Origin of the sequence: Fusobacterium ulcerans ATCC 49185, assembly GCF_900683735.1 — a bacterium.
In the GTDB taxonomy this organism is placed as follows: Bacteria; Fusobacteriota; Fusobacteriia; order Fusobacteriales; family Fusobacteriaceae; genus Fusobacterium_A; species Fusobacterium_A ulcerans_A.
In genome coordinates this window covers 2,998,920-3,056,590 of sequence record NZ_LR215979.1, presented here as the reverse complement: position 1 = coordinate 3,056,590, position 57,671 = coordinate 2,998,920, and the positions used below count along the sequence as shown (strand labels likewise).

General features: G+C 31.1%; 48 protein-coding genes, 1 tRNA gene, 3 rRNA genes, 1 pseudogene and 1 other annotated feature (2 of these 54 cut by a window edge). Of the genes and pseudogenes, 43 read left to right on the top strand and 10 right to left on the bottom strand.

Annotation, left to right across the window (positions count from 1 at the left end):
- The 7 genes from pflB to E0E45_RS13665 form a co-directional block, all read left to right on the top strand.
- On the top strand, positions 1-2,051 hold the 3' portion of the coding sequence (gene pflB / locus E0E45_RS13695; protein ID WP_130891678.1) for a formate C-acetyltransferase. The gene continues 178 nt to the left of window position 1, outside the view; the window shows 2,051 of its 2,229 coding nt (coding positions 179-2,229); the start codon falls outside the window, past its left edge; it ends in the stop codon at positions 2,049-2,051.
- 145 nt (positions 2,052-2,196) lie between these two features.
- Positions 2,197-2,928, top strand: coding sequence for a pyruvate formate-lyase-activating protein (gene pflA, locus E0E45_RS13690; RefSeq protein WP_130891677.1), 732 nt, complete (start codon positions 2,197-2,199; stop codon positions 2,926-2,928).
- A gap of 72 nt (positions 2,929-3,000) precedes the next feature.
- Positions 3,001-4,023, top strand: a complete 1,023-nt coding sequence (tsaD, locus tag E0E45_RS13685) for a tRNA (adenosine(37)-N6)-threonylcarbamoyltransferase complex transferase subunit TsaD (protein ID WP_130891676.1) — start codon at positions 3,001-3,003, stop codon at positions 4,021-4,023.
- A gap of 190 nt (positions 4,024-4,213) precedes the next feature.
- The gene (locus tag E0E45_RS13680; protein ID WP_130891675.1) at positions 4,214-5,059 is read left to right on the top strand and encodes a MurR/RpiR family transcriptional regulator; all 846 of its coding nucleotides are present in this window, start codon (positions 4,214-4,216) and stop codon (positions 5,057-5,059) included.
- A 33-nt stretch (positions 5,060-5,092) separates the two neighbouring features.
- Positions 5,093-6,400, top strand: a complete 1,308-nt coding sequence (locus E0E45_RS13675; protein WP_130891674.1) for a citrate transporter — start codon at positions 5,093-5,095, stop codon at positions 6,398-6,400.
- Positions 6,401-6,492: 92 nt separating this feature from the next.
- Positions 6,493-7,320 carry a carbon-nitrogen family hydrolase gene (locus E0E45_RS13670; protein ID WP_130891673.1) on the top strand — a complete coding sequence of 276 codons (828 nt, stop codon included), beginning with the start codon at positions 6,493-6,495 and terminating at the stop codon, positions 7,318-7,320.
- 105 nt (positions 7,321-7,425) lie between these two features.
- Positions 7,426-8,616 (top strand): amidohydrolase, encoded by a 1,191-nt coding sequence (locus tag E0E45_RS13665; protein WP_130891672.1) that lies wholly within the window; start codon positions 7,426-7,428, stop codon positions 8,614-8,616.
- Between the two features lie 56 nt (positions 8,617-8,672).
- Here the strand turns inward: E0E45_RS13665 and E0E45_RS13660 are convergent, their stop codons facing one another.
- The 5 genes from E0E45_RS13660 to E0E45_RS13640 all read right to left on the bottom strand — a co-directional run bounded on the left by E0E45_RS13660 (position 8,673) and on the right by E0E45_RS13640 (position 13,234).
- Positions 8,673-9,359, bottom strand: a complete 687-nt coding sequence (locus E0E45_RS13660; protein WP_130891671.1) for a DUF975 family protein — start codon at positions 9,357-9,359, stop codon at positions 8,673-8,675.
- A 233-nt stretch (positions 9,360-9,592) separates the two neighbouring features.
- Positions 9,593-9,832 carry a hypothetical protein gene (locus tag E0E45_RS13655; RefSeq protein ID WP_232044122.1) on the bottom strand — a complete coding sequence of 80 codons (240 nt, stop codon included), beginning with the start codon at positions 9,830-9,832 and terminating at the stop codon, positions 9,593-9,595.
- Positions 9,825-10,907, bottom strand: coding sequence for a glycosyltransferase family 9 protein (locus tag E0E45_RS13650; RefSeq protein ID WP_130891670.1), 1,083 nt, complete (start codon positions 10,905-10,907; stop codon positions 9,825-9,827). Before E0E45_RS13650 ends, E0E45_RS13655 begins: the two co-directional genes overlap by 8 nt.
- Before the next feature lie 69 nt (positions 10,908-10,976).
- A complete protein-coding gene (locus E0E45_RS13645; RefSeq protein WP_130891669.1) occupies positions 10,977-12,584 on the bottom strand; it encodes a sensor histidine kinase in 1,608 nt (535 codons plus the stop codon).
- Between the two features lie 2 nt (positions 12,585-12,586).
- Entirely contained in the window at positions 12,587-13,234 is a 648-nt protein-coding gene (locus tag E0E45_RS13640) for a response regulator transcription factor (protein ID WP_130891668.1), read from the bottom strand.
- A gap of 386 nt (positions 13,235-13,620) precedes the next feature.
- On the opposite strand from E0E45_RS13640, the gene E0E45_RS13635 reads away from it, so the two are divergent.
- The 5 genes from E0E45_RS13635 (at position 13,621) to E0E45_RS13615 (ending at position 18,988) form a co-directional block, all read left to right on the top strand.
- Positions 13,621-15,177, top strand: coding sequence for a nitrite/sulfite reductase (locus E0E45_RS13635; RefSeq protein ID WP_130891667.1), 1,557 nt, complete (start codon positions 13,621-13,623; stop codon positions 15,175-15,177).
- Positions 15,178-15,443: 266 nt separating this feature from the next.
- Positions 15,444-16,850, top strand: a complete 1,407-nt coding sequence (locus E0E45_RS13630) for a glucose/sorbosone family PQQ-dependent dehydrogenase (RefSeq protein WP_130891666.1) — start codon at positions 15,444-15,446, stop codon at positions 16,848-16,850.
- 213 nt (positions 16,851-17,063) lie between these two features.
- Positions 17,064-17,423 carry a hypothetical protein gene (locus E0E45_RS13625; protein ID WP_130891665.1) on the top strand — a complete coding sequence of 120 codons (360 nt, stop codon included), beginning with the start codon at positions 17,064-17,066 and terminating at the stop codon, positions 17,421-17,423.
- A gap of 72 nt (positions 17,424-17,495) precedes the next feature.
- Complete coding sequence (locus tag E0E45_RS13620) at positions 17,496-18,296, top strand: DUF4846 domain-containing protein (protein WP_130891664.1); 801 nt, start codon at positions 17,496-17,498, stop codon at positions 18,294-18,296.
- An 80-nt stretch (positions 18,297-18,376) separates the two neighbouring features.
- Positions 18,377-18,988, top strand: coding sequence for a LysE/ArgO family amino acid transporter (locus E0E45_RS13615; RefSeq protein WP_130891663.1), 612 nt, complete (start codon positions 18,377-18,379; stop codon positions 18,986-18,988).
- Positions 18,989-19,043: 55 nt separating this feature from the next.
- On the opposite strand, the gene E0E45_RS13610 is transcribed toward E0E45_RS13615, so the two are convergent.
- Both E0E45_RS13610 and E0E45_RS13605 read right to left on the bottom strand, forming a co-directional pair.
- Positions 19,044-19,895 (bottom strand): NAD(P)H-dependent oxidoreductase, encoded by an 852-nt coding sequence (locus E0E45_RS13610; protein ID WP_130891662.1) that lies wholly within the window; start codon positions 19,893-19,895, stop codon positions 19,044-19,046.
- Positions 19,896-20,071: 176 nt separating this feature from the next.
- Positions 20,072-21,118 carry a carboxypeptidase-like regulatory domain-containing protein gene (locus E0E45_RS13605; RefSeq protein ID WP_130891661.1) on the bottom strand — a complete coding sequence of 349 codons (1,047 nt, stop codon included), beginning with the start codon at positions 21,116-21,118 and terminating at the stop codon, positions 20,072-20,074.
- 207 nt (positions 21,119-21,325) lie between these two features.
- On the opposite strand from E0E45_RS13605, the gene E0E45_RS13600 reads away from it, so the two are divergent.
- The 25 genes from E0E45_RS13600 (at position 21,326) to E0E45_RS13480 (ending at position 50,637) form a co-directional block, all read left to right on the top strand.
- Entirely contained in the window at positions 21,326-21,889 is a 564-nt protein-coding gene (locus E0E45_RS13600) for a DUF1694 domain-containing protein (protein ID WP_130891660.1), read from the top strand.
- Between the two features lie 4 nt (positions 21,890-21,893).
- Positions 21,894-23,162 carry a UDP-N-acetylglucosamine 1-carboxyvinyltransferase gene (murA, locus tag E0E45_RS13595; protein WP_130891659.1) on the top strand — a complete coding sequence of 423 codons (1,269 nt, stop codon included), beginning with the start codon at positions 21,894-21,896 and terminating at the stop codon, positions 23,160-23,162.
- Between the two features lie 17 nt (positions 23,163-23,179).
- On the top strand, positions 23,180-23,887 hold the full coding sequence (gene rlmB / locus E0E45_RS13590) for a 23S rRNA (guanosine(2251)-2'-O)-methyltransferase RlmB (RefSeq protein ID WP_130891658.1): 708 nt from the start codon (positions 23,180-23,182) through the stop codon (positions 23,885-23,887).
- A gap of 26 nt (positions 23,888-23,913) precedes the next feature.
- Positions 23,914-24,528, top strand: coding sequence for a sigma-70 family RNA polymerase sigma factor (locus E0E45_RS13585; protein WP_130891657.1), 615 nt, complete (start codon positions 23,914-23,916; stop codon positions 24,526-24,528).
- 81 nt (positions 24,529-24,609) lie between these two features.
- A complete protein-coding gene (gene leuS, locus E0E45_RS13580; protein ID WP_130891656.1) occupies positions 24,610-27,219 on the top strand; it encodes a leucine--tRNA ligase in 2,610 nt (869 codons plus the stop codon).
- 1,289 nt (positions 27,220-28,508) lie between these two features.
- Positions 28,509-30,016, top strand: a 16S ribosomal RNA gene (locus E0E45_RS13575).
- A gap of 173 nt (positions 30,017-30,189) precedes the next feature.
- Positions 30,190-33,100, top strand: a 23S ribosomal RNA gene (locus tag E0E45_RS13570).
- Positions 33,101-33,170: 70 nt separating this feature from the next.
- A 5S ribosomal RNA gene (rrf, locus tag E0E45_RS13565) occupies positions 33,171-33,287 on the top strand.
- The 16S, 23S and 5S rRNA genes sit together here, the layout of an rRNA operon.
- Before the next feature lie 183 nt (positions 33,288-33,470).
- A complete protein-coding gene (gene rpmG / locus E0E45_RS13560; RefSeq protein ID WP_035960606.1) occupies positions 33,471-33,623 on the top strand; it encodes a 50S ribosomal protein L33 in 153 nt (50 codons plus the stop codon).
- Positions 33,624-33,649: 26 nt separating this feature from the next.
- A tRNA-Trp gene (locus tag E0E45_RS13555) sits at positions 33,650-33,725 on the top strand.
- 34 nt (positions 33,726-33,759) lie between these two features.
- Positions 33,760-33,942: a preprotein translocase subunit SecE gene (gene secE, locus E0E45_RS13550; protein ID WP_081462973.1), complete on the top strand. Its 183-nt coding sequence runs from the start codon at positions 33,760-33,762 to the stop codon at positions 33,940-33,942.
- A 4-nt stretch (positions 33,943-33,946) separates the two neighbouring features.
- Positions 33,947-34,546, top strand: coding sequence for a transcription termination/antitermination protein NusG (gene nusG, locus E0E45_RS13545; protein ID WP_005979687.1), 600 nt, complete (start codon positions 33,947-33,949; stop codon positions 34,544-34,546).
- A gap of 71 nt (positions 34,547-34,617) precedes the next feature.
- Entirely contained in the window at positions 34,618-35,043 is a 426-nt protein-coding gene (gene rplK, locus E0E45_RS13540) for a 50S ribosomal protein L11 (RefSeq protein WP_005979684.1), read from the top strand.
- A 105-nt stretch (positions 35,044-35,148) separates the two neighbouring features.
- Positions 35,149-35,856 carry a 50S ribosomal protein L1 gene (rplA, locus tag E0E45_RS13535; protein ID WP_130891655.1) on the top strand — a complete coding sequence of 236 codons (708 nt, stop codon included), beginning with the start codon at positions 35,149-35,151 and terminating at the stop codon, positions 35,854-35,856.
- A gap of 3 nt (positions 35,857-35,859) precedes the next feature.
- Positions 35,860-36,001: a sequence feature (ribosomal protein L10 leader region), on the top strand.
- 17 nt (positions 36,002-36,018) lie between these two features.
- Positions 36,019-36,531, top strand: coding sequence for a 50S ribosomal protein L10 (gene rplJ, locus E0E45_RS13530; protein ID WP_130891654.1), 513 nt, complete (start codon positions 36,019-36,021; stop codon positions 36,529-36,531).
- A 92-nt stretch (positions 36,532-36,623) separates the two neighbouring features.
- Positions 36,624-36,989, top strand: coding sequence for a 50S ribosomal protein L7/L12 (gene rplL / locus E0E45_RS13525; protein WP_005979679.1), 366 nt, complete (start codon positions 36,624-36,626; stop codon positions 36,987-36,989).
- 240 nt (positions 36,990-37,229) lie between these two features.
- Positions 37,230-40,730 carry a DNA-directed RNA polymerase subunit beta gene (rpoB, locus tag E0E45_RS13520; RefSeq protein ID WP_130891653.1) on the top strand — a complete coding sequence of 1,167 codons (3,501 nt, stop codon included), beginning with the start codon at positions 37,230-37,232 and terminating at the stop codon, positions 40,728-40,730.
- Positions 40,731-40,852: 122 nt separating this feature from the next.
- Complete coding sequence (gene rpoC, locus E0E45_RS13515) at positions 40,853-44,821, top strand: DNA-directed RNA polymerase subunit beta' (protein ID WP_130891652.1); 3,969 nt, start codon at positions 40,853-40,855, stop codon at positions 44,819-44,821.
- Positions 44,822-44,889: 68 nt separating this feature from the next.
- Positions 44,890-45,768 carry a YicC/YloC family endoribonuclease gene (locus tag E0E45_RS13510; RefSeq protein ID WP_130891651.1) on the top strand — a complete coding sequence of 293 codons (879 nt, stop codon included), beginning with the start codon at positions 44,890-44,892 and terminating at the stop codon, positions 45,766-45,768.
- 8 nt (positions 45,769-45,776) lie between these two features.
- Complete coding sequence (locus tag E0E45_RS13505; RefSeq protein WP_096401405.1) at positions 45,777-46,016, top strand: extracellular matrix/biofilm biosynthesis regulator RemA family protein; 240 nt, start codon at positions 45,777-45,779, stop codon at positions 46,014-46,016.
- Between the two features lies 1 nt (position 46,017).
- Complete coding sequence (gmk, locus tag E0E45_RS13500; protein ID WP_130891650.1) at positions 46,018-46,572, top strand: guanylate kinase; 555 nt, start codon at positions 46,018-46,020, stop codon at positions 46,570-46,572.
- A 10-nt stretch (positions 46,573-46,582) separates the two neighbouring features.
- A complete protein-coding gene (rpoZ, locus tag E0E45_RS13495) occupies positions 46,583-46,798 on the top strand; it encodes a DNA-directed RNA polymerase subunit omega (RefSeq protein WP_005979666.1) in 216 nt (71 codons plus the stop codon).
- Positions 46,767-47,786, top strand: coding sequence for an FAD:protein FMN transferase (locus E0E45_RS13490; protein ID WP_130891649.1), 1,020 nt, complete (start codon positions 46,767-46,769; stop codon positions 47,784-47,786). The genes rpoZ and E0E45_RS13490 overlap by 32 nt, the downstream gene beginning before the upstream one ends.
- Positions 47,787-47,876: 90 nt before the next feature.
- On the top strand, positions 47,877-49,895 hold the full coding sequence (locus tag E0E45_RS13485; RefSeq protein ID WP_130891648.1) for a sodium-translocating pyrophosphatase: 2,019 nt from the start codon (positions 47,877-47,879) through the stop codon (positions 49,893-49,895).
- Between the two features lie 148 nt (positions 49,896-50,043).
- The gene (locus E0E45_RS13480) at positions 50,044-50,637 is read left to right on the top strand and encodes a ComF family protein (RefSeq protein WP_130891647.1); all 594 of its coding nucleotides are present in this window, start codon (positions 50,044-50,046) and stop codon (positions 50,635-50,637) included.
- Positions 50,638-50,806: 169 nt separating this feature from the next.
- Here E0E45_RS13480 and E0E45_RS13475 read toward each other — a convergent pair.
- The 3 genes and pseudogenes from E0E45_RS13475 to E0E45_RS13465 all read right to left on the bottom strand — a co-directional run.
- Positions 50,807-51,757: pseudogene (locus E0E45_RS13475) on the bottom strand (IS91 family transposase); the annotation flags it as partial.
- A gap of 15 nt (positions 51,758-51,772) precedes the next feature.
- A complete protein-coding gene (locus E0E45_RS13470; protein WP_130889724.1) occupies positions 51,773-52,015 on the bottom strand; it encodes a transposase zinc-binding domain-containing protein in 243 nt (80 codons plus the stop codon).
- Between the two features lie 277 nt (positions 52,016-52,292).
- Positions 52,293-52,625, bottom strand: a complete 333-nt coding sequence (locus tag E0E45_RS13465) for a hypothetical protein (protein ID WP_130891646.1) — start codon at positions 52,623-52,625, stop codon at positions 52,293-52,295.
- Between the two features lie 409 nt (positions 52,626-53,034).
- Between E0E45_RS13465 and E0E45_RS17725 the strand changes: the two genes are divergently transcribed.
- From E0E45_RS17725 to E0E45_RS13440, 6 genes are all read left to right on the top strand, one after another.
- Positions 53,035-53,172: a hypothetical protein gene (locus tag E0E45_RS17725; RefSeq protein WP_172604199.1), complete on the top strand. Its 138-nt coding sequence runs from the start codon at positions 53,035-53,037 to the stop codon at positions 53,170-53,172.
- Positions 53,173-53,216: 44 nt separating this feature from the next.
- Positions 53,217-54,113, top strand: coding sequence for a DMT family transporter (locus E0E45_RS13460; protein ID WP_130891645.1), 897 nt, complete (start codon positions 53,217-53,219; stop codon positions 54,111-54,113).
- A gap of 35 nt (positions 54,114-54,148) precedes the next feature.
- Positions 54,149-55,285 carry a cyclically-permuted mutarotase family protein gene (locus E0E45_RS13455; protein WP_130891644.1) on the top strand — a complete coding sequence of 379 codons (1,137 nt, stop codon included), beginning with the start codon at positions 54,149-54,151 and terminating at the stop codon, positions 55,283-55,285.
- A 305-nt stretch (positions 55,286-55,590) separates the two neighbouring features.
- Positions 55,591-56,595, top strand: coding sequence for a LacI family DNA-binding transcriptional regulator (locus E0E45_RS13450; protein WP_130891643.1), 1,005 nt, complete (start codon positions 55,591-55,593; stop codon positions 56,593-56,595).
- Positions 56,596-56,638: 43 nt separating this feature from the next.
- Positions 56,639-57,631 carry a sialic acid TRAP transporter substrate-binding protein SiaP gene (locus E0E45_RS13445; protein ID WP_130891642.1) on the top strand — a complete coding sequence of 331 codons (993 nt, stop codon included), beginning with the start codon at positions 56,639-56,641 and terminating at the stop codon, positions 57,629-57,631.
- Positions 57,632-57,664: 33 nt separating this feature from the next.
- Positions 57,665-57,671, top strand: partial view of a TRAP transporter large permease subunit gene (locus E0E45_RS13440; RefSeq protein ID WP_130891641.1) — the 5' end (the start) only. The gene runs 1,847 nt beyond the window's last position; 7 of the gene's 1,854 nt are visible here — the first part of the coding sequence; the start codon lies at positions 57,665-57,667; the stop codon falls past the right edge of the window.

Here is a 57,671-nt window from a genome sequence, read left to right as displayed (position 1 = left end):
AAGGTATCTACGATGCTGAAACTAAAAAACCTCAAGCAATTGATGCTTATGGACCTGGATATATTGAAAAAGATGCTGAAGCTATTGTTGGACTTCAAACTGATGCTCCTCTAAAAAGAGGAATCTACCCAAAAGGTGGACTTAGAATGGTAAAAAATTCTCTGGAAGCTTTTGGATATAAAATTGATCCAATGACAGAGGAAATATTTACAAGATATAGAAAGACTCATAATGAAGGAGTTTTCTCAGCATATACTGATGAGATGAAGGCAGCAAGAAAGTATGGTATAATAACTGGACTTCCTGATGCTTATGGAAGAGGAAGAATAATAGGGGACTACAGAAGAGTGGCTCTTTATGGAATAGATAGATTAATAGAAGATAAAAAAAATCAAATGAAAATATTAGAAATTCCTGAAATGGATGATGAAACTATCAGAAGAAGAGAAGAAACTCATGAACAAATTCAAGCATTAAAAAGATTTGTAAAGATGTGTGCTTCTTATGGATTTGATGTTTCAAGACCAGCGGAAAATGCAAAAGAAGCTGTACAATTTGTATATTTTGGATATCTTGCAGCAACTAAAGATCAAGATGGTGCTGCTATGTCATTAGGAAGAACTTCAACTTTCTTAGATATCTATATTCAAAGAGATATTGAAGCTGGACTTATAACTGAAGAAGAAGCTCAGGAACTGATAGATCAATTTATAATTAAATTAAGAATAATCAGATTCCTAAGAACACCAGAATATGATGCCCTATTCTCAGGAGATCCTACATGGACTACTGAATCATTAGGGGGACAAGGAGTAGATGGAAGAACACTTGTAACTAAGACATCTTTCAGATATCTTCATACTTTATATAATTTAGGACCAGCTCCAGAACCAAACTTAACAGTTCTTTGGTCAGTAAATTCTCCAGAAAACTGGAAAAATTATTGTGCAAAAGTTTCAATAGATACATCTTCTATTCAATATGAAAATGATGATCTTATGAGACCAGAATTTGGAGATGACTATGGAATAGCTTGTTGTGTATCCCCTATGAAAATAGGAAAAGGGATGCAGTTCTTTGGAGCTAGAGCAAATCTTGCTAAAACTCTTCTTTATGCACTTAATGGTGGAAAAGATGAGAAAACTGGAGTTCAAGTGGCACCTAAATTTGAGCCAGTAACTGGAGATTATTTAGAATTTAATGAAGTAGTAGAAAAATTTGAACAAATGATGAAATGGCTTGCAGGAGTATATGTAAATGCTCTAAAAATAATTCACTATATGCATGATAAATATGCATATGAAGCATTTGAAATGGGATTACATGACCTTGATATTGAAAGAACTCAAGCTACAGGAATAGCAGGACTTTCGATAGTGGCTGACTCACTTGCAGCTATAAGAGATACAAAAGTAAAAGTAATAAGAAATGAAGAAGGATTAATTATTGATTTTGAAAGAGAAGGAGATTATATTCCTTTTGGAAATAATGAAGATTCTACAGATGAAATTGCTGTAAAAGTTACTGAAAAATTCATGAACTATTTAAGAACTCATGAAACTTACAGAAATTCAAGAGCAACTCAATCTATCCTTACTATAACATCAAATGTTGTATATGGTAAGAAAACAGGAAATACTCCAGATGGAAGAAGAGCTGGAACTCCATTTGCACCAGGAGCAAACCCAATGAATGGAAGAGATACTAGAGGAGCAATAGCTTCCCTTGCATCAGTTGCAAAATTACCTTTCCACCATTCAAATGATGGAATATCTTATACATTTGCAATAGCACCAGGGGCGTTAGGAAAAACTCAAGAAGACAGAATAGAAAATCTTGTTTCTATGATGGATGGATACTTTACTCCAGAGGGAGGGCAACATCTTAATGTCAATGTATTCGACAGAGAATTATTAGAAGATGCAATGGAAAATCCTGAAAAATATCCACAGCTTACAATCAGAGTATCTGGATATGCAGTAAACTTTGTAAGATTAACAAGAGAACAACAGTTAGATGTATTATCTAGAACAATCAATGGAAGAATGTAATTTGAAATAATATAAACTAAATCAAAGAGGCTGATTCAAACTTGGGAAGTGACTTTCAATTTTGAATCAGTCTTTTCTTTGAATATATGATATACTAAAATAAAAATTGAGAGATAATCAAATATCTCTCAAAGGAGATGGAAATATGAACAGGATTGGGAATATACATTCATATGAGAGTTTTGGGACAGTAGATGGACCTGGAATAAGATTTGTACTTTTTCTTCAAGGATGTCCATTGAGATGTAAGTTTTGTCATAATCCTGATACATGGAATATGTCAGAAGAAAAAATTAAAGAGGAAGTAAAAGAAACTTTTGAAAAAGTAAGAAAATATAAGGGATATTTTGGAAAAAAGGGAGGACTTACTGTAACAGGAGGAGAGCCTCTTCTTCAAGCTGATTTTGTTCTTGAACTTTTTAAATTATGTAAAGAAGATGGGATAAATACAGTCGTTGACACCTCAGGATATATATTTAATGAAAAAGTAAAAGAGGTATTGGAATATACAGATCTTGTACTTTTAGATATAAAAGCTATAGATGAAAAAGTATATAAAGAACTTACAGGTGTAGAACTGGAAAATACATTGAAATTTGCCCAGTATTTGAAGGAAAAAGGGAAAAAAGTTTGGATAAGACATGTAATTGTTCCTGGAATTACAGATGATGATGAACTTTTAAATAGATTAGCCGAATATGTATCTGCTCTAGGTAATGTAGAAAAAGTAGAACTGCTTCCATACCATAGACTTGGAGAATTTAAATACAAAGAACTGGGAATGAAGTATGCTCTGGAAGGGGTAGAAGAACTTTCTAAAGAAAGGTTGGAAAATGCTGTTTCTATCTTTAAAAAATATAATTTAAAAGTTAATTAGGAAAAAACTGCTTTTTTCTTGTAAAAGTGATATAATAATCAGTAGATGAAAGAAGAAAAAAGGAGGAACTAAATGATAATTTTAGGAATAGAGAGTTCTTGTGACGAAACTTCGATAGCTATATTAAAAGATGAAAAAGATATATTGACTAATAAGATATCTTCTCAAATAGAGATACATAAAGAATATGGAGGGGTGGTACCTGAAATAGCTTCAAGACAGCATATAAAAAATATTGCTGCTATATTAGATGAAGCCTTAGAAGAAGCTAAAATAACTCTTGATGATGTTGATTATATAGCAGTAACTTATGCACCAGGATTGATAGGGGCCCTTTTAGTAGGAGTATCTTTTGCAAAGGGGCTTTCTTATGCTCATAATATACCAATAATACCAGTACACCATATAAAAGGACATATGTATGCTAACTTTTTAGAGCATGATATAGAACTTCCATGTATAGCTCTTGTTGTATCTGGAGGACATACTAATATTGTATATATGGATGAAAATCATAAGTTTACAAATATGGGAGGAACTCTTGATGATGCAGTGGGAGAAAGCTGTGATAAGGTGGCAAGGGTACTAGGATTAGGGTATCCTGGTGGACCAATTGTAGATAAGATGTATTATTTGGGAGATAGGAATTTTCTGCAAATAACAGAACCAAGAGTTGGAGAATATGATTTCAGTTTTTCAGGGGTAAAAACTGCTGTTATTAACTTTGTAAATAAAATGAATATGAAAAATGAAGAATTTAAAAAAGAAGATCTTGCAGCTTCATTTTTAGGAAAGGTAGTGGATATTCTCTGCAAAAAAACTTTAAAAGCAGCTAAGGATAAAAATGTAAAAACTATAATACTTGCAGGAGGAGTTGCAGCAAATTCGCTGTTGAGAAGTCAGCTTACTGAACAGGGAGCAAAACTTGGAATAAAAGTACATTATCCATCAATGAAACTTTGCACAGATAATGCAGCTATGATAGCAGAGGCAGCATATTTTAAACTTAAATGTGCAGAGAAGGAAGAAGACTGCTTTGCAGGACTTGAATTAAATGGAATAGCAACATTAGATGTAACTAAAGATTTATATTAAAGAATAAAAAAAGGTCAAAAGCTCCATAAGGAAAAACTTTTGGCTTTTTTTTATGAAAAAAATTAAAAATTTTATTTGTTTTAAAGTAATTAAAATTACATTTTTTATTTAAAATGTAAAAAAAATTACAAAAACTATTGCATTTTTTTTATGAATAAGGTATAATCAATTAAAATTGAGAGGTGATTGTATGGAAATATATATTATTAATACAATAAAAGAACAATATAGCGAATTAACGAAAAGTTTTAAAGTGATGGCAGATTTTATTTTTGAGAATATTACTCAAATTCCATTTTTATCAATAAAGGAAATATCAGAAATTACAGGATTAAGTTCAGCTACTATTATAAGATTTACACAGTATTTTAAATTTAAAGGATATCCAGAATTTCAAAAAAATATTCAAGAAATATTGAAAAAAGAAATAACTCCAATGAAAGAATTTAAAGAATCTATTTTACAAATTGGGGAAGAAGAAACATTGTTAGATGATGTAATCTTACAAAATATAGAGATTTTAAAAAAACTTCCAAATGAAAATTTAAAAGAAAATTTTAAAAAAGCATTAGAAATTATAGAAAGTTCTGGCAAAATTTATATAGTTTCAAGTAGATCTTCGTATTCTTTAGGATATTATTTTTACTTTATGTTAAAAGAATTTAAAGAGAATGTTGAAATAATAATTTCTGGAACTGAAGATTATACACATAAGTTACTTTATTTAAAAGAAAATGATGTATTATTTACAATTTCATTTCATGCTTATACTGATTTTACTTATAAAATAGCTCAATTTTTTAAGAAAAGAAATAATAAAATAATTTGTCTAACAGACACTTTAACTTCACCATTTGCATTGATTTCTGATTGTGCTCTTTTGAGTAAAAATGGAGAAAAAACATATTCTTTTGTAGGAGCAATGACAATTTTAAATGCTCTTTGTATAAAATTAGCTAAATTAAATAAAGAAAACACTTTAGAAAGTTTAGAAAAATTAAAGGAAATTGCTATGGAAATGAAAGTTTATCTATAGAAAATAACATATAAATTAAAGGGAGGAGTTTTTATGATTTTTGATTTACCACCAATTTTGGGATTTTTACCACTTATACTTTATATTTATTTAATGCTAAAAGGTAAAGATATGAATCTATCTGTTCTTCTTTGCGTTTTACTTGGAGCTATTATGACTGGAGAAAGTGTTATAGGCTTTGGGGAAACCTTGAAAAACTCTCTCAGTTCATTTTTATCTTTAATTGGGTTTATAATTGTTCTTGGATCAGGACTTGGAGAAGTGCTGACTCATACAAAAGTCGCTCAAAATATTGTATATTTTGTTGTAGAAAAAACAAATATAAAAACTGAAAAACAAGCAATTTTAATATCTATGGTCACTTGTACTTTATTAGTTTCTATGTTGGGAACTTTATCTGGTTCAGTTGCAATTGTAGCACCAATATTAATACCAATTGTAGCTTGTTTAGGATTGACTCCAAGTACATTAGGAGTTATATTTCATGGAGCTGCAGCCACAGGACTTCAAATTGGACCATTTGTTCCACCAGTTGCAACAATAATGGGGCTTACAGGATTAACTTATTCAAAATTTATGATAAATGCAGGTATACCAATGGGAACTATAATATGGGTTTCAACATATTTTATGGCTTGTCATACTCAAAAATTAACTAGAGGAAAGGAAAATTTTGCAGAAAATGAAACTAAAGCAAGTGATTTTAAAGCTACTCCAATAGTAAATAGGGCGACATTTACATTTATATTGACTATGCTTATAATGCTGGTTTATGGTATTGTGGCAAAAGCTGGAGCATCTTATGCAATAGTTGTTATGCTTACAGCAGCTCTAGTTACAGGTCTTTCGGCTGGAATGAGTTTGACAGATGCTATAAAAAAATTAGTAGAAGGATCTTCTAAAATGTATTGGATGTTTTTTATGTTTATTTTGTTTGATCCATTTTTAAATTATGTAGCTAAATCAGGGGCTTTTGAATCAATTTCTAATTATATGAAACCGTTAATTGATGCTGGAGGAGTAGGAGCTTTCTTAGTTATTGCAGCAGCAATAGGTGTTTTTGGAATTTCAGGAGCAGGAGTTGCTCAAGCTCAAATAACACATGAATTATTTTTACCATTGGTTATATCTATGTCAGTAAATATGGGGATATGGGCATTTATAGTATTAGTAGCATGCCAAGTAACATTTTTTGTAAGCCCTACTGTTGATATGGTTGGAACTATGGGACTAGCTCATTCTAAAAATATAAAAGCAATGTTAAAAAATGGATGGTGTATAACTATTGTAACTTTCATAGTAGTTATTATTAGAGCTATTCTTTATGCTAAAGGAATATAAAAATAAAAAGTTATTATTTAATTTAGAAAAATGATGGATTTATCAATCAAATTTCATTTTAATTTTTTATAAAAAATATAGGAGGGATTAAGATGTTAAATTTTGCACTTTTACAGACAGATATAAAATTTTGTGATACTGAATATAATTTTGAAAATGTAAAAAAATTATTTAAAAAAGCAATGGAACATATACCAACTCCAGATGTTATAGTTTTACCTGAAGATTGGAGTTATGGATTTTCTGATAAAATGTTTCATGATATGGAAAATTATTGTGAAGCAGAAAATGGACCATCAGTAACTATTTTAAAAGAACTAGCAAAAAAATATAAAATTTTGGTAGTTGCAGGTTCAATCGCGACAAAGAGTTCTGAAGATGGAAAAATAAGAAATACTACTTTTATTATTAACAATAATGGAGAAATAATAGCTGATTATAGTAAAATGCATTTGTATAGTGATATGGACGAAAATTTTATGATTGAACCAGGAAATAAAGCAGAAGTTGTAGAAACAGAAGTAGGAAAATTTGGTTTTATGATATGTTATGATATTAGATTTTGTGAACTTTCAAGAATATATGCATTAAAAGGCGCTGAGGCTATAATAGTAACTTCTGATTTTCCAAATCCTAGAGTAAATCATTGGAGAACTTTGCTGCAAGCTAGAGCTATAGAGAATCAAATATTTGTTATTGCATGCAATCGTGTTGGTGAAAGTCCTATGGGAAGTTATTGTGGACATTCATTAATTATAGATCCTTGGGGAGAAATAATAGCTGAAGGAGGAGAGAAAGAGGAAATAGTTTATGGAAGTGTTGATCTTTCAATAATACATAAAATAAGGGAAACTATACATGTTTTTAGAGATAGACATCCTGAGTTTTATGAAAAAGAAGGATTGCTAAAAAAACAATAAGAAAGATTTTTATTATAAACCACCATATAAAGTGGTGGTTTATAATTTTATTGAAGAATGGCCAAATGAATGGTAATGGAAACTATTTTTTTTATGAGGTAGATTATGGTTGAAAATGAATATATAGAAAAATTAATAAATGAAACTTTTGATGAAATATTACTTTTGAGAAGAGATATTCACAGATATCCTGAATTGAGTAATAATGAAAAAGAAACTTCTAAAAAAATAATAAAAATATTGAAAAAAAATAATATAAATGATCTAAAATTAAATTCTTTAAATTATGGAATTATAGGTCAAATAAATTCACATAAAAATAAAAAAACTTTACTTTTAAGAGCTGATATGGACGCTTTGCCTTTAGAAGAGGAAACAAATTTGATATATTCTTCACAGAATAGTCATGTTATGCATGCTTGTGGACATGACTTTCATTCAGCTATTTTATTAGGAACTATTGTTATTTTAAATAGATTAAAAGAAAAATTAAATGGAAATGTTAGATTCATGTTTCAACATGCTGAAGAAAGCTCACCAATAGGTGGTTCAAAAGAAATGATTAGTTTAGGAGTTTTGAAAGAAGTAGATGAAGCATATGCAATGCATGTATTAGGAATCCCATTAGGAAAAATAGAAATTTGTCCTGGTATTGCAACAGCAAAATCAGATAGGTTTAAAATAAAAATAATAGGGAAAAGCTGCCATGGATCTCTGCCTAATGAGGGAAAAGATCCTATCATTGTAGCAGGAAATATTATAACCTCTATTCAAACTATTATTAGCAGAAATTTATCTTATTCTGAAAAAGCTGTAATATCTATTGGAAAAATTTATGGAGGGGATAGATACAATATTATTGCAAATGATGTTATAATGGAAGGAACTGTGAGAACATTTGGAGATGAGATAAATAGTACTGTAAAAATAAAATTAAAAGAGATTGTGGAATATATATCAAAGGCTTATGGGTGTATTGCAGAATTAGAATATACAGATGGATACGTTTCAGTATATAATGATGTTAATTTATCAAATAATATAAAAAATATACTAGAAGATACACTTGGAAAAGAAAATGTTATTGTAAATACAATTCCTACTTCAATAGGAGAAGATTTTTCATATATTAGCAGAAAAGTTCCATCAGTGTTTATGTGGTTAGGAGGAGAAAGTGAAAAAAATAAAGGATTATGTAAATTACACAGTTCTAAATTTATTGCAGATGAAAGAGTGATAAAAATAGGAATAAAGAGCTTAATTAATGTTGTGATTAATAGGTTGAATCAAACTTAGTATAATTAAAAAGGACAGAAATAAATTTATTTCTGTCCTTAATCTCAAATAAAAACCTATAAATAAATTTCTCTTTCTAATTCTTCAAATAGCTCTATTCTGTTGCATTTTAATTTTAAATATAGAATACAGTAAGCAGTATCCATGTATGAGCTAAGCCATAAGAAACCAATCCCTAAAGTAAGAACAGACAAAAAAGCCCATCCTATAAAAGATAGTCCTAAAAGAAAAATATCCCATTTATATCCATCAGTTAGCTTCATACTCAATTTTAAAGCTTCCCTTCCTGAAATTTCAGGATATTCAATTGCTATAAGAAATGACATAGAGTAGCTTATACTTTTTATAATTCCAGGAATAACTAGAAACAAAGACCATAAAAATGTAAATAAGCAAAAAGCTCCTCCCACTTTAAAAGCAGTAAACATATGATTAAAACCAAAAGAATAATGCTTAACTTCTAATTTTTTTACCTTTGCTAATTCAAGAAAACATTTAAGACTTCCCATAACATTTGCATTTACAAGAGAAATATTCATAATTATAAAGATAATAAGAAAAATTAAAATTAGCAATAAGCTGTTTTCTATTTGAGTGAAAACTAATTCTTCCAGAGAATTTAATATTTCTAAAAGGAGAGAAATTAAAAAGAAACAGAGATGTATTAATATTCCAGTTCCCCAATTATTTTTTAAAGTATTTAAACTTTCATTTTTTATGTTTCCTATGCTGATTTTTGCCATTTTTGTAATTTCCTCCTTGTATATTGATCCCTTATATAATATACACGAAAAAATTAAAAAAGTGTAGATAAAAAAAGAAGATTAAAATAATTAAAAAAATAATATGTCATCTTAATTATTTATAATCTTCCAAGAAATATTATTTTATTTTTAAAAAGTTTTGCTATAGATTATTTCATCCTTTCCTATCATTTTTTCTAATTCCACTACAATATTGATTTCAGGATTTCATTTCATTTCTTTTTTATCTCTTCTCTAACAGGAATAAATGCTTTATCAAAATCAAAGCTTTTAACTTCAGAATTTATTTTTGCTTTTAAATTCACATAATTTTCAGAGATATCAATATCATATTTTTTAATTTTTAATTTCTTTTTTCCATCATTCAGAGTTTTGAAATTATATTCAAGAGTATTTTCTATCCTATCCTCAAGAATATCATATTTATCATTTGTAAAAATTAAACTATACATACCTATCATTATTAAAAATATAAATTTTTTCATTTTTTTCTTTCTTCTTATTTTTTATGAAATGAGAATAAATTTCTTTTATTTTATTGAGGATATAATCTGGTTGAATTAATGAATAACAGTCTTTATGGCTGAGTGAATTACAATCAGGATAAATATCCTTGGGTTCTACACCTTGATGTTTTTTACAGGAGTTAGCAAGCCATTCTTTTTTACTGCTTCTTGGGCTAAAAATGGCAAAACTTGGAATATCCAGACTTTGAGCCATATGTCTAGGGCCACCTTCATTTCCAAAAAACATATCACAATTGGAAATAAGTGCTGCCAGCTCTCTTATTGATCTTGTTTCTATATTTGCAAAAATATTTTTATTATTAAGTTGTTTGTGAAAGGTTTTAATGAAATCCTTTTCATCTGGAGAATAAAATAATATTATTTGAGAATCAAATTCTTCAATAACTTTATTTATAGTTTTCTCCATTTTTTTAATAGGATAAATCTTTTCTGCTCTTCTTGAAGTTGCTGCACAAATAAAGATTGTTTTTTTAAAATTTATTCCAGCTTTCAGCATTTTATTTTTCATATATTCTTTTTCATCTTCGGTTATGCAAGTGATGTAGTTATTATCATATATTATTTGATATTCTTTTTCCAATGGGGCTAACATTTTTAAAAATTTATCAACTTTGTCTTTTGAGTCTGTAGGTTCTGAAATCTTATGAGTATATGTAAATCCTCTATATTTTTTTCTTCTTCCTATTCTATACTTACTTCCTAATGAAAAGAAAGTAAAAAATTCACTTTTAGGGGTAGACATAATATCAATAACAATATCATATTTTTTTCTTGTAACTCTCCAAACTTTAGATATATATTTAAGAGGATTTTTTTGTTCCTCTTTTGTTATAGAAATAATATTATCGATATATGGGTGGTTTTTAAATAAAGGTGCAATATGCTCATACACCACATAGTCAATTTCAGCTTCTGGAAAACTTTTTTTGAGAGTATTACATATAACAGAACTTAAAATAGAATCTCCAATTTCTTTAAAACGTACTATAAGTATTTTCATATATTCTCCTTAAAAATAAAAAAGGTGTTATTATTTTATATATAAAATAATAACACCTCAATATCTATTCTATATCTCATCACTATATTTTTTTAAAGTGAAAGCTAAAACGACTCCAGTAGCAGTATTTTCTATATTATATTTTGAAGCATGAGCATCTAGAATTTCCTTACATACATAAAGTCCTAAACCAGTTCCATTTTTCTTTGTTGTAAAATATTTATTCCATACTTTACTTAAGTCTTCTTCTTTAATTTTTTTCCCATCATTTTCAATAGTTATTTTTACCTCTTTATCAAATTCTTCTACAGATAAAGTTATTTCTCTTTCTGCATGTTGAATACTATTGGTTAAAAAATTAAAGATAACCTGTTCTATTTTATTTTTATTTCCTATGACCATGATATTTTCATTATATTTTGTATGAACAGTAAAGTTTTTTAACTCTTTTTCATATATTTTTAATATCATTTGTAGGATTTGAAATAGATTGAAATTTTCAAATTCTATGTGCCTTTCATCATTAATATTATCTTGCTTCACCAGTTCATTAGTTAATTTCAGTAATCTTTTTCCCTCTGTATTGATTATTTCTATTTCTTCGCTTTTATTACTTTCATATAATAATTCACTAAATCCAATAATAGCAGATAAAGGAGTTTTTATTTCATGTGTGAAATACTTTACTTTTTCTTCAATGTTTTTTTTAATATTTTTATTTTCTTCTAATTCTTTTTTGTAAAGATTAATTATATTTTCAAGATTATCACTCATTCTATATATTTCCTTATACAGTTCCTCAACTTCATCCTTACTTTTTCTATAACCTTTTTTTTCAAAATTTAGTTTACCTATATTTTTAGCCATTAATGAAAGTTTTTCAATAGGATCAACTATATTTTTTTCCAAAATTCTTCCTATAACAGCAACAATGAGAATCATTATTATACCTTTAAAATAGAAATATGATTTTATAGTTGGAAATATATCTTTCATATCTTCATAGGAATAGAAAATCATAATTCTATAATCTTTAATATTTTTATTTATTATTCTGAATTCATCATCACCATCATCATCTATATAATCATCAGTTATAACATCATTAATATTTTTTGCTATTAAAAATTCTAAAAAATCATCAGCTTGGGAGAAAACAGTATTAGGAGCTCCTATTTTCTCTACAGTTCCATAAAATTTTTCCACATTGAGATTTCTATTTATATTTTTATAGTCTGTAAATTTTTCCTTACCTTTTTCAACAGTTATTGGAATATAATAATTGCCTAAAATTTTAATACTGGTTATAATTAAATAATCTCCTTCTTTTACATCAAATTTTTCCTCAGAGTATAAATTGTCCAGCAATTCATCTAATAAAAAAATCTTTTTTTCACCATTTTTTTCATTAATTAGGGTTAAATAAAAAAAATTATCAAGTGTAAGAATTTCATCATCTTTTAGGATTAAAGCCAATCCTTTATTATCATCCTGATATTTTTTTAGAAGATTATAATTTACTTTATCATTCACAATAAAATTTATATTTTCTAATTCCTTTATTTTACTGTATCTAAAATATTTTTCAAAATAAAATTCTCCTAGAATAACTTCTGCTGCTAATAAAATCATAAGGATAAAAGACAGAGTTAAGATTAATTTATTTTTAATTTTCATAATTACTCCTCAAATTTATAACCAATAGCTTTTACAGTTTTTATATATTTAGAACAGTTGTTTAATTTTTCTCTTAATCTTGTTAGATGCTTATCTACTGTTCTATCTGTTCCAGTAAAGTCATATCCCCATACACCTGAAATTATCTGTTCTCTGGTTTTTGCTATACCTTTATTTTCTTCCAGATAAAATAAGATATCTCTTTCTTTTATAGTTAGATTTAGTTCTTTTTTATTCAGTAAAACTTTTCCACTTTTTTTATTTATTTCTAAATCTCCATATTTTTTTATTACACCACTTTTAAAGACATATCTTCTAACTATAGATTTTAATATTTCTTTAGAAAAAGGCTTAGTTATATATCCATCTGCCCCAGATTCATAGGCAATAATTTGACTCTTTTCATCTGAAAGTGCAGTCAAAAATATTACAGGAGTTTCTGTTATTTCTCTTATTTTTTGTGTTGCAGTGATTCCATCTATTTTAGGAAGCATTATATCCATAAGGATAAGTTCATATCTTTTTCCCTGTTGAATTTTATCAATTGCTTCTTCTCCAGTAACAACTTCTTCAATTTCTATATTTTCATCTTTTAGTACCGCTTTTATCAATTTTCTTATATGTTCAGTATCTTCTACTATCAATATCATCTTTTTCACCCCATTATTATTTTAAGATTTGAATAAATATATACTGGATTAAAAAAATTATACCATTTAAAAAGAATAAATTCCTAATTTTTTAATTAAAATAGCAGTAAAAAAATGAAAACAGACTTTAAAATAAAATAAAAAAGTCTGAAATTATAGTTTAAAAATTTAAATAGAGAAATATTGAACAGGAAATTTTAAATTTTTATTGTATAACTATAGATAAAAAGAAAGCGGAAAAAAGAAGAGTATAAACTATCTATAATTTTTTTTTATTTATAAATAAAAAAAATTTATTTTGAATTGTAAAAAAAAGATGATACTCTTAAAAAGGTTTTGAAAAAATTAAATACAAGTTAAAATTTATAAATAAAGGAGCTAAAAAAGTGAATAGACAGAATGAAGTACTGAAATTAGAAATAGATAATTTACGTGAAGCAGGACACAAATTTATAAAGAAAGAGATATCTGTAGGAGATTTTAAAGGGATATCTGGTGGAATGGGAGTATATGCCCAACGTGGTGGACAGGATTTTATGATAAGATTTAGAACAAATTCAGGATTAATGTCACTGGATCATCTTGAGCTTATAAAAAATTTTACTGAGAAATATGAAATAGAAGATATTCATTTTACTACAAGGCAGGCAATACAGCTACATCATTTAAAAATAGATGATATATGTGATGTTATGGAAACAGCACTGGAGCATGGACTATATACTCGTGGAGGAGGAGGGAACTATCCAAGAAATGTGGCTATTTCTCCAATGTCAGGAGTAGAAAAGGAAGAAATATTTGATGTAACAGAGTTTGCTTTAAAGATAAGCGAATATTTTATGAGCAGAATAACAGAATACAAACTTCCAAGAAAATTAAAAGTATCTATGTCTTCAAGTGATAAAGATGCTGCTGGAGCAACTATCAATGATGTAGGATTTATAGCAGCAGAAGAAAATGGAGAGCCATATTTCAGAATGTATCTAGCAGGGGGATTAGGAAATAATCCAGGAATATCAATACCATATGATAAAAAAGTAGATCCTAAGGAAATACTATATTATATAGAAGCTATGGTAGATCTTTTTGTAGCAGAAGGAGATTATACAAACAGAGCAAAGGCAAGAACAAGATATATTCCAAGAAGAATGGGAACAGTGGAATTCTTAAAGACTTATGAAAAGCATTTAGAAAAAGTAAAATTGAAAAAAAATCTTGGTTTAGATATAGAAGTTATACTATCAGAAACAAAAAAAGAATACTCTCATAATTTGAAAGAAAATCTTTCAGTAGTACATCAAAGACAGGATGGATTATATACAGTAATTATTCATCCATTAAATGGACAAATATCATCTGCTGATTTTAAAAAAGTAGTAAAGTTTATGAAAGAAAATAGAAATGCAGAAGCTAGATTGAGTATGACTGAAAGTATATATATCAGAAATATTAATGAAGAACAAACTAAAGTACTTTTGGAAATTACAGATAAATTTAGACAAAAAACCAAAATACAACAGAGTATGAGTTGTGTAGGAATTCCTACTTGTCAGATAGGAATAGAACAAAGTCAGACTTTGGTTAAAAATATTCTTGAGTATATTCAAAAAAATAACATTTCTGAAGAAAAACTTCCATCAGTATATGTTTCAGGATGTCAAAATTCATGTGGAAGGCATCAAGTTGGAGATATAGGATTTGCTGGAGGAAAGAAAAGAGTAGAAGATAAAATAGAAGATGTTTTTGATATTTACACTGGAGGAATGGTAAGCAGAGAAAAAACAGTTTTAGGAACAAAACTTGGAACTATGCTTATGAGCCAAATACCAGAATTTATTGGAGAGCTTGGAATAGAACTTGAAAAAAGTCATATGGATTATAAAAAATATATAACTGAAGAAAAAGAAAATTTTGAAGAACTAGTAAAAAAATATTTAGTATAAAGTAATAAGGAAGGAGAAGAGGGCTATGGTTCTTTTCTCTTTTTTATTTTCAAAATAATAATATTTAATTAATCCAAATTATTATTTAAAATATCTTATAAAATTATTAAGAGCTTATAAAATATGCAGATTATAATGTAAAAAATATCTAACTTTGTTTAAAAAATTCTTTTATAAAAAAGAAGAATTTTAACATTGTAACAGAATAATTATATCAAGTAAGTTTATAGACATATTTTAGATAAAATTTTTAAAGGAGGGACGATATGAAAAAAATTATGGTTTCATTTGTTACATTTGCTTTTACATTTCTAGTATCAGGAAATATGGCTTTAGCCAAACTCAAGCCTGTGAAAGTAGAAGAACCATTCACAGGACAGGTATTAACTGAAGGATTAGATAATCCTTGGAATATACGTTATGGTCCTGACAATATGCTTTGGGTTACAGAAAGAACAGGAAAGCGTATTGTAAGGGTAAATCCTGAAACAGGAGTGAAAAAAGTAGCATTAACTATAGATGAAGCAAGAGCAGAAGGACAGCATTTTGGAGTTTTAGGTATGGCATTAGCTCCAGATTTTTTACAAAAAGGAAGCCAGAATTATATATATGTATTTTATACATATATTCCTGAAAATAATAATACAGAATTTGGTTATAAAAAACTTGTAAGATATCAATATGATACAAAATCTGAAACTTTAAAAAATCCAACAGTTATTATAGATAAAATTCCTAGTGGTGATGACCATAATGGTGGTAGAGTAACTTTTGGTCCTGATGGAAAAATATATCTGACTCTTGGTGAGTTAGGTCATAATCAAGGTAAAAATGCTTTCAAAAAAAATGAGGCTCAAAGATTACCAACAGCTAAAGAAATCCAAGATGGAAATCATGATGCATATGTAGGAAAAGTTTTAAGAATGAATCCAGATGGATCTATTCCAGAAGATAACCCAGTTCTTAATGGAGTAAAAAGTCATATATTTACTTATGGACATAGAAACCCACAAGGGATTGTAGTTGTTGGGGATAAAATTTTCTCTAGTGAGCATGGACCTTCTTCAGATGATGAATTGAATCTCCTTGTAAGCGGAGGAAATTATGGATGGCCACATGTTGCAGGATTCCAAGATAATCAGTCATATAAATTTATAGACTGGTCAACAGCTCCTAAAGATGCAGCTGTAGATCCTAATGTACCTGATCCACGTGTAAAAGTATATTTAGAATCAGATTGGAAAGCACCAGCAAACTATAAAGATCCTATAAAAACTTTCTATACAGTTAGAGAAGGATATAACTACCATGATGGAGATACCTATGGAGATATATCTTATGTTGAATGGCCAACAGTAGCACCATCTAGTATAAATTATTATGCTGATGGGCCTATGAAAGGTTGGGATAACAGTATTTTAATGACTACATTAAAAGCTGGAACTCTTTTCAGAATAAAATTAAATAATCAAAAAGATAATGTTCAGGGAGAGATAGCAACATTCTTCCATACACCAAATCGTTATCGTGATATAGCCATAAGCCCAGATGGAAATACTTTTTATATTCTAACTGACAGTGCAGGATCAGCAAGAGATATGGATTTAAAACCAACTACTAAACTGCAAAATCCTGGTTCAATATTAATGATTAAATATAATGGTGAAAAATAAAAAATAATTTAACTCTCAAATTCAGATAGCCCAAAATGAAGACAGCTTTTTATGATAAAATAAAATCATAAAGAGCTGTTTTTTATTTTAATTAAGGAAAATGTAAGAAACTTTATAACTAAGGATAAGAAAAAGAAAATATGCTATAATAAATCTAAGTATGGTCTTAATCGTTTTAAAATTACAAAAAAAAGTAACAATCAAGGAGGAACAGTGGACTATAGAAACAAAGCAATAAATTGTGTAAAAGACACAGTTTTATTGGAACAAAAAAGACAATTTGAAGAGTGTGGATATAATCTAGATGAACAATATAAAAAATATGGAAATACAGAGGCACTTTTTGCAGAGATAATCGAAGCAGGTCATATTTATGAGATTGGTTATCCTAAATGTGTTTGTCCTGAAGTATTGTCAGGAAAAATAAATAATCCATTGCATTGTGAATGTTCAAGACAAAGCATATTATATATCATTGGAAATTTATTGCCAGATAAAAATATAAATGTTGAGATGATTGAAACAGTTTTAAGTGGAGCAAAAAAATGTCGTTTCAGAGTTAGTGTAAGCTAAAATAAATATACAAAAGTAAGAGGGAAACATAATAGATATTAGTAAAAAGTCATTAGGAGAAGGAGATACATAATGAAAAAAATACTTATTTTTATACTTTTTATATTACATGCAATGACATTTTCTAAAAACCTGATAGTCAAAGAGGGAGATACAGTAAGCAGTAGATTTCTTGTTCCATCAGGATATGAAAGAGAAAATTATCCAGAAGATTCTTTTGGTACTTATTTAAGAGAATTAAAACTTAAAAAGATGGGGACTCCAGTATTGTTGTATGATGGAAGAGAGAAGTTTGTAAAATCGCACATTTCAGTGATAGACATGCCTATTCTTCCTCAAGATTTGATTCAATGTGCTGATGCAGTGATAAAATTGAGAGCAGAATATTTATATAAGCAAAAAAAATATGATACAATATCCTTTGATTTAACAAATGGGATGAAAGTTCCATTTTCAAAATTTGTAAAAGGAGAAAGAGTTAAAGTTAGTGGAAATAAAACTGTATGGGTAAAAGGGAACTATAAAACAGGATATGGAAGAGAAGTATTTGAAGAGTATCTCAAATTTATATATACATATGCAGGAACACTTTCGTTATCAAAAGAAATGAAAAAAGCAGATATAAAAGATATAGAAATAGGAGATGTATTCATTCAAGGAGGCTCTCCAGGGCATGCTGTAATAATAGTTGATACTGCAGTAAATAAAAAAACAGGAGAAAGAATTATGATGTTGGTTCAAAGCTATATGCCATCTCAGGAACTTCATATTTTAAAAAGTATTTCTGATATTTCTCCTTGGTATAAAGTAGAGGATGCTAAACTTGTAACACCTGAATGGCTTTTTGAAAAAGGAAGTTTAAAAAAATGGTAAGATATAATTTTATTAAGGTTTAGACTGTACAATATTTTTAAGATAAAATTAAATAAATAAAAAATTAAGGGGAAAATAAAATGAAATTTCTATTACAAGGTGTTACAATGGGACTTGCATATGTAGCTCCAATAGGACTGCAAAACTTATTTGTTATAAATACAGCTCTTACTCAAAAGAAAAGCAGAGCATTTATAACAGCACTTATTGTTATATTTTTTGATGTAACTCTTGCATTAGCATGTTTCTTTGGAATAGGAAGCATTATGGAAAAATCAAAACTTTTAGAAATGGGAATACTTTTTATAGGAAGTTTTATTGTTGTCTATATAGGAATAGGTCTTATAAAAGCAAAAGGTTCACTTAATAGTTCCACTGATGTAGATATTCCCTTAATAAAAGTTTTGACTACAGCTTGTGCTGTTACATGGTTTAATCCCCAGGCAATTATAGATGGAAGTATGATGTTAGGAGCATTCAGAGCTTCTCTTCCATTAGGAGATGGAATAAAATTTATATCTGGAGTAGCCTTCGCATCATGTATGTGGTTTATAGGAATGACAATATTTATAACGTGTTTTAGTAATAAAATTACAGAAAATGTACTGAGGATAATAAACATAGTATGTGGAACAGTTATAATATTTTATGGAATAAAATTATTTTATAGTTTTATCCAAATGGTAATTTGATAAATTGGTAAAATTTAAGGAAGGTACAAGTATACCTTCCTTATTATATAATTATCTATTTTTTATCAATAAAAGTTTTTTGAAGTAAAGTTTTAAGATCAGTTCTTAATTTTTCAATTTCTTTAGAATAATTTTCAGAAAGATTTTTTGGATATCTGTCATTCATAAATCTTCCATAGTTATCCATTCCCCACCAGTCAGCAAGATCATCATCAAAAACTTTGTAAGCTTTCATATATGAATCCCATTTTTCATCAGATATGCCAACACCATTTCCAATAAATCCTCTTCCTCCACCAAGGAATCCACAATTCATCATAGTAAAAAGACCTTTTCCTTTTAATAAACCTCGTAATCCGTTATTATCTGCTGTATAAGCAAATTCTTTAGCAAATACTCTTTCTTGATATCCTTTTACAATGGAATTAGCACTATCATGCCAATTAGGATATACAAAAATAATATAGTCAGCCTGAGTTACAAGTTTTTGTTCTTCAGCTACATCTTTTGTAGGAGTTCCTATTCCATCTTTTTGATAATAGAATTCATCATATGAAAGAACTGGATTCCATTTCATAGCATAAAGGTCACGAAGAGTTACTTCTATTCCATTTTCTTCAAAAAATTTCATAGCAGTGTAAGCCATATCGAAGGTTACACTATTATGTCTTGGATCACCTATTACAAATAAGGCTTTTTTGTTTTTTGAATCAGTAAATCCCTTTGGAACATATTCTTTTACAATTGCAGTAGGAACAATAGATGCAGAAGTAATGGCATCAATATTTGCCATATCAACTTTTTTAGATTCAGTGACAGAAGCTCCAGCTTTACCATCAGCTTTTTCTGCTGAGAATGCTGAAATAGATAAAGCAACAACTAAAAATAATAATGATAATTTTTTCATAAATCCTCCCTTGATATATAAAAATAACCAGCCTTTTGGGCTGGTTTTTAATTACAATTCGCCCATAGTTAAGATTGGTTTAAACCTAACGAGTACTTTGGACGCCGTAGAAAAATACTTCTAAAGATATTTAATTGTTTAAATTATAATAAAAAAACAAAAATCTGTCAAATTTTTTAATTTTTCTCCAGAATCAAGTTATTATCTGTTATATTTTTATCAAGTCTAAATAATGGAGTTTTAAATCTTTTATAATTAGGATCTGACACAGAAATAAATACATCTTTATCGCCTTCAATACCATTGAATTCATAATATCCATTTTCATTGGAAAGAACAGTGGAAATTTTATTAATATCTTCATCATGTATAGTGACAGGAATATTTACAAGAGCTTTTACCCCATCAGTTACAACTCCTTCAACATTAAATTTAGATTTATTTAATACAATTTCCAAGTTAGTAATAGATGATTGTCTGTCTATTTTTCTTATAAGCCCATTTTGAATAAAACCATCTTTTTTACATATAAGGGTAACTATTCCAGCATCTACTCTTTTTCTGAATTTTCCAAACTCATCACTTGTTATTTTAGAGGTTTCAGTACCATTCTTCACAGTTATATCAGTATTAGCTATTGGGTTTCCTTTCTCATCAATAACTCTTCCTTCAATAAAACTTGAAATTTCATGAAGATTTATAATGATATTATAAGGTTTTCCTGTTGAAGTAAATTCATAAACAAGAGCATTCTTCTTATCTAAAGAATAACCAAATCTATTTGTTTTTATTCTATAATCTCCTTTAGGAATATAAGCAGTAAATTTTCCTAGAAAATCAGTTGTAACAGTATAACTTTTATTTTTACTGTTTACAAAAGAGATTTCAGTTCCACCAATATTCATATTATCAGCTTGAACAGTTCCAGTTATTAAAACAGTGTCAGCTTTTGAAAATTTTATAGAAAAATTATTTTCTTTTTTGGTATCAATATTCTTTTCAATAGGAGCAAATTCTGGAGAAGTAAAAAGAAATATATATTTATCATCTTTTAAAGAAAATTTAATTTCTCCATTAAAAAAATCGATACTTCTGATTTCCTTATCTCCAGGTTTGTAATATTTTATATTACCCTTTAGTGTATTAAATTTTATATAGATTTCTCTAGAAAAAGAAGTAATTGTTAAAAGAAGTAAAAGAAAAAAAGATGTTAGTTTCAGCATGTTTTCCTCCATAATTATAATTTTGTAATATTAATGTATGTTCAAAAAAATATTATATTTTAGATTAAGCACTTTGATTGAATTTATTATATCACTTTTTTATATTATTCTAAACTTAAAGTTTTTTTCTTTTAATCGTTTTGTATTTAAAAAGTATTAGATATATGATATAATCACAAGTAAAAGTGTATTATCAAGGAGAGAAAAATGAGTGAGAACGTTATAGATAAAAAAAATAGTACAAAGATTAATTTTTTAAAAACTCTAAGTGAAAAAAGCTTATATCTTGATGAGTTTAAAGAAAATGTAATACTTGCTCTTACAAGAAAACAGGTTATGTCTGGGATAATTTACACTGAAGTTATAGAAGAGATGAAGAAGGAAGGAACAGCTTGTATAAAAATGAGAAGGGATGTTCCTCTTAAAGATTTTAATCCCTATATAATGGAGGCAGAGAAAGCAGGTATTCAGTATACATTGGTGGACGCTTTAGATATGAAGGGAGATATAGTTTTAGTTGTTGTTTCAAAGGAAGCTATAGAAGATGAAAATAGAGAAGTATTAGTGGAAGATGAGGAGGAAAAATTCAGAAAAGCAGGATTGAGTGGGGAGTATGCTAAACATTTAGAAGAAAAATTATGCCCTAAACATTATAAATTGCTTGCTGAAAAGATGCCATCATACAAAGGAAAATTTGGGGAACTTAGTTTATTAGACAGACTATTAGGAAGAACATGTCCTATATGTGGTAAAGAAAAGGAGAAGGATTAAATCGATGGTAGAAGCGTTCAGAGTAACAGGAGGAAAGGAAATTTCAGGAATATTGGAAGTAGAGGGATCAAAAAATGCAGCTCTTCCTATAATGATTGCAACTCTTATAGAAAAAGGAACATATATTTTGAGAAATGTACCTAATTTAATGGATATAAGAACATTAGTGAAATTATTAGAGAGTCTTGGGTTGGAAATAGAAAAACTAGATGAACATTCATATAAAATTGTAAATAATGGACTTACAAATTTAGTAGCAGGATATGAGCTTGTAAAGAAAATGAGAGCTTCTTTTTTAGTGATGGGAGCTATGCTTGCACATGAAAGAAAAGCAAGAGTTTCTCTTCCAGGAGGATGTGCTATTGGAGCCAGACCTGTAGATCTTCACTTAAAAGGATTTGAATCTCTTGGAGTAAAACTTACAATAGATCATGGATATGTAGATGCTGAAGCAGAAGAATTAAAAGGTGGAATAATAATTCTTGATTTTCCAAGTGTAGGAGCTACAGAAAACATAATAATGGCTGCAGTAAAAGCTAAAGGAAAAACTATTCTTGAGAATGCAGCAAGAGAACCTGAAATTGAAGATCTTTGTTATTTCTTAAATGATATGGGAGCTAAAATAAATGGAATAGGAACAAGCAGACTAGAAATAGAAGGTGTTGAAAAGTTATTTCCATGTGAACATACAATAATACCAGATAGAATAGTGGCAGGAACATTTATAATTGCCTCTGTAATGTTTGATGGAAAAATAGAGGTAAAGGGTGTAGTTAAAGAACATATAGGAAGTTTTCTTTTAAAATTGGAAGAAATGGGTGTAAAATTTGATATAGAAGGAGATAAATTGAGAGTGCTGTCTAAGCTTTCTGATTTAAAGCCTGTAAAAGTAACTACTATGCCTCATCCTGGATTTGCAACAGATCTTCAATCACCCATAATGACATTAATGTCTTTGGCGAATGGAACAAGTGAAATAAAAGAAACTATCTTTGAAAATAGATTTATGCATGTACCTGAATTAAATAGAATGGGAGCTAAGATAGATATAAACAATAGCTCTGCTACTATAACTGGAGTTGGTAATTTTTCTTCAGCAGAAGTAATGGCAAGTGATTTAAGAGCTGGAGCCAGTTTGATACTTGCAGCATTAAAAGCTGATGGAGTAAGTGTTATAAATAGAATATATCATGTGGATAGAGGGTATGAAAATCTTGATTTGAAACTTAAAAAAATTGGTGCAGACATAGAAAGAATAAAAGCAGAAATATAATAAAATTTGGAGGATAAATGGAGAGAATCATAGGAGTTAATCCTGTAATAGAAGTATTGCAGAACAAAGAAAAAAATATAGAAAAGTTGGAAATGTTTAAAGGGAACAAAGATGAAAAACTCAACAAGATAAAGAAACTTGCATCTGAAAGAAATATTAAAATATTTTATACAGATAAAAAAATAGAAAATTCTCAAGGAGTAGCAGTATATATCAGTGAATATGACTACTATGTAGAATTTGGAGAATTTTTAGAAAAAATAGCTCCAATGAAGAAATCAATTGTCCTTGTTTTAGATGAAATACAAGATCCTAGAAATTTTGGTGCTTTAATAAGAAGTGCAGAAGTTTTTGGAGTAAAAGGAATAATAATTCCAGAAAGAAATGCAGTAAGAGTAAATGAAACAGTAGTTAAAACTTCTACTGGAGCAATAGAACATGTGGATATAGTAAAAGTAACAAATATATCAGAAGCTTTGCTTAAACTGAAAAAATTAGATTACTGGGTATATGGAGCAGAGGGAGAAGGAAGCAAAGATTATTCAAAAGAAAAATATCCAGACAGAACAGCTCTTGTACTTGGAAGTGAAGGAAATGGTATAAGAAAAAAAGTAAAAGAGAACTGTGATGTTTTGATAAAAATACCTATGTATGGAAAGATAAACTCTTTAAATGTATCAGTAGCTGGAGGAATAATTCTTTCTGAAATAGTAAAATCGTTCTAAAGAAGACATACAGGAGAGGGAAAGAAATGGCTATCGAGTTGGTAAATGAAGATGTGATAAAACAAGCTCAGCTGGGCGATCAGGAATCTATTAATATAATATTGAAAGAATATAAAAATCTTATATATCTCAATGTAAGAAACTATTTTATAATAGGAGCAGAGCAGGATGACCTTTTACAAGAAGGGACTATTGGACTGCTTAAAGCATTGAAAGCTTATCAAAAAGGAAAATCTTCATTCAAAACTTTTGCAATGATCTGCATAAGAAGGCAGATATTAACAGCAGTGAAGGCGTCAAATACACAAAAAAATACAGCCCTTAATCTTGCATCAGGAAATTATATAGAGTGTGATGGAGGAAAAGAAATAGAATATAATAAGGGACTGAAGTCATATGTAAATTACGATCCTGAGGAAATATTTCTTACTAAAGAGAAACTTAATAATTTTAGAGCTTTTATTAATGAAAACTTCAGTTCTTTTGAAAAAGAGGTTTTTAATTATATGATAAAAGGATATTCTTATAGAGAAATAGCTGATGAAATGAATAAAAGCTTGAAGACAATAGATAATAGTTTTCAAAGAATAAAAAGAAAAAGCGAACTGTGGATAAATAGTTATCAGGAAAAACATGGATAATTAAATTTTCTATTGTTATAGAGATTTAAATATGATATATTGAATTGGAATATATAAAAGTAAATGGCAGAGGTGAGATTTTTGAGAGAATATGATTTTAAAGAAGTAGAAGCTAAGTGGCAAAAAAAATGGGCAGATGGAAATATTTTCAGAACGGAGAATAGTGTTTTTGGAAAAGAAAATTATTATGTGCTCGAGATGCTGCCTTATCCTTCTGGAAAACTTCATGTGGGACATGCCAGAAACTATACTATTGGAGATGTTATATCTAGATATAAAAGAATGAAGGGATACAATGTACTTCACCCTATGGGATGGGATTCTTTTGGATTACCAGCAGAAAATGCTGCTATTCAAAATGGAGCACATCCAGCAGTATGGACTAAATCTAACATTGAAAATATGAAAAGACAGCTGAAAATGCTTGGTTTCTCATATGATTGGGAAAGAGAAATAGCTTCGTACACACCTGAATACTATAGATGGAATCAATGGATATTCAAAAGATTATATGAAAAAGGGTTAATTTATAAGAAAAAATCCCTTGTTAACTGGTGCCCAGATTGTAATACTGTTTTAGCAAATGAACAAGTTGAAGATGGAAAATGTTGGAGACACAGCAAAACTTCTGTTATTCAAAAGGAATTGGAACAATGGTTTTTTAAGATAACAGACTATGCAGATGAATTATTAGAAGGACATAAAGAAATAAAAGATGGATGGCCTGAAAAAGTTCTTACAATGCAAAAAAACTGGATTGGAAAATCTTATGGAACTGAGATAGTATTCACAGTAGAAGAAACAGGTGAGAAACTTCCAATGTTTACAACTAGAATAGATACTATATATGGAGTGTCTTATTGTGTAGTAGCACCTGAACATCCAATTGTTTCTGAAATATTAAAAACAAATACAGAAATAAAAGCAGCAGTACAAGAGATGAAGAATACTGATTTAATAGAAAGATCAGCAGAAGGAAGAGAAAAAAGAGGGGTATTTACAGGATGGCATGTAATCAACCCTGTGACAAAAGAGAAAGTGCAATTATGGGTAGCTGACTATGTTCTTATGAACTATGGGACAGGAGCAGTTATGGCAGTTCCTTGTCATGATGAAAGAGACTTTGCTTTTGCTAAAAAATATAATCTTCCATTAAAAGTGGTAATAAATCCTATAGATAAAGAAAGTAAAAAAGAAGTAGTTTTAGAAGCAGATAAAATGACAGAAGCATTTACAGAGATGGGAATAATGACAAATTCAGGAGAATTTAATGGAATTCCTTCTAAGAAAGCTCTTACTGATATAGCTATATTTGTAGAAGAAAAAGGATATGGAACAAGAACTGTAAAATACAGATTAAAAGACTGGGGAGTATCTAGACAAAGATATTGGGGAACACCTATTCCAGCATTATACTGTGAAAAATGTGGAACTGTTATGGAAAAAGATGAAAATCTTCCTGTAAAACTTCCAGAAGATGTTTCATTCTCAGGAACAGGAAATCCACTTGAAACTTCTGAAAGTTTTAAACATGCAGTATGTCCAATATGTGGTGGACCAGCAAGAAGAGATACTGATACAATGGATACCTTTGTAGATTCGTCTTGGTATTTCTTAAGATATTGTGATCCTAAAAATATAGAATTACCATTTGATAAAAATATTGTAGATGGATGGTTCCCTGTAGATCAATATATAGGAGGAATAGAACATGCAGTAATGCACTTGCTTTATGCAAGATTCTTCCATAAAGTATTGAGAGATATGGGATTACTTTCATCAAATGAACCATTTAAAAGACTTTTAACACAGGGAATGGTATTAGGAGCTTCTTACTATTCAAATAATGAAAATAGATTCCTTTATATAGAAGAAGTAGAAATAAAGGGGGAAAAGGCATATTCTAAAGTAACTGGAGAAGAACTTATCAGTAAAATAGAGAAAATGTCTAAATCGAAAAATAATGGAGTAGACCCAGAGGAAATGGTAGAAAAATATGGGGCAGACACTACTAGATTATTTATAATGTTTGCTGCACCGCCTGAAAAAGAGCTTGAATGGAATGAAAATGGTTTGGCAGGAGCATACAGATTCCTTACTAAAATCTGGAGAATGGTAATGGAACACAAAGAAAATATGGAATTTGGGGAAATAAATCTTAATGCTGTAAGCAGAGAGGATAAAGCTCTTATTATTAAATTAAATCAAACTATAAAAAAAGTAACTGAATCTATAGAAAATGATTATCACTTCAATACTTCTATAGCAGCTACTATGGAACTTATTAATGAAACTCAAGACTTTAAAACAAATATAATAGAGGCAGGAAAATCAACTTCTGAATCTAGAAAAATATTTGGAGAAGTAGCAAGAAATATAATATTAATGCTTTCTCCTTTTACTCCTCATTTCTGTGATGATTTATGGGAAGAAATGGGAAATAAAGGATACCTTTTCAATGAAGCGTGGCCTACTTATAAAGAAGAACTTACAATATCTTCAGATGTTGTTATAGCTGTACAAGTAAATGGAAAAGTAAGAGGAACTGTAGAGGTAGAAAGAGGAACTTCTAAGGAAGTTGTTGAAAAATTAGCTTTAGAAATAGAAAATGTTAAAAAACATATGGAAGGAAAAACTTTAGCAAAAGTTATAGTTGTTCCTGAAAAAATAGTTAATATAGTAGTAAAATAATTTTTTAGAAAAATTGACTCAAGAGTAAAGAAAGTTTGAAAAACTTATTTATTTTTTGAGTCATTTTTTTAAATCCTAGTTATAAAATATATGAGTTATAGGGTGATTTAAGATGAATTAATAATTCTTTTTAAAAATTTAATTTTTAAATTTTAAAAAATGAAAAAAAATTTAGCTTTTGCTATTGACAAAATAAATTTTATGAGGTAATAATATATCAAGAAAAGATACATGAGTCTAGACAATAAATTGTATCTAAAGGAGGAGAGACCCATGAAATAAAATGCAAAGAAAAAAGAACTTAAATCAAGTTAAGAACTTTTTTCAGATAATTAAGAACATAGTATATTTAAAGATATAAAAATTTAAATAGCTTTATCAGAAAAGATATTTAAAAATGTTTTAGAAAATCACTATCCTTATAATTTAAAGTTGTTTTAAGTCTTTTATAGTAATTAATTTTTATTTCTTAGATGTGAATAGGATAAATATTACTAAAAGAAATAAAAAAAATTTTATTAAAACTTAAAGAACTTATCTATGAATATAGTAATTTAATTTTAAAAATTTAGAGAAGAATACAAGAAAAAAATTATATTTAACCTTTTATATTTGGTAGAAATATATAGAGAATAAAATCAGTTTATAGAGAAATATAATTTTGAGAGTTAAGAGTGATTCTAATCTAAAAGATAAAATTGTAGATAAATAAAAATTATTAATCAAGGATAATATTTAGGCATATATTTAAGGTAACTAAATAAAATCATAGATTTAATAATAAAAATATCTGAAGAAGTAAATTGATTTATAGGCTTAGAATATAAGAAATTTTTAACATTTGGAAGAACTAATGATCTTCTAAGAAATGGGTAGATAATTTCTTTGAAAGTAATAATTAATAATTTAAGGATATGTGAAATAAATTTATATAGATAGCTATAAATATTAGGAGGAATTTTTGAACATAGAAGAGATAAGATAGGGGGCTGTTTGATAAGTTATGAATATCAGACAGCCCTTTTTAAATTATTTTTATTTTTTAAAACCCAGTAAAATAAAGGGTTCTTCAAAAGAATAAAAAATATTTGAAAATAATTGAAAAAAAGTTGTTGACTGAAAATAGTATTTGTGATATTATAATCAATGTGCCGCAGGAAAGCGGAACAAAAGAAGAAATAAATTAAATAAAGAAAATAAGGACATTAACAACAGAATAGAGAGAGAAGAAAAAATCAACAAACAATAAAAAGGTGTAAACAATCAGTTAAAAAACTGAGTAAATAGATTGAACGAAGAGTTTGATCCTGGCTCAGGATGAACGCTGACAGAATGCTTAACACATGCAAGTCTACTTGATCCTTCGGGTGAAGGTGGCGGACGGGTGAGTAACGCGTAAAGAACTTGCCTTACAGACTGGGACAACATTTGGAAACGAATGCTAATACCGGATATTATGATTGGGTCGCATGATCTGATTATGAAAGCTATATGCGCTGTGAGAGAGCTTTGCGTCCCATTAGTTAGTTGGTGAGGTAACGGCTCACCAAGACGATGATGGGTAGCCGGCCTGAGAGGGTGAACGGCCACAAGGGGACTGAGACACGGCCCTTACTCCTACGGGAGGCAGCAGTGGGGAATATTGGACAATGGACCAAAAGTCTGATCCAGCAATTCTGTGTGCACGAAGAAGTTTTTCGGAATGTAAAGTGCTTTCAGTTGGGAAGAAGTCAGTGACGGTACCAACAGAAGAAGCGACGGCTAAATACGTGCCAGCAGCCGCGGTAATACGTATGTCGCAAGCGTTATCCGGATTTATTGGGCGTAAAGCGCGTCTAGGCGGCTTAGTAAGTCTGATGTGAAAATGCGGGGCTCAACCCCGTATTGCGTTGGAAACTGCTAAACTAGAGTACTGGAGAGGTAGGCGGAACTACAAGTGTAGAGGTGAAATTCGTAGATATTTGTAGGAATGCCGATGGGGAAGCCAGCCTACTGGACAGATACTGACGCTAAAGCGCGAAAGCGTGGGTAGCAAACAGGATTAGATACCCTGGTAGTCCACGCCGTAAACGATGATTACTAGGTGTTGGGGGTCGAACCTCAGCGCCCAAGCTAACGCGATAAGTAATCCGCCTGGGGAGTACGTACGCAAGTATGAAACTCAAAGGAATTGACGGGGACCCGCACAAGCGGTGGAGCATGTGGTTTAATTCGACGCAACGCGAGGAACCTTACCAGCGTTTGACATCCCAAGAAGTTAACAGAGATGTTTTCGTGCCTCTTCGGAGGAACTTGGTGACAGGTGGTGCATGGCTGTCGTCAGCTCGTGTCGTGAGATGTTGGGTTAAGTCCCGCAACGAGCGCAACCCCTTTCGTATGTTACCATCATTAAGTTGGGGACTCATGCGAGACTGCCTGCGATGAGCAGGAGGAAGGTGGGGATGACGTCAAGTCATCATGCCCCTTATACGCTGGGCTACACACGTGCTACAATGGGTAGTACAGAGAGCTGCAAACCTGCGAGGGTAAGCTAATCTCATAAAACTATTCTTAGTTCGGATTGTACTCTGCAACTCGAGTACATGAAGTTGGAATCGCTAGTAATCGCAAATCAGCTATGTTGCGGTGAATACGTTCTCGGGTCTTGTACACACCGCCCGTCACACCACGAGAGTTGGTTGCACCTGAAGTAACAGGCCTAACCGTAAGGAGGGATGTTCCGAGGGTGTGATTAGCGATTGGGGTGAAGTCGTAACAAGGTATCCGTACGGGAACGTGCGGATGGATCACCTCCTTTCTAAGGAGATCATTTCTCTTTCTCTATTCTATTGATAATGTTCTTGCAGCGTATTAAGCGCTGGATAACTTATCAAATGGACATTGGAAACTATATAGTAGATAAAATACAATTTTAACTCTTGTTTATATAAACAGAGTTAGCTGTCAATCAAATTAAACAAAAACAAAATAGGTTAAAATAATTAAGGGCACACAGGGAATGCCTAGGTAGTAAGAGCCGATGAAGGACGTGGTAAGCTGCGATAAGCTTGGGTTAGCTGCAAACGAGCGCCAACCCCAAGATTTCCGAATGGAGCAATCTGCTAAGATGGAGTCTTAGCACGAAAGAGGGTACCGAGTGAACTGAAACATCTAAGTAACTCGAGGAAAAGAAAGTAAAAACGATTCCCCAAGTAGCGGCGAGCGAACGGGGATGAGCCTAAACCATATAAGTGTCAAGGATACAGCCGTTGCTTATATGGGGTTGTGGGAAGAACGTTTGAAGAACTGTAAGATATTCAACATATCTAATGACCGAACTGGAACTAGTTGGAAAGCTAGATCGTAGAAGGTGATAATCCTGTACAGGTAAACTCATTAGAATGTATGTTCTCTCCCAAGTAACATGGAACACGAGGAATTCTGTGTGAATCTGCGAGGACCATATCTCGTAAGGCTAAATACTCTTACTAACCGATAGCGTATAGTACCGTGAGGGAAAGGTGAAAAGAACCCCGGGAGGGGAGTGAAATAGAACCTGAAACTGTGTGCTTACAAGCGGTCAGAGCTCTTCGGAGTGATGGCGTGCCTTTTGGAGAATGATCCTGCGAGTTACGTTCAGTGGCGAGGTTAAGTATAACGGAGCCGAAGGGAAACCGAGTCTGAATAGGGCGACATAGTCGCTGGGCGTAGACGCGAAACCTGGTGATCTAAGCCTGTCCAGGGTGAAGCTGTGGTAAGACACAGTGGAGGCCCGAACTCACCGCCGTTGAAAAGTTGGGAGATGAGGTAGGTTTAGGGGTGAAAAGCCAATCGAACTAGGAGATAGCTCGTTCTCTCCGAAATGCATTTAGGTGCAGCCTTGAGTGTTTAATTATGGGGGTAGAGCACTGAATGAACTAGGGGGCATATTGCTTACTGAATTCAATCAAACTCCGAATACCATAATTCAAAGCTCAGGAGTGAGACTATGGGAATTAACTTCCATTGTCAAAAGGGAAACAACCCAGACCACCAGCTAAGGTCCCTAATTATAACTAAGTGGGAAAGGAGGTGGAGATTCACAAACAACCAGGAGGTTGGCTTAGAAGCAGCCATACCTTTAAAGAGTGCGTAATAGCTCACTGGTCGAGAGTCTCTGCGCCGACAATGTAACGGGGCTAAGTTATAAACCGAAGCTGTGGAATTGCGCAAGCAATTGGTAGGAGAGCGTTCTGTAGGCCGTTGAAGGAGAAGCGTAAGCAACTCTGGAGGTATCAGAAGTGAGAATGCAGGAATAAGTAGCGAGAAAGGGGGCGAGAATCCCCCTCGCCGGAAGACCAAGGTTTTCAGGGTAAAGCTTGTCTTCCCTGAGTAAGCCGGGACCTAAGCCGAGGCTAAAATGCGTAGGCGAATGGAAAACAGATTAATATTTCTGTGCCAGTTATATTTTGTGATGGAGGGACGCAGAAGGGTATGTGCGCGGGAGAACGGAAGTTCCCGTAAAAGCATGTAGAGTGGTCTAGTAGGAAAATCCGCTAGATTAGACTTGAGGTGTGATATATAGTCGTAAGATGAATGCACAAATCCCACGCTGCCGAGAAAAGCTTCTAACGTTAAGGTATAACTGCCCGTACCCGAAACCGACACAGGTGGTCAGGATGAGAAATCTAAGGCGGACAGGCTAACTCTCGTTAAGGAACTCTGCAAAATTGCCCCGTAACTTTGGGAGAAGGGGTGCCCCTGGATGTTAGTAATTACGCATTATGAAGCATTTGGGGGTCGCAGTGAAGAGGCTCAAGCAACTGTTTAACAAAAACACAGGTCTATGCTAAGCTGTAAGGCGATGTATATGGGCTGACACCTGCCCAGTGCCGGAAGGTTAAGAGGAGGAGTGAGAGCTCCGAATTGAAGCCCCGGTGAACGGCGGCCGTAACTATAACGGTCCTAAGGTAGCGAAATTCCTTGTCGGGTAAGTTCCGACCTGCACGAATGGTGTAATGATTTGAGCGCTGTCTTGACGGGAGGCCTGGTGAAATTGTACTACCGGTGAAGATACCGGTTACCTACAGTAGGACGGAAAGACCCCATGGAGCTTTACTGTAGCTTGGTATTGGGTTTTGGCATTGCATGTATAGGATAGTTGGGAAACTATGAAGATATGGCGCTAGCTGTATTGGAGTTGTCGGTGGAATACCAACCATTCAATGTCGAAATTCTAATCTGTGGTTTGCAGCCACGGAAACAGTGCTAGGTGGGCAGTTTGACTGGGGCGGTCGCCTCCGAAAGAGTAACGGAGGCGTTCAAAGGTTCTCTCAGGTTGGATGGAAATCAACCGCAGAGTGCAATGGCATAAGAGAGCTTAACTGCGAGACTGACGGGTCGAGCAGGTGCGAAAGCAGGACATAGTGATCCGGCGATTCCGAATGGAAGGGTCGTCGCTCAACGGATAAAAGCTACCCTGGGGATAACAGGCTGATTTTGCCCGAGAGTCCATATCGACGGCAAAGTTTGGCACCTCGATGTCGGCTCATCGCATCCTGGGGCTGGAGAAGGTCCCAAGGGTTGGGCTGTTCGCCCATTAAAGCGGTACGTGAGCTGGGTTCAGAACGTCGTGAGACAGTTCGGTCCCTATCCACTGTAGGCGTTAGAATATTGAGAAGATCTGTCCTTAGTACGAGAGGACCGGGATGGACAAACCTCTGATGTACCAGTTGTCACGCCAGTGGCACAGCTGGGTAGTCACGTTTGGAACGGATAACCGCTGAAAGCATCTAAGCGGGAAACCAGCTTCAAGATAAGTATTCTTTAAGACTCCTTCGAGACTAGAAGGTTGATAGGTTGGGGGTGTAAGAGCTGCGAGGCTTTTAGCTGACCAATACTAATAAGTCAAAGTTTTAACCTAAAGATTGAAAGCGCGAAAGCGTATGCTACTATATAGTTTCAAGTGTCTATTAGAAAAAATAAAGACACAGCTTGGTAAGAATAGCTGCGGGGGTACACCTGGTCCCATTCCGAACCCAGAAGTTAAGCCCGTAAACGCTGAAAGTACTTGGAGGGAAGCCTCCTGGGAGGATAGGAACTTGCCAAGCTTTTTTCTTTGTCAAAAAAATAAATTTTAAAAATATTTTAATAAAAATATTTGACAAAGTTGAGAAAATCTGATATCATATTCTATGTCTTAGAAAGCAAGATAGAGTAAACTCTTTTTCACCATATTATAATTTTAATATGGGAGGATCGCAAAGATACCGTTAATGAGTGGAGGTGTAAAATTGAGAGTAAATATTCAATTAGAATGTACAGAGTGCAAAAGAAGAAACTATAGTACATCAAAAAATAAAAAGAACACTACTGAAAGATTAGAAATTAATAAATACTGTAAGTGGGACAAAAAAGTTACTTTACACAAAGAAACTAAAAAATAGTTTTTTAACGTAAGTTTACAACATGCAGGTCAATGGCTCAATTGGTAGAGCATCGGTCTCCAAAACCGAGGGTTGGGGGTTCGAGTCCCTCTTGACCTGCCATTTTTTTTATTAAGTCGAAAATAAAGGTGATTTTATGAATCTGTTTCAAGGAATAAAAATGGAATATTCCAAGGTTCAATGGCCTAAGAAAGAAGAGATTGTGAATTCAACTCTTTGGGTAATTGTTATGAGCTTAGTTTTAAGCGTTTATTTGGGAGTTTTTGATTTAATTGCTTCTAGACTGTTGAAAGTATTGGTATCTCTCTTTGGAGGATAATATAATGGAAAAAACATTAGTGAAAAAATGGTTTATGATTCATACATATTCAGGGTATGAAAAAAAAGTTAAAACTGACCTTGAACAAAAAATAGAAACACTTGGTATAGGAGACATAGTTACAAAAGTACTAGTTCCTGAAGAAGAAACTATTGAAGAGGTTAGAGGGAAAAAGAAAACTGTAGCCAGAAAAATATTTCCAGGATATGTTATGCTAGAAATGGTAGCAACAAGAGAGGAAAGTGAAGATGGAATAAACTTTAGAGTTGATTCTAATGCTTGGTATGTAGTAAGAAACACAAATGGTGTAACAGGATTCGTTGGGGTTGGTTCTGACCCTATTCCTATGGAAGATGATGAAGTTTTAAATATCTTTAGAGTTATTGGTTATGACATTCCAGAGGAAGAAAAAGAGAACAAAGAAGTTGTAAAAATTAACTTTGGACTTGGTGAGTTTGTAAAGATCCTTGGAGGAGGCTTTGCAGGTCATGAAGGAAAAGTAGCAGAAATAGATATGGAACAAAAGAAAGTAAAAGTTATGATCGAAATGTTCGGGAGAATGACTCCTGTAGAGGTAGATTTTAACAGTGTTGAGAAGGCATAGTAAGTTATGTCTTTTTAGTGGGAGATGACACCGTCATTACCACACAATTTATGGAGGTGTAATTAAATAAAATGGCAAAAGAAGTAATTAAGATAATAAAACTACAATTACCAGCAGGTAAAGCTAATCCAGCTCCACCAGTTGGACCAGCATTAGGACAACACGGAGTTAACATTATGGAATTCTGTAAAGCGTTCAATGCAAAAACTCAAGATAAAGCTGGATGGGTAATTCCAGTAGAAATTTCTGTTTATAATGATAGATCTTTCACATTCATACTTAAAACTCCACCTGCATCTGACTTATTAAAGAAAGCAGCAGGAATCCAATCAGCAGCTAAAAACTCTAAAAAAGAAGTTGCTGGACAAATAACAACAGCAAAATTAAGAGAACTTGCAGAAACTAAAATGCCTGATTTAAACGCTGGATCAGTAGAAGCTGCTATGAGAATCATAGCTGGATCAGCAAGATCTATGGGAATCAAAATAGTAGACTAGTTAATAGTAAGCTAATTAATCTGTTGTATATGGTACAAAGTACCATGGTTATATTAAGTGGTAGGAATTAATTCCGCATCACCACAAAGGGAGGAAATTAAAAAAATGGCAAAACATAGAGGAAAAAAATACTTAGAAATTGCTAAGTTAATAGAAACTGGAAAGCTTTATGAAGTAAAAGAAGCTTTAGAATTAGTTTTAAAAACAAATACTGCTAAATTTACAGAAACTGTAGAAGTTGCATTAAGACTTGGAGTAGATCCAAGACATGCAGACCAGCAAGTTAGAGGAACAGTTGTTCTTCCACATGGAACTGGAAAAACTGTAAAAGTACTAGCTATTACTTCGGGAGCTAATGTAGAAAAAGCTTTAGAAGCAGGAGCTGACTATGCAGGTTCTGATGAATATATCGCTCAAATTCAACAAGGTTGGTTAGATTTCGATCTAGTTATAGCTACACCTGACATGATGCCTAAACTAGGAAGATTAGGAAAAATATTGGGAACTAAAGGATTAATGCCAAATCCAAAATCAGGAACTGTAACTCCAGATATCGCTGGTGCTGTTTCTGAATTCAAAAAAGGTAAGTTAGCATTCAGAGTAGACAAACTTGGATCAATTCATGTACCAATTGGTAAAGCTGATTTTGCTCCTGAGAAAATTGAAGAAAACTTCAAAGCTTTCTTAGATCAAATCACAAGATTAAAGCCAGCATCTTCTAAAGGACAATACCTAAGAACTGTTGCTGTATCACTAACAATGGGACCAGGAATCAAAATGGACCCTGCATTAGTAGCTAAATATGTTGGATAAATAATTTAATATAGATCCAAACCAAAGACCGTAGGTGGTTTAAACCTTAATTACCCTACCGAGGTTGGAAGCAGGTTTCGCTAGCCTCATAGTGTGATTTCAACCTCCGTTCCATTCTTTGGCACGGAGGTAATTTTTAAGAAAAGAGGAGGTGAAAAATAAATGGCAACTCAAGCAAAAATAGATCACGTAGCTGAACTAGTAGAAAAAATTAAAAAAGCTCAATCAGTAGTATTAGTTGATTATCAAGGAATCAGTGTTAATGACGAAACTGCATTGAGAAGAAAAATGAGAGAAGCTGGTGCTGAATATCTTGTAACTAAAAACAGATTATTCAAAATAGCTCTTAAAGAAGCAGGTGTTGAGGATTCTTTTGAAGATATTTTGGAAGGAACTACAGCTTTCGCTTTTGGATATACTGATCCAGTAGCTCCTGCAAAAATTGTTTTTGATTTAGCAAAAGATAAGGCTAAAGCAAAACAAAATATTTTCAAAATAAAAGGTGGAGTTTTAACAGGAAAAAGAGTTGAAGCTGAAGGAGTAGAAGCTCTAGCTAAATTACCTTCAAGAGATCAATTACTTTCTATGTTACTTAACTCAATGCTTGGACCAATCAGAAAACTTGCTTATGCAACTGTCGCTATAGCTGATAAAAAAGAAGTAACAGCTGAATAATTATAGGATTCAATTGGTTTAATTTGATGAAATAAAATAATAATTATAATAAATCACAAATTTGTGTGTAAAAACTAAGGAGGAAACAATAAATGGCATTCGATAGAGAAAAATTTATAGCTGAATTAGAAGCTATGACAGTTTTAGAATTAAAAGATTTAGTAAGTGCACTAGAAGAGCATTTTGGTGTAACTGCAGCAGCTCCAGTAGCAGTAGCAGGACCAGCAGTAGCAGAAGCTGCTGAAGAAAAAACTGAGTTCGATGTAGTATTAACTGCAGCAGGACCTAATAAAATTGCAGTAATTAAAGAAGTAAGAGGAATTACTGGATTAGGATTAAAAGAAGCTAAAGAATTAGTTGATAATGGTGGAAAACTTAAAGAAGCAGTTTCTAAAGAAGAAGCTGAATCTGTAAAAGAAAAACTAACTGCAGCAGGAGCTACAGTAGAAGTTAAATAATTGATTGGACTTTTAATTTTGAACTAAAAATCTTATTTAATTAAAAAAAATAGGCACTCTTAACCAGAGTGCCTTTTTACTAATTATTAAGGATAACTTAAAAGTATAAATTGTATTACATCATGATGTAAATTTTTGTTTTGGAACAGTGATAATTAATCATTTGGAAATAGATTTTAGCCTTTTATTTTCAAGTGATTAGGTATTAAACTTTAAAGAATTAGTAAGGGGTGTGAATTAATGGGGAAACTCGTTGAAAGATTGAATTTTGGAAGGATAAAAGAAAGAGGAACAATGCCTCATTTTCTTGAGTTCCAATTGGATTCCTATGAAGATTTTCTACAAGCTAAAGAGGCTCCAAATAATAGAAAAGATAAGGGGTTAGAATCAGCTTTTAGAGAAATTTTCCCTGTTGAATCTTCTAATGGAGATATCAAGTTGGAGTATGTTTCTTATGAATTACATGAAGCAGAGCCACCATTAAATGATGAGCTTGAGTGTAAAAAAAGAGGAAAAACTTATTCTACTTCTTTGAAAGTAAGATTAAGACTTATTAATAAGAAAAGTGGAAATGAGATACAAGAGTCTTTAGTTTACTTTGGAGAAGTTCCAATGATGACTGAAAGAGGTACATTCATAATCAATGGTGCTGAAAGAGTTGTTGTATCACAGTTGCACAGATCTCCAGGAGTTTCATTCAACAAAGAGATCAATATTCAAACAGGAAAAGACCTTTTCTCTGGAAAAATTATTCCATATAAAGGTACTTGGCTTGAGTTTGAAACAGATAAAAATGATTTCTTGAGCATAAAAATAGATAGAAAGAAAAAGGTGTTAGCTACTGTATTCCTAAAGGCTATTGATTTCTTCAACAACAATACAGAGATAAAAGACTATTTCTTAGAAACTAAAGAATTAGATTTAGCCTCAATATTCCAAAAATATAAAAACAAAGAAGAACTTTTAAGTGTAATCAGAACAAGATTTGAAGGAAGTTTTATTAAAGAAGATATCTATGATGATGAAACAGGTGAAGTTATAGCAGAAGCGGATGCAGTTATAGATGAAGCTTTAATAGAAAAAATGATAGAATTCAAAATAGAAAAAGTTACTTATTGGGAAGTAAAACCAGAGGATAAACTTTTAGCTAATACTGTTTTAAATGATAGTACACTTACAAAAGAGGAAGCAGTAACAGAAGTATTTAAGAAATTAAGACCAGGAGATCTAGTGACTGTAGAGTCTGCAAGATCGCTTATCAGACAAATGTTCTTCAATCCTCAAAGATATGATCTTGAGCCAGTTGGAAGATATAAAATGAATAAAAGATTAAAACTTAATGTTCCTGAAGATGAAATATTATTAACTAAAGATGATATTATAGGAACAATGAAATATGTAATTAATCTAAATAATGGAAATGGACATACTGATGATATAGATAATCTATCTAATAGACGTGTAAGAGGTGTAGGAGAGCTGTTATTGATGCAAATTAAAGCAGGACTTTCTAAAATGGGTAAAATGGTAAAAGAGAAAATGACAGTTCAGGATTCTGAAACTTTAACTTCTCAATCATTACTTAATACTAGACCATTGAATGCACTTATCTTAGATTTCTTTGGATCTGGACAATTATCTCAGTTCATGGACCAGTCTAATCCATTAGCTGAATTGACTCATAAAAGAAGAATATCAGCTCTAGGACCTGGAGGACTTTCAAGAGAAAGAGCGGGATTTGAGGTAAGGGACGTTCACGATTCTCATTATGGAAGAATCTGTCCTATAGAAACACCAGAGGGACCAAATATCGGTCTTATTGGTTCATTAGCAATATATGCTAAGATAAATAAATATGGATTTATTGAAACTCCATATGTAAAAGTTATAGATGGTAAGGCTGATTTTAATCAAATAGATTACCTTGCAGCGGATGAAGAAGAAGGACTATTTATTGCACAAGCCGATACAAAAATTGGAGAAGATGGGTCGCTTCTTGGAGATGTTGTATGTAGATTTGGCCATGAAATTGTAAGTATCAGTGGAGAGAAAGTTGATTATCTAGATATCTCACCTAAACAAGTGGTATCAGTATCAGCAGGATTAATACCATTCCTGGAGCATGATGACGCCAATAGAGCACTGATGGGATCAAACATGCAAAGACAGGCTGTACCATTATTAAGAACAGAAGCACCATATATAGGAACTGGTCTGGAAAGAAAAGTGGCTGTAGATTCTGGGGCTGTTGTTATTTCTAAAACTGATGGTAGAGTTACATATGTAGATGCACAAAAAATAATAATAGAAGATCCAGAGGGGAAAGAGCATAAATATAGGATGCTTAACTTTGAAAGATCTAACCAATCTATGTGTTTACATCAAACGCCACTTGTTTCTCCAGGGGAAGAAGTAAAAGCTGGAGGAGTAATAGCAGATGGACCTGCTACAAGAGGTGGAGATTTAGCACTTGGAAGAAATATTCTAATGGCATTCATGCCTTGGGAAGGATATAATTATGAGGATGCGATCTTAATATCTGATAGATTGAGAAAAGATGATGTATTTACATCTATCCATGTGGAAGAATATGAAATAGAAGCTAGAAATACTAAACTTGGAGATGAAGAAATAACTAGAGAAATACCTAACATTTCTGAGGAAGCATTGAGAAAATTAGATTCTAAAGGAATAATAACTATTGGTTCAGAAGTTGGACCTGGAGATATACTTGTAGGTAAAACAGCTCCAAAAGGAGAAACTGAACCACCAGCAGAAGAAAAATTATTGAGAGCTATCTTTGGAGAAAAAGCTAGAGATGTGAGAGATACATCACTTAGAATGCCTCATGGATCAAAAGGAACTGTTGTAGAGATTCTTGAACTTTCTAGAGAAAATGGAGATGAACTTAAAGCTGGAGTCAATAAAGCTATAAGGGTACTTGTTGCTGAAAAAAGAAAGATAACTGTTGGAGATAAAATGTCTGGGCGTCATGGAAATAAAGGGGTTGTATCAAGAGTACTTCCTGCTGAAGATATGCCATTCCTAGCAGATGGAACACATTTAGATGTTGTACTTAATCCACTAGGAGTACCTTCACGTATGAATATTGGACAAGTACTTGAGGTTCACTTAGGTATGGCTATGGGTAACTATAATGGTGGAACTCATATTGCTACACCAGTATTTGATGGAGCATCTGAAGATCAGGTCAAAGACTATCTTGAAAAACTAGGATTTCCTAGAAGTGGAAAAGTTGATCTTTATGATGGAAGAACTGGAGAAAAATTTGACAATCCAGTAACAGTTGGAAGAATGTACATGCTTAAACTTCACCACTTGGTAGAAGATAAAATGCATGCTAGAGCGATTGGACCTTATTCATTGGTTACACAACAACCATTGGGAGGAAAAGCTCAATTTGGAGGACAAAGACTTGGAGAAATGGAAGTTTGGGCACTGGAAGCATATGGGGCTTCAAACATACTTCAAGAAATGCTTACTGTAAAATCAGATGATGTTACAGGAAGAACAAAAACTTATGAGGCTATAATCAAAGGTGAAGAAATGCCTGAGCCAGATCTACCTGAATCTTTCAAAGTATTGTTGAAAGAATTCCAAGCATTAGCACTTGATGTTGAATTATTTGACAAAGAAGATAATATTATAAATGTAGATGAAGAATTAAATAAAGAGGATATAACTACTGAGTATTCTCCTTTAGCTGAATTCAAAGATTAACCAATAAAATAAAAAGAACTGTTAGGGATAAACATGGGTTATATATAACAAATAATCCATGTTATCGTCCATATAGATAAATTATATGTAGCTTTATCTCAATTAAGGAGGCTTTGCATTTAATGGGAATAAGAAGTTTTGAGAAAATAAGAATTAGATTGGCGTCCCCTGAAAAGATTGAAGAATGGTCATATGGGGAAATTACAAAACCTGAAACTATCAATTATAGAACTTTAAATCCAGAAAGAGATGGTCTGTTTTGTGAAAAAATATTTGGACCAACTAAGGATTGGGAATGTGCTTGTGGTAAATATAAGAGAATGAGATATAAAGGTCTTGTTTGTGAAAAGTGTGAGGTAGAAGTAACTAGATCTAAAGTAAGAAGAGAAAGAATGGGACATATTTCTTTGGCTGCTCCAGTATCTCATATTTGGTATTCTAAAGGAACTCCAAATAAAATGTCACTTATCATTGGACTATCTCCAAAAGAATTGGAATCTGTATTATATTTTGCGAGATATATAGTTACAGAAGCTGGTGAAAGCAATTTAAAAGAAGGAAAAATCCTTACTGAAAAAGAGTATAAATTGTACAAACAATTATATGGAAATAAATTTGAAGCGCTAATGGGAGCTGAAGCTGTATTGAAGCTTCTTGAAAAGACTCATCTTGAATCATTAAGAGATGAATTAGAAAAAGAATTGGAAGATGTAACTTCTTCACAAAAAAGAAAGAAAGTAGTTAAAAGACTTAAAATAGTTAGAGACTTTATCTCTTCTAATAATAAGCCTGAATGGATGATACTTAAAAATGTTCCTGTAATTCCAGCTGACTTAAGACCAATGGTGCAATTAGATGGAGGAAGATTTGCTACTTCTGACTTAAATGATCTTTATAGAAGAGTTATTAACAGAAATAATAGACTTAAAAAACTTTTAGAAATAAAAGCTCCTGAAATAGTTGTAAAAAATGAAAAAAGAATGCTTCAAGAGGCTGTAGATGCCCTTATTGATAATGGAAGAAGAGGAAAACCAGTTGTTGCTCAAAATAACAGAGAACTAAAATCCCTTTCTGATATGCTAAAAGGTAAACAAGGTAGATTTAGACAAAATTTACTTGGAAAAAGGGTTGACTACTCAGCAAGATCAGTTATCGTTGTTGGACCATCATTAAAAATGAACCAATGTGGAATTCCTAAAAAAATGGCTCTGGAACTTTACAAACCTTTTATTATGAGAGAACTTGTAAAAAGAGAACTTGCTTCAAATATCAAAACAGCTAAAAAATTAGTTGAAGATGCAGATGATAAAGTATGGGATGTAATTGAAGATGTAATTCAAGATCACCCAGTACTTCTTAACAGAGCTCCAACTCTTCATAGATTGTCTATTCAAGCATTTGAGCCTGTATTGATAGAAGGAAAAGCTATCAGACTTCATCCACTAGTATGTTCAGCTTTCAATGCTGACTTCGATGGAGACCAAATGGCTGTACACTTAATGCTATCACCAGAAGCTATAATGGAAGCAAAACTTCTAATGCTGGCTCCAAATAACATTATTTCTCCATCGAATGGAGAACCTATAGCAGTACCTTCTCAAGATATGGTTATGGGATGTTTCTATATGACTAAAGACAGACCAGGATCAAAAGGTGAAGGAAAATGTTTCTCAAATATAGACCAAGCTCTTACAGCTTATAATAATGGAGTACTGGATACTCATGCTATTATTAAAGTAAGAATTAAAGGTGAAATAGTAGAAACTACTCCTGGAAGAATTATGTTCAATGAAATGCTTCCTGAAGTGGATAAACAATACCATGTAACATTTGGTAAATCACAACTTAAAAAACTTATAGCTAGATTGTATGATGAGCATGGGTTTGCTGAAACTGCAGAGCTTATTAATAAAATCAAAGATTTTGGATACCATTATGGTGCTATGGCAGGAGTTTCAGTAGGTATAGAAGATTTGGAGATTCCAGAAGCTAAAAAAGAAATTCTTGCAAAAGCAGATGATGAAGTTGCTCAAATAGATGCTGATTATAAATCAGGAAAAATCATTAATGAAGAAAGATATAGAAAAACTATCGCTGTTTGGTCTGAAGCTACTGAAGCTGTAACAAAGGCAATGATGGATGGACTAGATCAATTCAACCCAGTTTATATGATGGCGAACTCAGGAGCCAGAGGTAACATTTCTCAGATGAGACAGCTAGCTGCTATGAGGGGGAACATGGCCGATACACAAGGAAGAATCATTGAGGTTCCTATTAAAGCGAACTTCCGTGAAGGACTAACAGTATTGGAATTCTTCATGTCATCACATGGAGCAAGAAAAGGACTGGCAGATACTGCCCTAAGAACTGCCGATTCAGGATATTTAACAAGAAGACTTGTTGATATTTCACATGAGGTTATAGTAAATGCAGAAGATTGTGGAAGTGAGCAAGGAATTGAAGTTGGAGAACTTGTATCAGAAGGTAAAGTTATTGAAAAATTAGAAGAAAGAATCAGAGGAAGAGTTCTTGCAGAAGATTTAGTACATGAAGGTGAAGTAATTGCTACTAGAAATACTATGATTGGAAAAGAACTTATAGATAAAATAAGCGAACTAGGTATAAGAAAAGTAAAAATTAGATCTCCATTGACTTGTTCTCTTGAAAAAGGAGTATGTAAAAAATGTTATGGTATGGACTTAGCTAATCATAGAGAAATACTTCTAGGAGAAGCAGTTGGAGTTATTGCAGCTCAATCAATTGGAGAACCTGGGACACAACTTACAATGAGAACATTCCATACAGGAGGGGTTGCAACAGCAGCTACAGTAATAAGTGGAATCAGAGCAGAAAATGCAGGTAAAGTTGTTTATAGAGATATAAAAATTCTTGAAAACGATACTACTGGAGAACAAACAGTAGTAAGTCAGTCTGCTAAAATAATCATTGGAAATTATGACTACGAAATTCCATCAGGATCAATACTTAAAGTAAAAGAGGGAGAAAAAGTTGAAATTGGAACTACATTGGTAACATTTGATCCATTCCATATCCCTATTATAGCTGACCAAGATGGTAGAATTGAATATAGAGAGCTTTATGTAAAAGAAAATTATGATGAAAAGTATGATGTTACTGAGTATATGGCTATTAAACCAGTTGAATCAGGAGATATCAACCCAAGAGTTGTAATATTTGATAATGATGGAAATACAAGAGGAAGTTATACTATCCCATTTGGTGCTTACTTAATGGTAAGAGAGGGAGAAGAAGTTAAAAAAGGGCAGACAATAGCTAAGATCATTAAAGAAGGTGCTGGAACAAAAGATATCACTGGAGGTCTTCCAAGAGTACAAGAGCTATTTGAAGCAAGAAACCCTAAAGGTAAAGCAATGCTTACTGATATAGAAGGTAAAATAGAAGTAACTGGTAAGAAAAAGAAAGGTATGAGAGTTATCATTGTAAAGTCTACAAATGATCCAAAAGATTTCAGAGAATACTTAGTACCAGTTGGAGAACGTCTAGTAGTAACTGATGGTATGCTTGTTAAGGCTGGGGATAAGATAACAGAGGGAGCTATTTCGCCATTTGACGTATTAAACATCAAAGGACTTGTAGCTGCTGAACAGTTTATACTTGAGTCAGTACAACAAGTATATAGAGATCAGGGAGTTGGAGTTAACGATAAACATATCGAAATTATTGTTAAACAGATGTTTAAGAAAGTAAGAGTTATTGATTCAGGAGTATCTCTATTCCTAGAAGATGAAGTTGTTGAAAAAAGAGTTGTTGATATGGAAAATGCAAGATTGAAAGAGTTAGGAAAACCTTTAATCAAGTATGAGCCAATCATTCAAGGTATTACTAAAGCTGCTGTTAATACAGGAAGCTTTATATCAGCTGCTTCATTCCAAGAAACTACAAAAGTTCTTTCTAATGCAGCAATAGAAGGTAAAATTGACTATTTAGAAGGACTGAAAGAAAATGTAATCATTGGTAAAAAGATTCCAGCAGGAACTGGATTCAATGCATATAAAAATGTAAGAGCAGTTGAATTGGAAGGTAAAGAATTAGAATTAGAAGAAGAATAATATAATAGGAATAGGCGACAAGGTCGCCTATTCCTGTATTTGTTTCATCTTTCCTGGAGGAAAAAATTATGAGAAGTATGACAGGATATTCAAAACTTACATACCAAGATGAAAGTTTTGCTATCAACATGGAACTTAAAAGTGTAAATAATAAAAATTTAAATTTAAAAATAAAACTTCCATATAATTTAAATTTTTTAGAAGGAGCAATAAGGACAGAGGTTGCCTCAAAAATTAGCAGAGGTTCTTTAGATCTAAAAATAGAGTTTGAAGATAAAAGAGAGCTGGGGAAACTTTTTGATTATGATAGAAATTTAAGCTCAGCTTATATGAATGTACTTAAAGAGATGGAAAATGATTTTAATGAAAAATTTACAAATAAAATGGATATTTTAGTTAGAAATTTAAATGTTATACAAAAAAATGATTTTGAAATTGATGAAAGTGAGTATTCAGCTTTTATATTAGGAAAAGTGAATGAGTTGCTCATTCCGTTTATTCAAACCAGAGAAGATGAAGGGGATAGATTAAAAACTTATTTCCTGGAAAGAGTAAATGTTCTTGAAGAGAAAATAATTGAAATAAAGAAATATAAAGAAATTGTAGTTGAAAATTATAAAGAAAAACTTATGGAAAGACTTGATAAATTAAGAGGGACGATAGATTTTAAAGAAGAAGATATCCTAAAAGAAATACTTCTTTTTACTGATAAATCAGATATATCTGAAGAAATATCAAGACTTGACAGCCACATGGAACAGTTAAGAAAAGAAATGGAAAGCAAGGATACAGCAGTAGGCAAGAAAATGGATTTTATTCTTCAGGAAATATTTAGGGAACTGAATACTACAGGAGTAAAATGTAACCTGTATGATATTTCAAAGCTTATAGTAGAATGTAAAAATGAACTTGAAAAAATTAGAGAACAAGCTATGAATATCGAATAGGAGGATCTATGAGACCAATTAATATCGGATTTAACAATATGGTGATGGATATAAGAATAATTGCTGTCATAAATCCTGACTCAGCTCCAAGCAAGAGATTGAGAGAGGAAGCAAAACTTCAAAACAGGCTTATAGATGCAACTTTGGGAAGAAAAACAAAAACCTTGATAATAACAGATTCAAATCATGTTATAATGTCAGCTATAAATCCAGAAACGATATCAGCTAGAATAGAGAAAGGAGAATAAAATGCCAAAAGGAAATCTATATGTAGTATCAGGACCTAGTGGTGCTGGAAAATCTACTATCTGTAGACTTGTACGTAAAATGCTTGGAATAAACCTTGCTACTTCTGCAACTACAAGAGAACCAAGAACAGGGGAAGTAGATGGAAGAGATTATTATTTTCTTACTAAAGAAGAATTTCTTAAAAAAAGAGAAAATGGAGATTTTTTAGAAACTGCAACAGTTCATGGAAATTATTATGGAACTCTAAAATCAGAAGTGGAAAATAGAATGGCTAAAGGTGAAAATATAATATTAGAAATTGATGTACAAGGTGGTCTTCAAGTGAGAGATCAATATCCTGAAGCAAATCTTATTTTCTTTAAAACACCAACAGAAAAAGATCTTGAAATGAGATTGAGAGGAAGAAAAACAGATAGTGAGGAAACTATCCAGCTTAGACTTGCAAATTCTATAAAAGAATTGGAATATGAGAAGGAATATGATATAACAATAATAAATTATACTGTAGAACAAGCATGTAATGAATTAAAAAAAATTATAGAAAAAAATAAATAGGAGGCTAATTATGAAAAAAGATATAGTTTATGATGAGTTACTTGATAAAATACCAAACAAATATATATTGACAATAATCAGTGGTCAAAGAGCTAGAGAAATAGGAAAAGGAGCTACACTTTTAACTAAATGCAGCAAAAAAGATACTGATATCAAAAAAGCCTTCAGAGAAATTGCTGATGGAAAGATTGGTTATGAATTTGGTGAAGAAGAAGCTGGTGAATAGTGTGATAAAAAGACTTTTGATAATTTTGCTACTTCCACTTGCTTTTATTGGGTGTACAGATAAAAAGATGCAGAAATTCGAAAGTGAAAAATTTCTTTTTGGAACTTATATAAAGATAACAGTTTATGATAAGGATGAAAAATTAGCCAAAAAAGGGATGGAAGAAGCATTTAATGAAATAGAGAGATTAGATAATAAATTCAACAGCAAGATAAAAACTAGTATAATAGGAAAATTAAATTCAGATCCTGCTATTCCAGTGGAATTAGATGATGAGGGACTAATGCTTTTTTCTAAAGTGAGAGAAGTATATGAACTTTCAGATAAAAAATATGACATAACTATTGGGCCATTATTAAAGGCATGGGGGTTTGGTGAAGTTGGAGAAATTTCTATTCCATCAAAAGAGTGCTTAGCCCAGATACTTACAGAAATAGATTTTGATAAAGTAAAAATAGAGGGGAATCAAATGTACATGGAATCCCCTGTAAATGAAATAGATACTGGATCTTTTTTAAAAGGGTATGCTGTAGCAAGAGCTAAAAAAGTAATGGAAGAAATTGGAATAACAAGTGCTTTTATAACTACCATATCAAGTATAGATGTAATAAATACAAAACCAGAAAATAAACCATGGAGAATAGGAGTGCAAAACCCAGAAAATCCCGAAGATTTACTTGGAATTGTAGAATTAAATGATGAAGGTATGGGAGTATCAGGTGATTATCAAACTTATGTGGAGATAAATGGGAAAAAATATCATCATATATTAGATAAAACAACAGGTTTTCCAGTTCGAGATAAAAAACTGGTAATGGTCATCTGTGAGGATGCTTTTCTAGCTGATTTATATTCAACTGCATTTTTTACTATGCCAGTAGAAAAAGTTATGAAATACGCTGAAAATAATAAAAAAATGAAAGTTTTAATTGTGGATAAGGATATGAATATATTAAAAACAAAAAATCTTAATTTATTTAAAAAATAAGAGCACTTTTTGAATAAAAATACTTGTAATAAATTGAGTTTTCAAATATAATGTAGTGTGTAATTTAAATTAATATAGGAGGATTAAGTAATGGAACATTCGTTGATCTATGTTGGAATAATTGCTGGGATACTTGCATTGATTGCTGCCTTTGGTTATTCTAAAAAAGTGGAAAGTTATCAAATTAACATTCCAAGAGTAGCGGAAATAACAGACGCTATCAGAGAGGGAGCTATGGCTTTCTTACTTGCTGAATACAAAATATTGGTGTATTTCGTAGTAGCAGTAGCTGTATTATTAGGAATTTTCTTAAATATTTCAGTTGCAATAACATTTGTATGTGGAGCTGTAACTTCAGCTGTGGCAGGAAATGTTGGAATGAGAATAGCAACTAAAGCTAACGGAAGAACTTCAATAGCTGCTAAAGAGGGAGGGCTTTCAAAAGCTCTTGATGTAGCATTTGCTGGTGGAGCAGTTATGGGGCTTGCAGTTGTTGGACTTGGAATGCTTTTACTATCTATTATGATAATTATATTCAACTGGGATATGAGTATTGTTACTGGATTTGGAATGGGAGCTTCATCAATAGCTCTATTTGCAAGAGTTGGTGGAGGAATCTATACTAAAGCTGCTGACGTTGGAGCAGACCTTGTTGGTAAAGTAGAAGCAGGAATTCCTGAAGATGACCCTAGAAACCCAGCTACAATTGCAGATAACGTTGGAGATAACGTTGGAGACGTTGCTGGAATGGGAGCAGACCTATTTGAATCTTATGTTGGATCTATTATAGCTGCAATGACTATAGGAGCTACTATAACACATGCAACTGGTAACTTTGGATACCTAATTGCACCTGTACTAATAGCAGCACTAGGAATTATTACTTCTATTTTAGCTACACTAACAGTTAAAACTGATAATCCTGATGAAGTTTATCACAAATTAGAAAATGGAACTAGAATAGCTGGAATCCTTTCATTAGTTGCTTCATTTGGAATAATTAAATATTTAGGATTGGAAATGGGAATATTTTATGCTATTGTTGCAGGATTAGTTGCAGGATTAGTTATAGCTTATTTCACAGGATTATATACAGATACTGGTAAAAAAGCAGTTAACAGAATTTCTGATGCTGCTAAAACAGGACCAGCTACTACTATAATTGAAGGATTAGCAGTTGGAATGGAATCTACAGTTGCGCCTATAATTATTATTGCTTTAGCTATAATTGTTGCTTATATGGCTTCTAAAGATGTATCTGGAATTTATGGAATTTCTGTAGCAGCAGTTGGAATGCTTGCAAGTACAGGAATGGTAGTAGCAGTTGATGCTTATGGACCAGTGGCTGACAATGCTGGAGGAATTGCTGAAATGGCAGAACTTCCACATGAAGTTAGAGAATGTACAGATAAGCTTGATGCAGTTGGTAACTCAACAGCAGCAGTTGGAAAAGGATTTGCAATTGGATCAGCAGCTCTTACAGCTCTATCTCTATTTGCAGCTTATAAAGAAGCAGTACAAACTTCAACTCCAGGATTTGATTTCATTATAGAAGTAACAAACCCAGAAGTAATAGCTGGTCTATTTATTGGAGGGATGCTTACTTTCCTATTCTCTGCTCTTACAATGACAGCAGTTGGTAAAGCAGCTATGGAAATGGTTGAAGAAGTAAGAAGACAATTTAGAGAAATCCCAGGAATCATGGAAGGAAAGGGAAAACCTGACTACAAGAGATGTGTTGAAATTTCTACTCACTCTTCATTAAGAGAAATGATACTTCCTGGAGTACTTGCAATAGTAGTTCCAGTAGCAGTAGGAATTTGGTCAGTTGAAGCTCTAGGAGGATTATTAGCTGGATCTCTAGTTACTGGTGTGCTAATGGCTATAATGATGGCTAATGCTGGTGGAGCATGGGATAATGCTAAGAAACAAATCGAAGCTGGATACAAAGGAGATGGAAAAGGATCTGACAGACATAAAGCTGCAGTTGTTGGAGATACAGTTGGAGATCCATTTAAAGATACATCTGGACCATCTCTTAACATTCTTATCAAATTAATGAGTATTGTTTCACTAGTTCTAGTACCATTATTTGTAAAATTTATGTAATTATGTTATAATAAATAAAATGCTTTGGGGACAACCGAATGGTTGTCCTTCTTTTTTTACTATATGAAAATTATACCCTATATTTGAATTATTTAATAAATATGTTAAAATGTATGTAAGACAAAAAGTATTTAGGAGGTCATCAGGTATGAAGTTAAATCCTATAAAATTAGAAGGGGTATGGAATGAAGGCTATGCTCTGGATTATTTTACAACTAAAAGTGAATATAAGGGTGAGGATATATTTGGATATCCAGAGTTTGATGTAACATATAGTGAAATAGGAAAAGCACTGAATGAATTAAAATATCATAAAGATTATCTTAAGGCAGTAGAAATAGCAGATGAAATAGCAGATCACATTACAAATGAATGGAATCTTCTTGACAAAATAGATGGAATAATTGCTGTTCCTCCTTCAAAACCTAGAATAATACAGCCATTATTTCAATTAGTTAAACTAGTTGGAGAAAAAGTTAAAAAACCTATATCTTTAGATTTTTTTAGCAAACTTACTCCAGAAGAGATAAAAAATCTTCCAGTGGAAAAAAAATTAGACCTTTTTAAAAACAGCATAAGAAAAAATAGAGATCTAACTAGAAAAGGAAATATTCTTCTTATAGATGACTTATACAGCACAGGAACAACTTTAAAAAGTCTTTGTACATTATTGAAAGATGATACTAATGTAGAAAATATATATGTATTAGTAGTCGCAAAAAGCAGTATAGATGATAAATAGAAAAGAAGAGCTCTAAATGGGCTCTTTTTTTATTTTTTCTTAGGAAATTATAATTTGATAAATTTGTTGAAAAAATAAAAAATATTAATTATTTTGTATTCATACTAGATATATTAATTGAATAAGATTAAAATTGACAGCACAAAAAAGCTGATTGTTAATCAGCTATTTAGCGATATTCTTTCCAGCAAATGGAGCCTGTATGTATATTAAAATATGATATTTTTTTAACTTTCATTCTGGTATTACATTTAAAACAATAAAAAGGATTTACTCCAAAAGCTTTCCATATTTCAAGTTGATAAAAAGTAAAATTGGAATATTTAGAGACATATTTTCTCATGAATTTCATGATGTTTTTAAGTTCTGATTTAATATTTCTAGAATAGATTCCAAAGCGCCTAATCATTTTGAAATGTTTAGGGGGAATGTGAATAATTAATTTGGAAAGAAATGTTTCTGCATCTAAAGTAAGCTCAATTCTTTGTTTATCATCAGCAAGACTTTCATAATAGAAAGTAACCTTATTATCATAAAAATCAATAATTTTATATTCTGCGATAGGAGCTCTTGCTAGATATCTGCCAATATATTTAATTGCATAAATATTATTATTTAAATCATTTTTTGCAACATTGAAAAAGAATCTTGTATTTTTGCGATAAAGGTAGTTAGCAGCAGCATAAGCTTTAGCTTTAATTTCAGGCTTGTCATAATTTCCAGATTTAACAATATCAATAACCATTTTTTTCCATTGTCCAGCAATGGAATTGACATGAAAATATTTTTTTTCAAGAAATTGGTAGTTTTTATTGAAACCACCTAAAGTAACAATAGCATGAATATGAGGGTTCCATTTAAGATCGCGTCCAAAGGTGTGAATAACAGTAATCAATCCATAATGAATGATATCTGAGTTAGTAAAGTATTTAGAAGAATATTTTGAAATTTTATGAATTCTTTGATTTTTTGCTTTAATGTTATGAAATTGATATTTAAAAACATCATTAACAGCATAAGCAAGCTTAGTTAAAAGATCTCTATCATAGAAGAAAAACATTCTAAGTTCTTCAGGAATAGTAAAAAGGACACTTCTATGTTTAACATCAATAAGAGAAGTGGAAGTTTTTTCAGTTCAAAGAGCAGAATAACGTTTACCGCAGGAAGGACAAAATCTAGATTTACAAGTAACTTTAATTTTATGCGCATCATGACAATTAGGGCATTGAAGAGAGAGAAAAGATTTATCAATAGAACAAGCTAAGAATTTTTGAATAGTCTGTTTAACATCCTCAAAATGCTCATTTTTAAAATATTTCTTGATTTTACCTAAAAGATTTGTTATATTGATTTTAGAGATAATATGTTTGATTTGCATGTATGTCTCCTTTGTATAATTAGGGTGGTAACTATATTATACAAAAAAGAGAGCTGAGTAAAACATTTTTTTAAATGTTACTCAGCTTTTTTTATTAAAAATGTTAAAATAGAAAACAATTTTAAAATTGGGGGAGTCTAAAATTGTTTTCTATATGGGGAATTATGAGGGAAATACTTAAAAGAAAATTATTTTTATTTATATAAACTGACTAAAAAGATAATAAAGGAATAAAGCTTTATTTATACTTAATAGCCAGCTTTTTACTTAAGGAACATTAGAATTTATAATTCCATCCAACAATAAAGTCTCCATAATAATTATTACTATCAAAAGATTTTCCATCATTAACTTTCTCCATATTCCTAATTTCATACCCATATTTTAAATAAACATTTAAGTTTGTATTAACTTGATAATCTGCACCTAAATAAATTCTATTTCTTCCAAAATCTTCATATCTTCCAACTGTATCTTTAGCTCTTTTATCTCCATCTTTAAATTTGTCTTCTACAGTTAAAGTGAATCTACTGAAATAATAAAGTATTTTAAAAAAATGTAAAGTCTTTTTTATAAAATAAATTATATAAAATGTATATAAATAGATCATTTTTTTCTGTTTGAGAAATAAAAAATTAAGTAAAAATTTAATAAAATCAATGGATAGAAATATATATATTTTTTTAATAGTTACTGTAAAAAATAGTCCTATTTTAATTTGTTATGTTCTAAAAAATAAAAAAATGTTGACAAATAAAATTATATGAGTTATTATCAAGAAAATGAACACGAGAACATTAATGAGAAATGTAATAGTTTATATTCCCTTAAAGTTATTTAAGTAAATATAGTTATGGGTTAGGATGTTTATATGAAGAATGGAGTATGTTTTTTTCAAGTATATTTTCTTATTTTCCAATTTTATTGAGATTATATCAAGCAGATCTTATTAAAGATATTGATACTATTGCAAAATTAGAAAAGGAAGTAACTATATTATAGGAGATCTTATTTAGAGTATGTACAAAGCAAGTGACAAATTTTATGCAAAGACAATTATGTCAGAATTTCCAATGAGACTATTTTCTTCTTATCAAATATTTTTAGAAGATATAGTTGAAAAATATATGTTAGAGATGAAGAAATATTTGCTGTAATGGTTCAGATAGTTTAATTTTTAAAATATTTTGGAGGAATTTAAATGAATAATAAGAATCAACTTATTAATGTATTCTATATTATTTTAATGGGTTTTGGATTTCCTTTAATGAGATATATGAGCATACATTTTGATACAATTAATAATAATGCTGTTAGATTTTTATCTGGTGGAATTTTATTTATCTTAATTTGTTTATTAAAATTTAGAGATGATTCTAAAAAAATATTTAATTCTCCTAGTCTAATTTTAAAATTATTGATATTAAGCTGTCTTATAAGTGGAAATATGTATTTTTTTATAAGTGGATTAAAAAAAACATCTGCATTAACAGGAAGTATTTTTGGAATTTTAGCAATGCCATTAGCTATGATTATGGCTTCTATTTTCTATGAAGATGAAAGAGAAAAGATAAAAAATAGAAAATTTATAATAGGAAATATTATAGCTATTGTAGGATCTTTAATTTTTGTTACAAATGGAACTAAAATGTCAGGAGTAGATTCTAATTTTACTTTAGGAGGATTATTTTTGATAAGTGCTATTTTTATACAATCTATTCAAAATTTAATTGTAAAAAATATATCTAAAGATATTAATAGCATCGTGATAAGTGCAGTAACAGCGACAATGACTGGAATAATATATCTATTAATAGCAATCAATACAGGAAGAACATGTCAATTATATGAAACTAGTACAGCAATGGTAATAGGACTTGTTTTTGCAGGAATATATGGAATGTTAACTGGAATGATGATGGCTTTTTATATTGTGCAAAAACAAGGGGTAGTAATTTTTAACAGCATTCAATTAATTGTTCCGCTTTCTACTGCTATTGTAGGATATTTTACTTTAGATGAAAAAATTGCTTTATTACAATGTTTAGAGGCAATAATTGTTATTTTTGGCTGTGTAATAGCTTTAAAGAAAAAATAAATAATAATAAATAATAATAAATAAGGAGGCTTATCATGAAAAAATTTGTTTTTGCTGCAATATTATCTGTATTAGTTTTAGGAGGATGTACTTCAACAGAAGTAAAAACACCAGGAGTAGAAAGAAAAATAACCTGGGAACATGCTGGTAATTTACCTGCACAAAAAGGATTTGAAAAAAATATAGGAACTGCAGGAATGTTATCAGGAGTTCTTGAAGGAAAATATGTAGTAGTAGGTGGTGGGGCAAATTTTCCATATGATACTGTATTGAATGGAGGGACAAAAAAGCTTTATTCTGATGTATATCTTTTAGAAGAAAAAGATGGAAAATTAACAGTAAAAGAACACATAAATTTAGACAATGAAATTGGTTATGGAGCATCTGTAACTGTAAAAGGTGGAGTTTATTACATTGGGGGAGGAGCAACTGCAGAGGCAGATAATGATATATTATTTCTAAGTATGAAAAAAGGAAAACTGAATATAGAAAAAGTAGGAGATTTACCTTTTACTTTGCAAAATGGAACAGCAGTAGAAAAAGATGGAAAACTATATATTATAACTGGAAAACAAGATGGAAAAGCTACAAATAAAATGTATGAATATGATCTTGCAACAGGCAAGTCAAAAGAATTAGCACCTGTACCAGGAGCAGAAACTAGAACACAGGCTGTATCTCAAATACTTGATGGAAAATTATATGTATTTAGTGGTGGAGATTCAATTGCGTATACTGATGGATATAAATATGACTTCACAGCTGATAGATGGACTTCAGCAGCTTCTGTAGAATTAGGAGGAAAGGGAATATCTCTTCTTGGAGCTTCTTCAGTAAAATTGAATGAAAAGGAAATGATGGTAATAGGTGGATTTAATAAAGATGTATATGATAATGCAGTAGCTAATCTAAGTTCTTTAAAGGGAGAAGAATTAGCAAGATTCAAAGCTGGGTATTTTGGGGCAAATCCTACTGAATTTAACTGGAATAGAAAAATACTTATATATAATTCTGATAATAATTCTTGGAAATCTATAGGAGAAATACCATTTGATGCACCATGTGGAGAAGGATTAGTTTTGGTTGGAAACAAAGTATTTTCAATAAATGGAGAAATTAAACCAGGTATCAGAACAAGTAGAATGTACATTGGAACTATAATTAAAAAATAGCTAAAAATTTTAAGAAGAGGATATGATTGAGTTATAAAAAAGATTAGAAGTTTTAATAAAAAATTTTAAAATTTAATCTGATTCTTACTCAAATTTTATCTTCTTTTTTTATGGAAAAATGTAGAAATTTCTTTTAAACAACCTCTGTTACTTGGTATGCAATAATCATTTTAGAATATATAAAGAACCTTTTGTTTTGAAATAGTATTAAAAAAACTTAAAAAAATCATTGACAAACTTAAGAATAAAAGTTATATTTATATTAATGAACACGCGAACATTTTTAGGAGAAGGTGATTTTAAATATGATTACACAGAAGGAAATAGCAGAAAAATTAGGGATCAGTAGAACAACAGTTGCTAGAGCTATAAATGGTAGTTCATTGATTAAAGAGGAAACTAAGAATAAAATACTTGAGCTTGTAAAAGAAATGAATTATGAAAAAAATTATATAGGAAGTTCTCTTGCAGGAAAAAGGGTAAAAAAAGTTTACTGTTTAGTGATCAATTCTAAAAATGTTTTTTATACTCAAGAAATAATAAGAGGTTTAGGAGAAGCTGAAAAAGAGTTTAAGGCGTATAATTATAAATTAGAAATAATAACAAATGATATTAATGATCCGGAAAATCAAATTGAGGAATTAAAGAAAGTTCTTGGCACAGGAGATATGGATGGCTTGATTATAACACCTTTAGCAAAAGAAAAAGTATATGATATATTAAAGCCACATTTAGAAAAAACTAATATAATTTCTTTGGGAATAAGGCTTCATGAAAATATACCTCATGTAGGACCTGATCATTTAAAACAAGGAAAAATATCTGGTGGTATAATGAGTGCTCTTCTTAGAAAAGGGGAAAAACTTTTAATTGTAGACAATGGTGATGATAAAATATCTTCAAAATTATATTTAAAAGGATTTTTAGAAAGAGTAAGAGAAACAGATATTGATATAGTAGGGCCATTAAAAGGGAATGGAATAGAAAAAAGTATAGAAATTTTACAAGAAATATGTCTAAAAGAAGAGATAAAAGGAATCTATATAAACAGATATGCACAGGATATTTTTGAAAAGCTGCCTTCAAAAATATTAAATGATAAAAAAATTGTAACAAATGGAATTGGAAAAAATATCAAAAGAATGATAAAAAATAAAATAATAACAGCAACTGTAATGGAAGAAATAGCAACTGAAGGATATAATGCAGGGAAAAAAATGTTTGATATTTTATATAAAAATGATGCAAAAACTGGGAATTGGGAAATATCAAAATCACATATTATCTTCTATGAGAACTTAAATGATTAAAAACATAAATTAAAAATAAATTAAAAACAGGAGGTTTAAATTTATGAAAAACACATTAAAAGTTTTAGGGTTAGGGACAATGTTATTTGGTGTAATGACAACAGCAGCACTTGCAGCAGAATATAATTTAAAAATGGGAATGGTTCCAGGAACTTCATCTAATGAATATAAAGCAGCAGAATTTTTTGCAAATAAAGTAAAAGAGGAATCAAAAGGAAGAATAGAAATAGCTCTTTTCCCAAATGGTCAGCTTGGAGATGACAGAAGTATGCTTGAACAGGTATCAGGAGGAGCTTTGGATTTCTCATTTACAGAAATTGGAAGATTTGCAATATTTTTTCCAGAGGCTGAAGTGTATGTATTGCCTTATATGATAAAAGATTTTGACCACGTGAACAAAGCTACTTTTAATACTGAATTTGGAAAAAATTTAATAAATAAAATAAATGAAGAACTAGGAATTACTATTTTGTCACAGGCTTATAATGGAACTAGACAAACAACTTCAAATAGAGCTATTAATTCAATTGAAGATATGAAAGGATTGAAATTAAGAGTTCCAAATGCAGCATCTAATCTAAACTTTGCAAAATATACAGGAGCAGCTCCTACACCTATGGCTTTTTCAGAAGTATATCTTGCACTTCAAACTAATTCAGTAGATGGGCAGGAAAATCCATTATCAGCTGTAAGGGCCCAAAAGTTTTATGAAGTACAACCTTATCTTGCTATGACTAATCATATATTAAACGATCAGTTATATGTAGTTGGAAATGAAACTTTAGAAAGTCTGCCTGAAGATCTTCAAAAAGTGGTTAAAGAAGCAGCTAAAGAAGCAGCACAATATCATACAAAATTGTTTGTGGATGAAGAAGCTAGTTTGAAAGACTTTTTTGTACAAAATGGTGTAAAAATAACTGAACCAAACTTAGATGAATTCAAAGCAAAAATGCAGCCTGTATATGATGAATTTATTAAGAAAAATGGAAAACTTGGTCAGCAGGCAGTAGATGAAATAACAGCAGCTGGAAAATAAATTGTGTAAAAAGAGATAGGGTGGTAAAAATAGATGAAAG

Coding starts and splice junctions, on each gene's coding strand:
- pflA (WP_130891677.1), top strand. CDS start 2,197: ATGAACAGGATTGGGAATATACATTCATATGAGAGTTTTGGGACAGTA.
- tsaD (WP_130891676.1), top strand. CDS start 3,001: ATGATAATTTTAGGAATAGAGAGTTCTTGTGACGAAACTTCGATAGCT.
- E0E45_RS13680 (WP_130891675.1), top strand. CDS start 4,214: ATGGAAATATATATTATTAATACAATAAAAGAACAATATAGCGAATTA.
- E0E45_RS13675 (WP_130891674.1), top strand. CDS start 5,093: ATGATTTTTGATTTACCACCAATTTTGGGATTTTTACCACTTATACTT.
- E0E45_RS13670 (WP_130891673.1), top strand. CDS start 6,493: ATGTTAAATTTTGCACTTTTACAGACAGATATAAAATTTTGTGATACT.
- E0E45_RS13665 (WP_130891672.1), top strand. CDS start 7,426: ATGGTTGAAAATGAATATATAGAAAAATTAATAAATGAAACTTTTGAT.
- E0E45_RS13660 (WP_130891671.1), bottom strand. CDS start 9,359: ATGGCAAAAATCAGCATAGGAAACATAAAAAATGAAAGTTTAAATACT.
- E0E45_RS13655 (WP_232044122.1), bottom strand. CDS start 9,832: ATGTATAGTTTAATTTTTACAAATGATAAATATGATATTCTTGAGGAT.
- E0E45_RS13650 (WP_130891670.1), bottom strand. CDS start 10,907: ATGAAAATACTTATAGTACGTTTTAAAGAAATTGGAGATTCTATTTTA.
- E0E45_RS13645 (WP_130891669.1), bottom strand. CDS start 12,584: ATGAAAATTAAAAATAAATTAATCTTAACTCTGTCTTTTATCCTTATG.
- E0E45_RS13640 (WP_130891668.1), bottom strand. CDS start 13,234: ATGATATTGATAGTAGAAGATACTGAACATATAAGAAAATTGATAAAA.
- E0E45_RS13630 (WP_130891666.1), top strand. CDS start 15,444: ATGAAAAAAATTATGGTTTCATTTGTTACATTTGCTTTTACATTTCTA.
- E0E45_RS13620 (WP_130891664.1), top strand. CDS start 17,496: ATGAAAAAAATACTTATTTTTATACTTTTTATATTACATGCAATGACA.
- E0E45_RS13615 (WP_130891663.1), top strand. CDS start 18,377: ATGAAATTTCTATTACAAGGTGTTACAATGGGACTTGCATATGTAGCT.
- E0E45_RS13610 (WP_130891662.1), bottom strand. CDS start 19,895: ATGAAAAAATTATCATTATTATTTTTAGTTGTTGCTTTATCTATTTCA.
- E0E45_RS13605 (WP_130891661.1), bottom strand. CDS start 21,118: ATGCTGAAACTAACATCTTTTTTTCTTTTACTTCTTTTAACAATTACT.
- E0E45_RS13600 (WP_130891660.1), top strand. CDS start 21,326: ATGAGTGAGAACGTTATAGATAAAAAAAATAGTACAAAGATTAATTTT.
- murA (WP_130891659.1), top strand. CDS start 21,894: ATGGTAGAAGCGTTCAGAGTAACAGGAGGAAAGGAAATTTCAGGAATA.
- rlmB (WP_130891658.1), top strand. CDS start 23,180: ATGGAGAGAATCATAGGAGTTAATCCTGTAATAGAAGTATTGCAGAAC.
- E0E45_RS13585 (WP_130891657.1), top strand. CDS start 23,914: ATGGCTATCGAGTTGGTAAATGAAGATGTGATAAAACAAGCTCAGCTG.
- secE (WP_081462973.1), top strand. CDS start 33,760: ATGAATCTGTTTCAAGGAATAAAAATGGAATATTCCAAGGTTCAATGG.
- nusG (WP_005979687.1), top strand. CDS start 33,947: ATGGAAAAAACATTAGTGAAAAAATGGTTTATGATTCATACATATTCA.
- rplK (WP_005979684.1), top strand. CDS start 34,618: ATGGCAAAAGAAGTAATTAAGATAATAAAACTACAATTACCAGCAGGT.
- rplA (WP_130891655.1), top strand. CDS start 35,149: ATGGCAAAACATAGAGGAAAAAAATACTTAGAAATTGCTAAGTTAATA.
- rplJ (WP_130891654.1), top strand. CDS start 36,019: ATGGCAACTCAAGCAAAAATAGATCACGTAGCTGAACTAGTAGAAAAA.
- rplL (WP_005979679.1), top strand. CDS start 36,624: ATGGCATTCGATAGAGAAAAATTTATAGCTGAATTAGAAGCTATGACA.
- rpoB (WP_130891653.1), top strand. CDS start 37,230: ATGGGGAAACTCGTTGAAAGATTGAATTTTGGAAGGATAAAAGAAAGA.
- rpoC (WP_130891652.1), top strand. CDS start 40,853: ATGGGAATAAGAAGTTTTGAGAAAATAAGAATTAGATTGGCGTCCCCT.
- E0E45_RS13510 (WP_130891651.1), top strand. CDS start 44,890: ATGAGAAGTATGACAGGATATTCAAAACTTACATACCAAGATGAAAGT.
- E0E45_RS13505 (WP_096401405.1), top strand. CDS start 45,777: ATGAGACCAATTAATATCGGATTTAACAATATGGTGATGGATATAAGA.
- gmk (WP_130891650.1), top strand. CDS start 46,018: ATGCCAAAAGGAAATCTATATGTAGTATCAGGACCTAGTGGTGCTGGA.
- rpoZ (WP_005979666.1), top strand. CDS start 46,583: ATGAAAAAAGATATAGTTTATGATGAGTTACTTGATAAAATACCAAAC.
- E0E45_RS13490 (WP_130891649.1), top strand. CDS start 46,767: ATGAATTTGGTGAAGAAGAAGCTGGTGAATAGTGTGATAAAAAGACTT.
- E0E45_RS13485 (WP_130891648.1), top strand. CDS start 47,877: ATGGAACATTCGTTGATCTATGTTGGAATAATTGCTGGGATACTTGCA.
- E0E45_RS13480 (WP_130891647.1), top strand. CDS start 50,044: ATGAAGTTAAATCCTATAAAATTAGAAGGGGTATGGAATGAAGGCTAT.
- E0E45_RS13470 (WP_130889724.1), bottom strand. CDS start 52,015: ATGCAAATCAAACATATTATCTCTAAAATCAATATAACAAATCTTTTA.
- E0E45_RS13465 (WP_130891646.1), bottom strand. CDS start 52,625: ATGATCTATTTATATACATTTTATATAATTTATTTTATAAAAAAGACT.
- E0E45_RS17725 (WP_172604199.1), top strand. CDS start 53,035: ATGTACAAAGCAAGTGACAAATTTTATGCAAAGACAATTATGTCAGAA.
- E0E45_RS13460 (WP_130891645.1), top strand. CDS start 53,217: ATGAATAATAAGAATCAACTTATTAATGTATTCTATATTATTTTAATG.
- E0E45_RS13455 (WP_130891644.1), top strand. CDS start 54,149: ATGAAAAAATTTGTTTTTGCTGCAATATTATCTGTATTAGTTTTAGGA.
- E0E45_RS13450 (WP_130891643.1), top strand. CDS start 55,591: ATGATTACACAGAAGGAAATAGCAGAAAAATTAGGGATCAGTAGAACA.
- E0E45_RS13445 (WP_130891642.1), top strand. CDS start 56,639: ATGAAAAACACATTAAAAGTTTTAGGGTTAGGGACAATGTTATTTGGT.